Here is a 55,975-nt window from a genome sequence, read left to right on the forward strand (position 1 = left end):
CCGTCTCAGCCGCATCCGGATCGGCATGTACGCTTCCCCCGGCGCGTGCGCCTCGGCCCGAGCCATTGCAGCGCACGGCGGCTCGATGGCATGCGTGACGGCCGCGAGGCATCACGGCCTCTGGACCCTCGATGACGACGACGAACCGCACGTATGGCTGAAGACCGGCCAGCGAGCCCACCACGACGGGTCCTGCGGGTGCATCGAGCACTGGGACCGAGATGCGCGTGACGCGGCATCCGGTCCTCTTCCCCTCCGGCAGGTGCTGTGCCAGATCCTCGGATGCCGCGGTCCCGAGCACTTCTTCGTCACGCTCGAATCCGCGCTGCGACAGCGCCACCTCACGAGGGACGATCTGCGGTGGCTCCGCCGGCACACCAATGCCCGCGGCCGGGAGGCGCTGCGCCTCGCTCGAACGGATGCTGACAGCGGACTCGAGTCGCTCCTGCGCTGGCGTCTACGGAAGCACGGCCTCCGGGTGAGGACGCAGGTCTCCGTCTTCGGAGTCGGCGTCGTCGACGCGCTGATCGGCGACCGGCTCATCGTCGAGCTCGACGGCATGGCCAATCACCACGGCGAGGCGAAGCGCCACAAAGACCTCACTCGCGACGCGAACGCCGCCTCATGGGGTTACGTGACACTGCGCTTCGACTACGCGCTCGTCGTCCACGACTGGGAGCTCGTCGAGTCCGCCGTCCTCGGCGCCCTGCGCTCCCACCCGAGCCTGCAGCTCGCGGCATCCGCCTGATGCCCACTCCACACCTTCGGCCTCGACCGCCGAGACCGGGGGTCAGTCGCGCGGCGAGAGCAGGTAGGCGTTGAGGGATGCCGTGAACTCGGGGTCACTGTCGAGAGCGGCGCCGTCGAGCTCGATGATGGGTGCCGCGAGCCGGACGCTCGACACCAGCCACGCGGCATCCGCACGCCGCAGCTCGTCGACCGGGATCGTCTCGTATGCCGTCTCGAAGCCGCGCTCGGCGAGATGGTCGAACAGGCTCAGCTGCGTCGTGCCGTGCAGGATGCCGCCGTTGGGCGCCGGCGTGACGAACGTGTCGCCGCGCCGCAGAACGAGGGATGCCGTCGGCGCCTCCAGCACGAAGCCGTCGGAGCTGAGGAAGATCGCGTCGTCAGCGCCGCGCCGGTGCGCCTCGCGCAGGGCGGCCATGTTCACGGCGTACGACAGGGTCTTCGCGCCCAGCAGCAGCCACGGAGCCCGCGCCGGCGCATCGATGGAGTAGCCGCGGTCGAGCGTCACGACGCGGACGCCGTGGGTGCGTGCCCGGGTGAAGTCCGCCGCGGCGGATGCCGTCGCCCAGGCCGTCGGGGTCGGTCCGTGCTCGATGCCGCGGCTGAGGATCAGCTTCACGACTCCCTCTCCCGAACCGCATTCGGATGCCGCGACAGCCACGGCCGCCCACCACTGGGCGATGTTCGGCACCGGCAGGTCGCAGAGCTCGGCGGAGTGCGCCAGGCGCTCGAGGTGCGCCTCGACCTCCTGGGGGTGGCCGTCGACCACGCCGATCGACTCGAAGATGCCGTCGCCGCGCTGGGTGCTGAGCTCCCCCACCGTCAGCGCGGGGGCCGCGGGATCGACCGCGGTGAAGGTCGACGCGAAGTCCAACCGGGTGTCATCCGCCGCGAGCGGGTCGATCATCAGCGCGAAACGCAGTGCCATGCGCCGAGCCTACGACGCGCCCGGTGCCGGGATGCACGACATCCTGCGCGACACCCCGGTACGGATGCCGCTCCCCCGGCGCGTCGCCCACGATCCCTTGCATCGCGGCCCGCCCGCCGCCGCCCGCGAGCCCCCTCCAGTACCGGCCGACCACCGGTTTTGTCTACCCCGGGAATGCCCACGTCCGAGGCTCCGTTAGACTGTATGTGCCGGGCCGCAGTAACCCCGGGCTCCATCTTCAGCCGCTGCGAGCGGCCACGCGCCGAGAGGCGTTCTGCGGCCCGGCACTTCTCTTTTCCGGGGTCTTTGCCGGCTTTCTCTCCGGACGCCGGCGCTGCCTCAGGTGAGAGCTTCGCGGCGCCACAAGCCAGCGCACGACCCCAGGTCGTCGGCGTAGGTGCTTAGCCGGAGGGCGCGCGCGGTCAGCGCCGACGAACGGTCGGGTTCGCTGACGTCGTGGTCGTCGGCCACCGAGGTCGCTCCGGCGGATTGCACGCGGCAGAACGACGCGGCGCGTTCGAGCGCAACCGCGAAGTCGCCGCGGAAGACGCCGCGCATGATCACGTCGATGAGGGCCACGAGCTCTTCCGGCCCCGCCGGTGTGGGAGCCCCCGCGATCACTTCGTCGGCAGAACGCAGCACGACCCGTCCGCGTTCATAGAGCAGCGCGGCGGTGCGCGGGTCGCGGTGGATCATCAGCTGCAGGAGGTACAGCCGCCAGAGCGCGCCCGGCAGCGACTTCGCGGGCGATCGCGACCACAGCTCGGCGACGGTGTCGATGCCGTGCTCGGCGGTGAATCCGACGAGGCGGTCGACCACGGCGTCGCTCGGGTCTTCGCGCACCCGCGACAACAGGGCACCCGCGGTCGCGTGGGCGACGCGAGACACCTCCGCCGGATCTTCACCCGCGAAGTGCCGATCGAACTCGTCGGCGGGTCGCCGAACGGGCTTGTGGTAGTCCCGGGATCCGTCCGTCATCATTCCAGGCTAAGCGAGAGCGGCAGCCCTCCGGCCCTCGCGGGCACAAGCTGGAAACGACGAAACGGCCGGCCCACGCGGGGCCAGCCGTTCCGCTGCCGGATAACGGGGTCGGGCAGTCAGGCGCTCGTCGGGATCGCGACGATGGGGTCGGTGGTGGGCAGGCCGCTCGGCGACCCGCCGCTCTGCTCGATGGTGAGGGCGATGACGTCCTCAGGCTGCATGTCACCCTCGAGAAGCATGGCGGCCGAACCGTCGCTCGATTCGAACGCGCCCGCCGGGATCGGCGCGCTGCCGCGCACGAACCATGCCTCGTACGACTGGTCGTCGGCGATCTCGGGCAGGCCTTCGGCGACGAGCACGACGCCGTCGACGCTCGGCGACCAGTGAACAGTGGCTTCGCCGCCGTCCACGAGTTGTGCGGTGCTCGACTGGGCGTCGTCGGAGCGCTCGATCTGTGCGAGCACGCTCTCGGCGGACGGCGCGCGCATGCCCTGCGTCAGGGTGCCGACGCCCCAGCCGATGCCGACGAGCAACGCGATCGAGGCGGTCAGGGCGAACAGGCTGCGCGTCCAGTTGCGACGCTGCACCAGCTGCACTTCCTCGGTCACGGGAGAGCCGACGGAGTAGCCGGATGCCGCGGCCCGCGGGTCGTCGTCTTGGAGCTCGTCCGCCGGGTCGGCGATGTCGTCTTCGTGGCGCGGCGCTTCGACGGGTGCGGACGTCTCGGCCTGCGGCTCGACGGCGTCGGACGCACCGATCTGCGCGAGCAGGCTCGCTTTCAGGCCGGGCGGGGGCGTCACATCGGCGACACCTTCCGACAGCAGAGCCGCCGCTTCGGCATCCGCCTCGACCAGGGGCATCCACTCGGGGTGCGCGTCGAGGGCCTCGCGATAGGCGAGCTCGTCCTCAGGCGACAGCGCTCCGAGCGCGTACCCTGCCGAGAGCTCGGCGAATGTCTGTTCGTTCACGATGTCACCCCCATTGCACTACGGAGCTTGGTCAATCCATCACGCATCCGTGTCTTGATCGTTCCGAGCGGCGCTCCCACCAGCGCTGCGATCTCGCTTTGACTGTAACCCCCGTAGTAGGCGAGGGTGATGGCCTCTCGTTGCGCCTCGGGTAGAGAGCTGAGAGCCCGAGCGACGCGCCGTCCTTCGATGCGCAGCTCCACCTGTTCGGCGACGCCTTCGGGCTGTGTCGCCATCTCTCGGTAGCCCGCACGTACATCGCGATCGCTGCTCGCCTGCGACGACCGGACTCGGTCTACCGCTCGGCGGTGGGCGATCGTGAGAACCCACGATCTTCCTTGCCCCTTCTTCGGAGCGAACGTCGAAGCGGATTGCCACACCTCGAGGAAGACCTCCTGGAGCACTTCCTCGCTCTGCGCGCGGTCGACCAGCACGCGCAGGATGAGTCCGAAGACCCGCCCCGACAGGGTGTCGTACAGGCGGGCGAAAGCACTGTGGTCACCGTCGGCGCAACGCTGGATCAGCTCCGCGACGTGATCCGTCGACGGCCCGTCGTCGGGCACGTCCATTCCATCTATGACCATCGCTACCAGCATGCCGCATCCTCCGACCTGTTCCCGGATGCAGCGCCGACCTGTTATCGGTTCTCTACCTGCCGCGCTTCGCGGCCACGGTCGTCACGGCATCCGTGTCGCCCTTCTTCCTATGAGAGGGGTGCTTCGGATGCCTGAAAACTCGGTTTCGAACTTTCTTGAACTTTTTCCGATCCGATCGGTGGGGGCCTCCGAAGAACCCTCGACGCCGGGGACGGACCCACGGCGGAGAACACACGGAGGCAATCATGCTCAGCACCAAGAAGAAGTTCACTGCTGCCCTGGCCCTCGGCTTCGCCGGAGCCCTCGCTCTGTCGGCCTGCTCGTCGGGATCGGGTGACACCATGACCGAGGAGACCGAGGCCCCCTCGTCGTCCGCCGCTCCCATGGAGACGGCTTCGCCCGACGCTTCGATGGACCCGGCCGCCAACCTCGTCGGCCCCGGCTGTGCCGACTACGCCGCAGCCGTTCCGGACGGATCCGGCTCGGTCGCCGGCATGGCTCAGGACCCGGTGGCAACCGCAGCTTCGAACAACCCGCTGCTCACCACCCTCGTCGCCGCCGTCAGCGGACAGCTCAACCCTGACGTCGACCTCGTCGACACGCTGAACGGTGACGAGTTCACCGTCTTCGCTCCCGTCGACGACGCTTTCGCGAAGATCGACCCCGCCACCATCGAGTCGCTGAAGACCGACTCGGCGACCCTCACGTCGATCCTCACCTACCACGTCGTGCCCGGCCAGATCGCGCCCGACGAGATCGACGGCACCCACACCACCGTCAACGGTGCCGACCTGACCGTCACCGGCTCGGGCGACAACATCATGGTCAACGACAGCGCCGCGGTCATCTGCGGTGGCGTCACGACGGCCAACGCCACGGTCTACCTCATCGACACGGTGCTGATGCCCCCGATGTGACCCGAACAGCCGCGGTGAGGGGTTCCCGCGGCACGGCCTCGGTATCTCCGTGGCCGAGGCGAAGCCGCCGGTGCGAGCACACCGGCGGCTTTGTCGTGCCCGGACGGATGTCGGCGGGTCGGGTGTCGGTCGGTTCGGGGCCTCCCCCGCGGCTACTAAGCTGGGAAGCTCAGGGCCTCTAGCTCAGTCGGTAGAGCATCGGACTTTTAATCCGCGGGTCGTGGGTTCGAGCCCCACGGGGCCCACCTCTGGCACAGCGTCGAAACCCTTGGTTCTCCGGGGAAGTTGGGATGCTGAAGCCACCACGAAACCCCTCGTGGCAACAGAATGGCAACACTTCTGGCGGCCACCTTTGGGTGCTCGCGGGCTCGACAAGCCGCGCGGCGGCGGTGGCAACGGGCCGTGGGAGCGCGCCGGAGCTAGTCGGTCTTCGAGTCGCTGATCGATACGCGTCGACTCCGCGTACGTACGCCACTCTTCAACGAGGCGAGAACGTCCCCGACGCCAGACGCATCGGCGGCTCGCGCCATCGCGTCGGCCACATTCTCGAGGTCGTCGTCGAAAAGGTCGTCGTCGAAAAGGTCGGCGTAAGTGTCGAGCGTCATCGCCGCTGACGTGAGGCCAAGCATGCACTGGACCGCCGTCACGTTGGCGCCGGCACTGATCGCCAGCGACGCTGCTGTGTGTCGCGGGTCGTGGGGTGTGACGAGCCGAAACGGATGCGGCGGTCGCGCGCCCGCGGCGGTCGCCGCCTCAATGGGCTCCTGCGTCTCACCTCGGACCTCCATGACCCCACTGTTAAGTCACCCGGTCGTCGACTTCGCTCGCCGGATAAAGTGGTCACCGTCGCCAAAGCGCAACGCATCTCGCGGCCGCGTCGCGACCAGATGATCGATGACGGGTGCGAGGAACACCGGGTACGGCACTGTCCGCTCCTTGTGCGTCTTCGGCGTGCCGATGATGACTTGACTACCCGCCTCGACCGCATTCTCCTCGACCCGCACTCGGCGCCGCACGGTATCGACGTGCTTTATCCGCAGTGCGGTGGCCTCACCCCATCGGAGGCCGGTGTACGCAAGGAACACGACAAGGTCGGGGTGCTTTGCGATCGCGACGAGCTCCGTGACCTGAGCGTCGGTCAAATAGGCGCGCTCCTTGCCGAGCTTCCGGGGCAGTTTGATGTCGCGAGCGACATTGCGCGAGAGGCGGCGGTCACGGGCACCGACCTCGAGTATCCCGGCGAGGAGTTCGTGACAACGGCGAACTGCTGTCAAGCTGTGGGTCTTCGCGAGCGACGCAATCCACGTCTGCACCTCGGAGTGACGAATCGAGCCGAGCTGCCGCTCGCCGCGCTTCAGTTCGACGTGAATCTTCCAGGCGGACTCGATCCTGCGCGGCGTGGACGGTTTGAGGTCGCCGGGGCGGGATTCCAGCCACGCTGCGCCGACCATTCCGGCGGTGACTGGACCCACGGACGGAGCGACGCAGTCACCCCGGTGCTTCGCGAGCTCGAGCTCGGCGAGCCGAGGCTCCGCGGAACGGTTCGTGCCGAAGCCACGCTCTTGTGTCTGGGTGTGATCTGGCCGGCGATAGGCGATGCGGTACTGCCGTCCGCCGGATGCCGTCTCGTATGCGTGGACGCTGCCCATGGCGATCCTCCCAAGCCTCGTTGGGTCGGACGCTACGTGCAGTTTGAGAATCCCGCAGGAGTTCAGCGATATCTGTGGATAGTTCTCGGCCACCTCAGCGCGGATGACCTTCTCTAGGTCGGCGTCGACGCACGCTTCATCAGTGCTTGCCGACTCAGCCGTGTGCGCGAGCAGAGCGTGTTCCACGACTGCCCCGCGTCGCGAAGTCCGTCGATCAGCCCATCACGCTCGCGGAGGAGCTTCTGCTCCTCCCGGTGCAGCCGCTCGATCTCGCGGGAGACCTGACTTAGGCGATCGAGCGCAGCCCGCTCGCCGCCAGCCTTCTTCATGATGCGAGCGACTCGTCGAGACCGTTCAGCCGCCTCGGTTCGTTCCGCCTCGGCTCGTGCCACCTCTGCGACTCGCTGCTCTTCAGCCGCCGTTTTCTTGGCGTTTCGTCGCCCGCGGACCATGTAACCAGGTTGACATTCTCGGCCAGTCGAGACAAGGGCTGCGCAGGTGGTCACCAATTGGTGTCTGCGTGCATCGCACCTTCGAACCACTTCTCGGCTCGCGAGAACCCCTGTCGGGGTATAGCTCTCCGCGCTCGGGTACGGGACGGTCTGCGGGCACTTCATGGGACGGTCCTTCTGAGCCATGTGTCCTCGGCGGCAGCGTCCTGTGTCTGGCACGCAAAAAGCCGCTCGCGCACCGTCCCGCTCGCGCGTGGAGAGGGACGCCCCGCGAGCGCTTTCTGAGCTGGCCACGCCATGCTCTCGCACAGGCAGCTCGCGCGGCCCGGCTGATGCGAGCGGCATTGGCCGACGACGGCGCCGACCGCTGAGACGCGCGCGACTGCTTCGGAGGGTCGCCCGCCCGCCGTGGGATGCCGGGAGCGAAACAGAGAAGTTGCGAGCGCGGTGGAGCTGGTGCGTTTCGATACGCCCGATGCGGCGCCCGCCGAGCTTCGCGGCCCACCCAGGCGGCGTCCGCTTGCGCCGAGCGCGCGGCGCCGGCTCGATTAGCTCGACACCTGGGGGCAGGTCCGTGCGCGTCACGCTAGGCGCCTCCCCTGGCCCCGCGCGGTACGTTGTCGGGCATGACTGCCGAACCCAACCTTGCCCACCTGCAGCGCCTCGCCGCGGATCGCGGACAGGTCATCATCAAGGAGCTCGACGACGACCTCTACGCGCTCGTGACGCCCGACAACGCCGGGAAGGGTACCGACCCACGAGGGGAGTTGGGGGCAGCACTCGCATTCAGCAACGGTGCCGGGATGCCCCTGGCCGATGTCGCTGACTTGCTGGAGGGGCGGGCGTTCTGATGCCTCTGAGCCTTGAAACGAGTCGCGTCACACACCGATCAATAGTTCGGCGTGAGATCGCGTTCCATGCTGAGAACATGGAGACGGGTGCGACGAGCAAACTCTCGCTCTACCCATACAGGCCCATTGGCATCCATGCGTTGCTCTGCGACGCCGAACACATTTGACAGCACGGCGCGCTTGTCACTGTCTGTGTACTCATCAAAGTTGGGGATGTAACCAGTGGTGTCGACCGAGCGTCTCGCCCACTTGCGGTAGGTCCGTATGAATGACCTTTGCCCAAGCCAATCGCTTACGTCGTAAGCGCGGGCGAGTGCCTGCACGAAGTGATCGAGGTCTTTCAGCAGGCCGATGTCGGTCAGCAGCGCGTAGTACTGGACCCATCCGCGACTTTCTTTATCGAGAATGCAACCTGTGATTCGAAGGTTGAGGAACCACGTGAGACGCGCGGACGCGAGAAGCTGTACTTGCATATCGGGCGACGCACGTTCAGCCGCATAATGCGCGAAAGACAGCGCTATTGAACGCTTTAGTCGATGAACACCTAACGACCTCACGCTCACCTCGGAAGGGGAAACGCGGTAGCCCAGGAACTCGACTCCGTCGCTCAGCCGCCCCCATTGACTCTTGCTAGTTGCCGTGTACGGATGCGGTTCGATCCCTCTCGACGCGAGGTGCCTTCGTACCTCGCGGTAAATCTGCTGGTGCCTATCACGTCGCGTGAGGAAGAGCATGTCGTCCGCGTATCTGAAGTACCGAACCGCATCGTCCTCGCGCCATTCCGCGTCGAAGTCGCGCATGACCAACTCAGCCAGCGAGTTAGATATCGCAAGTCCCTGCGGAATGCCGCGGGTGCCAGACTCCCGGCTCGCGGGCGCGTGGTCAGCGAGCGTCGGCGTTCGTAGCGCCTGGAGGACGATTCGCTTCACGGCGTCTAGCGAGACGTGCTTGTTCAGCTCCTCCTCGATGGCCGCGTGCTGAACGCTTGGGTAGAAGTTTCTGATGTCGAGGCGGACGACATGATCGAATCCAGCGCTCTGCGCAGTCTCCACGAAACTCCGCATCACCCGGTGCGGCGACTTCCGCCGCGCGTGCGGCGCGCTGAACATGAGAGCGTTGTTCATCACCTGGAGGGGCACACGGTCCCTTGCGGCAGCAATCGAGATTCGTCGCGGCGGAACTTCAAACGACTTGGGCATCAATCGCTCGCGATACGCAATGAACGACCAATCTCCGGCCCGGAGCTTGTCACGAAGCGTGAGTACATCTGCCTCATCGACGGACTTCAAGTAAGCCTCTGGAAGCTGGCCATCGCGGCCCCTCGCGGTCGACACACGACCGAGGCGGGCGATTAGCTTGGCAAGCTCCGATTCCTGCGTAGACAGATCGAACGCGAGCTTTGCGAGTGCGTCAACCACCGAGCATCCATGAAATGGCGGGATAAAGAAGCGGAAGAAGCGCGACCGCCAGCGCCACGGGTAATGCCGTTAGGGACCAGCTCGCGATCAATTGCGCGCGGCCACTGAACGGAACCGTGACAGACGGACCGCCGCTCGCTCGCTCTCGGGCGTTCTGAGCGCGAACGACGCTCCAGTAGTCGGCCCCAGAATGGTTCTGTGTCCGGTCCAGAATTTCTTGATACTCGTGCGAGGCACGCGCTGCGAGCCGATTACGCGTCCATGACATCCGCCGCCGCATGCTCTCACGCTCTAGATCCACGGACAGTCGCTGGAGGCCCCTGTAGGCGCTGAATAGGCGCTCCGCGTTCACTGCGTAGTTCGCGCTCGGGACGATGATCGAGGCGACCAACGTCAGGACGGACAGCGCCACAAGTAGCACTTCCGTGCGGTCGTTGTAGACCCCTGGGCTACTCAGCGAAACTACAGCCACGATGAGCGTAACGACAGCTGATGTGACGAGGGGAATGTTCCACAGCTGCCCCCGTAGCCGTGTCCGATTCGCAGTCCTCAGTCGTATGAGGTAGGTCTGGTAAGTCCGGCGAGCAAGTATGTCGAGGGCGTCCTCGCTGGCATTACAGGTCTCGCGAGGGGCCCGGTCGTCCCGGTCAGAGCCGTTGTGAGACGAGCCGTCAGAGCGACCACTCACAGATCATCACTGCTTACATTGAAGCTTCGCCGCCCGAAGACAGCCGCACATAGTGCGCTTGGATACATTGCCCCCACCTCAATGAGGGAACGACGACCGGACCCCCGGCTGAAAGTACCACCTCACGCCGTTCCGTGGAGAGCGCGCCCGGCGAGCGCGGAGACGGGTCGACGGTCCTTGCATGGGCGTGCTGGCAAAGTTGCCGACCTGCACGGTCTGACTGCGCCGCCTGAAGCCGTTCGGGGCGCCCGCAACCGCGTCCCGGCACGGTCCGTCGTGCTGAGCGGTAACACAGCGCTGGCGATGGTCGCGTGACTGGTCGCGTCAGTGACCCGACTGGCAGATGGCGATGAGCATCTTGGCAAGGATTGCGAGGTCTGTTCGCAGCGTCCACTTCGTTGCGTACTCATCGTCGAGTTTCGTCATCGACTCCGCCGAAAGGTCCCACCTACCGATTTCAGCCAATTGTTGTCACGGCGTGATCACCGACCAATGGATTGATCGGTGCTACTCGCTGGGCGGGTCTGCCAGCGTGGCGTCGCGGGAAACAGACAGCAGTGAGTAGCTCGGGTGCGATCGCGATCCATCGGTGCGGATCTGGACCATCCGACTGATGCGCGCCACGACCGGCTCGCTCACCAGCGCCACCACGTCCTGCAGCTGCGCGTCGTCGTCGATGACGCCAGAGTACTCATCGCCGGAGTCGCGCTCCTCGATGTAGAACAGCCGACGACGGGTGCGCATGCCATCCACAGTCCCGTAGATCGTGAGAATGTCCCGCTTCTCTACCGAGCCGGATAGCACCTCCGGCACCTCGCGCGCCTGCTCAGCAGTGAGCACCGACTCCTCATGCTCGGTCGATCCCGTCTGTGTCAGCGAGAGCGACATCGACGTCTCGGAACCGAGAGCGGCCGCCAGCGCCTTCACGGCAGATCTGTACTGAGGTCGACGTTGCGGAAGCGCTCGGAGGGCCGCTTCGTCCTCGGCATCCCCTGGCAGCACCCCGAGAAGCTCGAGCACGGCGTTCTCCGCCAGGTGAGCGGTGGGCGTGCGCTCGAGGGACTCAGTATCGACTCCGGTCTCTGGGAACTCGAAGTAGAGGGTGCCGCGCGAGTGCGCGACGGGCAGCAAAGGAGCGCGATCGACGAGCCCAGCTTGTACGGTGATGGCATGGTTCTTCGGATCCAGGATTGCCTTCGCCGACAGGGCGGTCGCCCGCTGGAGCGCCGCCGTGAGGTTCGCCACCACCGTCGACGTCACCTGCCCTTGGATGTCGACTCGAAGCTGCGCGGACGGTGGCGAGAAGCGCTCGCGGAGCACTCGGAGAGAGTTCCTCCGATACTTGTCGACGCGGCTCTGCGAAGTGATGCCGGCGAGCAGCGCGTCGATCTCGTCACGGATCACCACGCCACCTCCACCACTCCTCGATGACCGGGCCTGTCCTCGCCTGTGTGCAGAGTAGCTGCACCCATCCACATCGTGACCTGGTCGACGTCCTCGGGGATGACGAAGAACGACTCGATCCTGCCGGCGAACGGATGCAGGACATCGAAGTAGTCCGGGCCTAACGAGCCAACGATCACGTCATGAAGGGAAGTGCAGAACTGGAAGCGTGCCTCCTCGGCGTCGGTCCACTGCTCCATCACGCTCGGCTCGTCCGGCACGATCGCGACCTCCGGAGCTTCGCACGGCCCAGGCTGCCGAGAGACGAACGTGCCGCCAATCAGAAGCCTGCCGCTCGCGAACAGCTCCTTGGCATGCTTCAGCAGCTGCTCCAACGCCATCCACGTCGTGCGTCGATCCCACTCGTGCGTGTCGGCGACGAACTCCGTGTAGATGTCTTCCATCTCGACCGGATGACAACCGGGCAACAACCACCCAGTTCCCCCGTCGAGCATCGTTGCCCAATCAGGTGACTCCCCCACGTGCCGAGTATTGCAGATGCCTCCGGGGCAACCCCGCTTCATCGGCTGTGTACGCCCGAGTCGGGAGCTTTGAGCAAGTCTGCGACGGGAGCAACAACGCTTTGTCACGACAGACCTCACCGCCGTTCAGTTTGGGTAGCTCCGTTGTCGTCGTCAACTTCTGGTTCGCGGCCTCCGGTCTCCGTCGAGTTGAGACATAAGGCGTCGAGATGGCCCCGGAGGCTGTGGCCGCTATGTCCTCCAACCCGAGCCCGACCGATCGGGCATGATGGACGGCACCTAGGCAGCTCAAGATGGGTCGGCGACACGTAGCTACTGACGCCGTTCGCCAGAACGGAGATAGGCATGGCCGCTGAAGAGGTTTCAGTCAACTTGGGCGATACGACGCCTCGACGTTTGCTGGTGGAATGGGCAAACGGGCAGGACGCATGGGTGCGTCAGGTAACTGCGGAGACCATTTTCTCTCGCCAGGCCCCGAGCGATGCCCTGCTGGACGCCGCGTACGGCACATTTCTCGCTGAGAAGGGTCTCGGCGATGGCGAAGCGCCCGAGATCCCGAAGCTTGAACTCGATACGGCGGATGTTGCGGAGGAGGAGGCTCTTGAACTCGTCAGCTTGACGGGGATACAAAGCGTCAACGCACTCGCTGCGGACCAAGAACTTGAGTTCGACCCGAACCTGACCGTGCTCTTCGGGCAGAACGGATCGGGGAAGACTGGTTACGCGCGAATACTGAAGCGCATCTCGGCTGTTCGGACAGCTGAAGACATCCTGCCAAACGCGCACACCGCCCACTTCGCCACCCCACCGTCGCCCGGAGCCACCATCCAGTACCGATTGTCTGACCTGGACTCCTCGGTGGTATGGAAGAACGAATCCGGCCTTGCACCATTCACCCGCATCAGCGTCTTCGATGCGAGTGCAGTCTCGCTACACGTTGATAGCGATCTGGGCTACGTCTATACGCCAGCCGAGCTGGCTCTTTTCGGCCATGTCGCTAGCGCGCTGCAAGGCGTTCAGCAACGGATCGCAGCAGAGGTTAGGGCCTTGGCTCCGGGGAGCAACCCGCTACTGCCCAGGTTCACGCGAGGCACAAAGGTGTATCCGGTGATCGAGACCTTGGGCGCGACTACAGACCTCGCAGAGCTTGACGCGCTGGGGACGCTGCCCGACAGTGCCGAGGCCGACCGCGAGCGCCTCGAAGGCGAAATCGGGGCCTTGCGCTCCAACTCACTCGACGCGATCATCTCCACTACGCAGGAGAGGTTTCGCCAACTTAGTCGCCTAAACGGCGTGCTCGCGACGGCTATGAACTTCGATGCCGTCGCCTACGAGACGGCCCGGGTGAAGCTACAGGAAGCGCTGGGTCGAAGGGCAGAAGCGCGAGAGCAACTCTTCAGTCAGGACGAGCTGCCCGGACCGCAGATGGGGAATGGCAAGAGTTCATCGTTGCCGGCGACTCCTACCGCCGACACCTTGACCGCGAGCACTATCCGACTATCCAGGACAAGTGTCTCTACTGCATGCAGGAGCTCAACCCGACGGCCTTGAATCTGCTGTCTCGCTATCGCACTTTCCTGGATGAGACGCTTATCCGTCACTTAGAGGATGCAAACGCCGAGGTACGCAACTCCAGCCTCAGCTTCGACGAAGCCGAGCTAGCCCGCGCAAACGAATATGCCAGTGAGCAGCGAGATGGTGAAGACGCACCGGAATGGGCGAGTCAAGCATGCGATGTGCTCGCGGCAGCCAGGGCCGCCTCGCAGGACACGGCGAATGGGAAGCCCCTGACCGCAGGCGCATTCCGAGAGAGCCTGGAGACAGTGACCTCCAAAGTCGGAGCGGAACTCGTTTCTGCACGAGCAGCGGTACAGCAGGTGGCGGACGACAAGGAAAATGCGGCAACCGCGCTCACCGGCAAGCAGAAAGAGCTTTCGGAACTCGCTGCGCGCATTGAGCTGAACCGGAACATCGCGGCCGCCCGCGAGTACGTACGACGCGCTAGACGGGCACAACAACTTGAGAAGCTATCTCGCGTCGTTTCGAACGGCCCTGCGAAGCAACTGACGGTGCAGTCCAAGCTCGCCAGCGAGGACCTCGTGAACAAGAACTTCGAGACGCTGTTCGCCGAGGAGTGCTCTCGCCTCCGAGCGCCTCCAGTTGCACTTCGATTTCAGGGACGCAGCGGACAGGCGCAACGCAAGAAGGCAGTCGCCTCCTACAAGCCGTCTGCGGTGCTCTCGGAAGGCGAGCAGAAGGTCTTGGCACTCGCCGATTTTCTCGCCGAGAGTCGGATGCGCGAGACCAGAGCGCCTCTCATCTTCGATGACCCGGTGACAAGTCTTGACTACCGCCGACTGGACGACGTTGCTGCGCGGATCCAGAATCTTGCCGAGACGCATCAGGTTGTTGTCTTGACCCACAACATCATGTTCGCGTCCGCCCTGATGGCGACCAGGCAGAACAAGAAGCTTCGGACGAAGATCTATGAGGTCCGCGACGGTGGGGAGACCAAGGGAATCCTGGCCGCGGACGTCGAACCGAGGCTCGATACGCCAGCAGATCTAGCCAAGCGAATCAACGTCAAACTCCAGGACATAACGAGTGCTGAGCCGGTACTTCAGGATGCACTCATCAAAGAGACCTACGACCTCATCCGCGCCTGGTGCGAAGCATTCGTTGAGTAGGAACTCCTGCAGAACGTCACACAGCGATATCGCAAGAACATCATGATGACCCGTCTTTCGAAAATCGATAGTGCTCGGCTCGATGCTGCAATCGCTGTGATTGAACCGCTCTTCGATCGAGCTTGCGAGCGAATGACCGGGCACTCTCACGCTGCCGAGTACATGAGCACGAAGCCAACGGCGAGCGAAGTGCAAGAGGACTGGGAGAAGGCGAGGGCAGCGCGCGCGGCGTACATCGCAACCTGAGCAGCCGGTTGCCGCCGAGGCGGCTCGCCGTCAGCCATAGGACGCCAATTCTCATCGGCTTCGTGGTCATATCTGGTGCCGCCCTGATTCGCGGGCCGCTGCAGGGGCCATCGAGGCTAGTGCCAGCACGCGGCCAACCTCTCACTTGGGACCCCTGAAGCGCACCGCCCGCAAAGGGGACCTCTAACGGGGCTGGCCCTCAGCTCCGCGAGCCAGGTCCTCCGACGACGCCGCGTGGCAACAATATGGCAACACTCGTGCTGATTCTCGCCTCTCCCGCGGATTGAGCCGATGCCCCGAAGCCCGGAAAATCAACGATCCTGATCGAATACGGCCCGACCGACGACCCGTCGGCCGAGTTCGAGCCCCACGGGGCCCACCTCTGTTCTTTCCCCGTCATCGGACGACATCCCCGCGGCGTGCCGGTCTGCGGACATGGAGACCCCTACCAATACACCGAGAACGCGGTCAGCGCGGCACTCGCGCCGTGCTTCCGCGGACCACGAACTCCACCGAGGGCAGCTGGACAGCCTCAGGTTCGTTGCCTTCAACCTGCGCGACAAGCGCCTGCGCACATGCTCTGCCCCAGGCGATCACATCTTGACGCACCGTCGTGAGCGGCGGCACCATGTACGGCGCGAGCGGGATGTCGTCGAACCCGACGATCGACAAGTCACCAGGCACGGTCAGCCCGCGGTCGATGGCGGCCGACATCCCGGCGATGGCCATCAGGTCGTTGGCGTAGACGATCGCCGTCGGAGGATCCGACAGATCAAGTAGCTCGTGGGTCGCCGAGGCCCCCGCCGCACCGGTGAAATCGGCGCTGACAGCAGGCCCGGGGGGCAGCCCCAGGTGCGCCATCTCCTGCTCCCAGGCCTGCCGGCGGACGTGGGAGTGGATGTAGCGGTCCGGGCCGCCGACATGCGCGATCCGTCGGTGCCCGAGGGCACTCAGGTGGCGCACGGCGCGCCGCACGCCAGCGGCGTCGTCCAAGCCGATGGGCGCTATGTCGCCACTCGCGGGACCAGCTGGCCCGACCATGACGAACGGCATGCCGAGGCGCGTCAACTCATCGGGACGGGTGTCGTCCATACGCAGGTCGCCGAGGAAGACGCCATCCACCCGCGACTCGCGCGCGAAGCTGACATACGCCGCGTGCTCGGCATCTTCGCTCTCGACCACCTGGAGCATGAGCGCATAGCCGATGCCCGACAGGCCGCTCTCGACGCCAGCGATGAACTGCGGAAAGAAGGGGTCGGTGCTGAACAGCTCGGGCTCGCGACGCACGACGTAGCCCAGAGCCTGCGCACGGCTGCGCGAGAGGGCACGCGCACGCGAATCAGGGCGCCAGTCGAGATCGGCCGCAGCCTGCAGGATGCGCTGACGAGCGGCGTCGCCCACACCGCCGCGTCCATTGAAGACGAACGACACGGCGCTCTTCGATACGCCCGCGCGCGCGGCGACGTCGCCGATGGTCACCTTGCGCTCCCGATGCTCGCCGCGGGAGGGGCGGGGCCGACCCTCGGGGCTCTGCGAAGCAGCCGGGCCTGGCGGGGGCGTGGTCATCGCTCCATCATAGCGCGCGTTTTAGCGCTCTTTTAGTACGGATCGACCGCGTTGATCCGCGTTCTGGTGCGGCGGCGACGCGTTCGCGCCCGGGAGTTGACCTACGGGAGACAAACCGGTTTACTACCATCGTCGGGATGCCTGCCGTCCACCCAATACCGACGGCGCACGCGACTCGAGAATGAGGAGTGCCGCGATGACGCGCGTAGCAGACAGGGTCTCCGATCCGACCGGCGTCGTCTCGCCCCGGACGACCGCAACACCGCGACGGAAGCGACGAGTGCATCGCTGGCTCGGCGAGAATCCGATCGGCCTGCTGTTGAGCAGCCCCTATGTCGCCTTCGTCGTCGTCGTCTTCCTCGTGCCGTTCTGTTTCGGCATCTGGATGTCGTTCCACGAGTTCTTCTTCACCGCCCCCGGCGTCGCGGTCCCGCATCCGTTCGTCGGATTCGACAACTTCGCCACGGTGCTCGCCGACAGCCAGGTGCGGCAAGCGTTCCTGAACCTGCTGATCTTCCTCGTCATCAACGTGCCGCTGACGGTCGTGCTCGGTCTGCTGCTCTCGAGCGGCCTCAACGCCGTCGTGCACTGGAAGGGTTTCTTCCGCGTCGCCTACTACATCCCCTACGTCACCGCGTCGGTCGCGACGATCGCGGTGTGGATCTTCTTGTTCAACGGCAACGGCGTCGTGAACGCGCTACTCGGCAGCCTCTCTCCCGACCCGACATGGCTCGCGAATCCGACGATCATCATGCCGCTGATCGCGGTGTACGTGACGTGGAAGAACCTCGGCTTCTACATCCTGCTCTATCTGGCCGCACTGCAGAACGTGCCCGAAGAGCAGTACGAGGCCGCGCAGCTCGACGGTGCCGGCCGCTGGCAGCGCTTCCGCTCGGTCACCCTGCCGGGAGTGGCTCCGGTGACGTCACTGGTCATTCTGCTGTCGATCATCACGACCGGCCAGATCTTCACCGAGCCGTACCTGCTCACCGGCGGTGGGCCCAACGGCGCCTCGCTGACACCGGCTCTGCTCATGTACCAGAAGGGCATCCAGCAGGGGCAGCCCGACATCGCCGCCGCGATCGGCATGATCCTCGTCGTGGCCGTGATGCTCGTGTCGCTCGTGTCGCGACGCCTGACGGAGAGGAAGAACTGATGACCACCGAGGCTTCCCTTCCCACAGACGCACGAAGGACGCGCGCCGGAAAGCCCGGCGGTACGCGTGTCCTCGCCGCGCTCCGCTTCGGCGCGCTCGGCGTCGGCGCCCTCGCCGCGCTCGTCCCCTTCTACTACATGGTCATCGGGGCGCTGCAGCGCGAACGCGACACCAGCCTGTTCGGCCTGCTCCCGCTTCCGGGCAACCTGACGCTCGACAACTTCACCGAGGTCAACGAGTCGATCAATCTGCTGCGCTCGCTCGGCAACTCGCTGATCATGACGGCCGGTGTCGTCGGCTGCACCCTCGTGTTCGGCCTGCTCGTCGGCTATGCGCTGTCGATCCTCCAGTTCCGCGGTCAAGGCCTCGTGTTCGCCCTCGTGCTGCTGGTGCAGGCGATCCCTTTCCAGCTGCTGATGATCCCGCTTTACGTCATGGTCGTGCGCTACTTCAACCTCGCCGACAACTACATCGGCATGATCTTGCCGTTCGCGATCAACTCGGTCGCGGTTCTGATCTTCCGCCAGTATTTCCTGCAGATCCCGAAAGAGATCTTCGACGCCGCTCGCATCGACGGGGCGAGCGAGATGCGCATCCTGCGCTCGATCGCGGTGCCCCTCGTGCGCCCCGCAGTGCTGACCGCCATGCTCGTGACCTTCATCGGGCCGTGGAACGAGTTCCTGTGGCCCTTCCTGGTCACCAAGAACGCCGACCTGCAGACCCTCGCCGTGAGCCTGGCCAACTTCTCGCAGTCCAACGGCACCTTCCTCGCCAACCCGATGGGTGCCGTACTCGCCGGAGCCTGCGTACTGGCCGTGCCGGTCGTCGTGCTGTTCCTGCTCTTCCAGCGCCATTTCACCTCGGCGAACCTCGGGTCCGCCGTCAAGGGCTGACGCAGCCCGTCCCTCCGAATGAAAGACACACGATGACCACTCATTCCCCCGTGGAATCGATGACCGACGTGCCGTACGCGCTGCGCCGGATCGGCACGATCATGACCTCCGACGTGAACGATCCGTTCGAAGTCGAAGGCGTGCTCAACCCCGGCACCGCCTGGGGCCCCGATGGAGAGCTGTACCTCTACCCGCGCATCGTCGCCGAGGGCAACGTGTCGCGCATCGCGCGCGCCCGCGTCGTCGTCGACGACGGCGAGCCGGTCGCGGTCGAGCGCCTCGGCGTCGTGCTCTCGCCCGACGAGGGATGGGAGTACGGCGCGAGCAACGCCGGCGTCGAGGACCCGCGCATCACGTTCGTGGAGCCGCTCGGTCTGCACGTGATGACCTACGTCGCCTACGGCCCGCTCGGTCCGAAGTCGGCCATGGCCGTGTCGACCGACACCGTCACGTGGCGTCGACTCGGACCCGTGCGATTCGCGTACCAGCCCGAACTCGACTCAGACCTGAACCTGTTTCCCAATAAAGACATCGTGTTCTTCCCGGACGCCGTTCCGGGCCCCGATGGCCGCCCGAGCCTCGCGGTGCTGCACCGCCCCATGTGGGACCTCGATTGGTTGCGCGACGGCGAAGGAGCGCGCCCTCCGGCGGGCATCGACGACGACCGCCCCTCGATCTGGATCGGGTACATCGACCTCGAGGCTGCGACACGCGACCTGTCGGCGCTCACGCACATCGAGAAGTCCGAGATGATCGTCGCGCCAAAGGCGTGGTACGAGAGCGCGAAGATCGGCGCCGGCCCCTCCCCGCTCCGCGTTCCCGAAGGCTGGCTGCTGCTGCACCACGGCGTCTCGGGCGCGCAGCCGAAGGGGTTCGAGCTCGCACACGGCTCGAAGTACGCCGCGGGCGCCATCATCCTCGACGCGGCGGACCCACGCCGGATCATCGCGCGCTCGTCCGAGCCGCTGCTCGCGCCCGAGGTCGCAGAAGAGGTGTCGGGCACGCTCGGCAACGTCGTCTTCCCGACGGCCATCGAGACCATCGGCGGGCGCGACTTCGTGTTCTACGGCATGGCCGACTCGTCGATCGGCGTCGCAGAGCTGCGGCGCACGACCGACTGATCCGCACCGCGAACCGAGCCGCGCACGACGGAACCCCCTTCCATCGGGAGGGGGTTCCGTCGTGTGCGCACTCGGGCACCTGCGGGTCGCACAGACGAGTGCGGCCGGTACCCCGCAGGGCTCCGGCCGCACTGTCGCTCCGGGTTCAGGCGCGGTTTCGACGAGCGCCGCGCACCGCGGCGGCTCCCGCTACCAGCAGCGCCCCGGCGATGCCGATCGCCCACATGACGCCCGCGATCTGCCCGCCCGTAGCCGACAGCTCACCGTCGCGGTCGGGGTCCCCGGCGGACGGCGGGCCGGCGGGGTCGCCACCCGAACCGCCGCCTGCGCCGCCGTCCGAGCCACCGCCCGTGCCGCCATCCGAGGGCGCAGCGGCGACCGTGACCACCAGCGACGCGACATCCGTCTCGCCCTGCATCGCGACGAGCGTGTGCTCCCCCGGTGCGACATCGGCAGGCACCGTCGCCCTCAGCTCGAACGCCCCGTCGGCATCCGCGATGACTGCCCCCAGGTCGACAGGCGTCGAACGTAGCTGCACCATGTACTCGGCGCCGCCTTCGAACCCGGTGCCGACGACGCTGATCGGCGACCCGGCCCCCACCTCGCCCGACACCGACAGCGTCGGGGTCGCGGGTGCTTCATGGACGAGCAGCCCATCGATCGCCGCACGGAGCGCCGCGGCCCGAGCATCCGCCGTCTGCTGCGAGATGCCCGCGGGCGCCCGCAGCACCGCCTTCGCGGCCTCGAGGGCCGGAAGCAGCGATTGCCAGCTCTCGGCGGTGTACTGCGTGCTGTCGAGCGCGTTCGCCCGCTCGACCAGCGTCTGAAGCTCCGCGGTCGAGATGGCGATGCTCACGCTCGACCAGACCGGCTCGTCGCCGTTGGCGTGCAGCAGCAGCACCGGCGTCGACCCCGACCGGCCCGTTGCCAGGTCGAACTCGATCCGGCCGTCGGCCGTCACGCGGGCGTCGCCGTCGACGGTCGCGACCGCAGCGTCGAGCGGGTACGCCGAGAACGTGTCGTCGTCGTCGAGCGGGGTGATGGATGCCGCGACCACCGCGGTGCTGTCCGCCTCGGCGGTCACCGACTCGGACAGCGACGCGAAGTTGTACCCGCCGTACAGCTCGAGCTCGAAGATCGACATGCCGTAACGAGTGACGGGCAGCCCCTCGACGCGCACGTAGCGCACTTCGGTGTCGGCGAAATCGACGACGTTGCGCAGCTCGGCCGATGTCTTCTGCACCCGCGCGAGCTCGCTCCACGTCGCGCCGTCGATCGATCCCTGCACACGGTAGTCGTTAGACGTCGCCGCCTCCCACGTGATGACCGCCTGGTTGACCGTGCGCTCAGCACCCAGGTCGACCTGCAGCCAGCGCGGAGTCGTATACGGCGCGTTCTGTCGCTGCGACGCCCACCGGGTCGTCGTGTTGCCGTCGGTCGCGTACTGAGCGGCGAGCGCATCGCTGAACTGCGAGTCGGCTGTCGTGTCCTTGCCGAGGGCGAGATTCTCGCGCCCCGCGGGCGCTGCGTTCGCCGAGACGATCAGGTCATCGGGGAACACCTCGAACTCCCACAGCGAAACGCCGTATTGCGAGGCACTGCGTGCCGACGCCTGCATCCGGACGTACCGGGCGTCTGCGTCGATCTCGAGCACGTCGACGCCCCCGTCGCTGCCGGCTTCCGGGGTGGTGTAGACATCACGCCACGACGCGGCGTCATCGGAGACCTGGATGCGGTAGCGGGTCGCGTACGACGCTTCCCACCAGAGCCGCACCGCGCCGATCGGCTGCACCGACCCCAGGTCGACCTGCGTCCATGCGGTGTCCGACAGGTTCGAGCTCCACCGGGTGGCCATGTTGCCGTCGGTGATGCTGCCGATCGCGCTGCCTCCCGACGCGGTCACCGACCGGCCGAGGGCGATGTTGCGCGTCGAGCTGACCTCGAACTCCGCGACTCCGTACGACCCGTCGCCGACGCTTTCGAGCATCAGCAGGCGCACGTAGGTGGCCGCCTGCGGCGCGAACTCGACCGAATCCGTACCACCGTCGCCGTCCTGCACGACCCGCTGATCGACCCAGGTGCGGCCGTCGAGAGATGTCTGCAGCAGGTAGCGCTCGGCCGCGGCATCCTCCCACTCGATCGTGGCCCCTGTGACGAACGACCCGACGCCGACATCGGCGGTGAGCCACTGCACACCGGCCTCGCTCGATCGCCACGCGGTGCCGGCGTCACCATCGCCCGCGAACGCGGCGTCGGACCCGGCCGCCGTGCTGCTGGCGGAGAATGGCGACGCAGCGCCGCCCTCGGAATCGGTCAGCGGCGCGGTCACCGTCTGTCCCAGATAGGCGCCCGAACCGAGCGCAAACGTGCCGCGCTGGCTCTTCTCCGCCCCGATGAGGTCTACCCGCACCAGGAGCGCCGGCTTATCAGGGTTTGCGAGGCTGACGACCGGAGACTCGCCCGACTCGTCGAGGATGACGATCGCGGGCTGGTCGACGCGCAGCACGCGCCCGTCGCCGAGATCGAGGTCACCGGCTTCGTAGAACGTGGCCATCGTGCGCTCGAGCCCTGCGTGGCGCACCGCCTGCACCGACGCGTCATTGCGCAGCGTTTCGACTGCGGGGGCGGCGGCATACGCGGCGACCTCGCCGGGGCCGGCCGCCGGCAGGACCGTGTACTCGTAGCTCGCATCCGTCGGCCGTACGCCGTGATCGAAGTAGAGCGTGAATGCGTCTCGCTCGACGACGTCTTCACCCACCCAGCTGCCGCTCTGCAGCTGGCGCGAGACACGCAGCGAGCCGTCGTCCGGCACGACGTAGCCGACCTGGTCGTTGTAGGCCCAGCGGGCGCCGTCGAGCGGCTGGTCCGCCGTGCCGGCCTCGATCGTCTCGCCACCCACCGAGGCGTTCGGCTTCGCGGACGCCTGGTTCACAACCGTGTGCACGGCGCCGTCCGACGTCGACCGGATGCCGGTGCCGAGAGCAACCATCTCGTCGTCGAAGTAGTAATAGCTCTTACTCGCCTTCGACGACGAACGATCGAGCGTGTACACGCTCGCACCGTACGTGCCGTCGGAGACACCGCCGGTGAAGCTGCCGCCGTTGCCGACGCGCCCGTTCGTGCCGCGCGTCTGTTCCTTGACGTAGGGAGCGGTCACTCCCGGGTAATGGAACCAGTCGAAGGCGGGCCCGAGCTCGAGGTACTCGCGACCGGACACCTGGATCGCGGTCGCGCCGGCGGAGTTCCAGTACACCTCGTTGCCGACTGCGGGGCGGAACGTCGACCGGTACTCGGCTCCGACGGTGCGGCTGGAGTTCAGGCGGGTGAAGATGCCGTAGTCATCGCGCAGGTGCGAGGAGAACTCCGAGCGCCAGAAATACTTGTTTCCGGTTACTCCGTTCCCGGCCGCCTCCCCGCGGATGTTGGCCGCGAGATCGCGGTACGCGGTGGCGTACAGAGCGTCGGTGCGCACCATCTGATCGAGCGGCTCGAGGAACTCGGCAGCGTAACCGGTGACACCGTCGACCGTCTTGGGCGGACGGTAGCCGAGATACAGCATCCCGACCTCGCCGCGGATCATCCATCGAGTGCCGTTGATGATGTAGAACGCGATCGTGTCGAGCTGCTCCCGGGTGAAGCCGAGGCTCGTCCCGCGTGCAGCATCCGCCCATATCGCGACGTTGGTGAAGAGGGCCATGCCGTAGCCCTCGCTGTACAGCTGGGCCTCGTGGGCCCAGAAGCTCGCATCGGGCTGCACCGCTTCGTTGACGTCACCGGACTCGTCGACTTCGACCGTCTCGACCATCGTGGCGAAGCCGGCGGTGATGTCCTCGAAGTTGCGGGTCGACACCGCCTCGAAGAGGTAGTTGGTCGTGCGCCACGCACCGTTAGCGCCGACGGGGTCGAGCTTGCCGGTGTTGTGCTCCTGCGCCGCGTCGAACGCCTCGCCCGACAGCTCATCGCCCACGAAGACTGCTATGCGGCCCATCACCATCGACTCGCCGATCTCGGTCTCCCACCAGTTCTGGTTGCCGGGGTCGACCCGATCCCAGTGCACGAGGGCGCGATCGAGAGCTGCTATCAGTTCAGGGTCCTCGAACCCGGGGGCGTCGGGCGACCGGTAGGCCTGCGCCATCGCGAGCATGCGGTACAGGGCGATGTAGGCGGACCACGTCGAGCCGTTCGCGGAGCTCGTGCGGTCGGCGTAGTTCACGTCTGCCCACGAGCCGTCCTCGTTCTGCGAGGCGGCGTACTCCTGGGCCTCCGACGCGCGCGCGAGGTAGATGCCGTTGGCGATGATGATGTCATCGCCCTGCCCCAGGTAGTAGTCCTGCAGGCGGCTGACGATCGTGTCGACGTCGTCGTCGGGGGTGGCAGCAGCCGCCGGCGGAGCGATGAGGGCGCCGACGCCGAGCACCAGGGCGGTGATGGTCGCGGCGAGCGCGGTAAGAGATCTCAAGACGGCTCCTTCGGCCTGACGGGCGCAGCGGAGCGTCGGTACGCAGCACTGCGGAGATGGGGATGATGCAGGACGGCATGAACACTGTCGACGGAACGGAAAGGCCGGACGGAGGACACCCTCCGCCCGGCCTGGGAATCAGCCCTGCGAGGCGAGCTGGTCGATCGTGTCGGCTGCGCTCTGCATGGTCTCGTCGAGATCGGCGCTGCCGGTCTGCACCGCTGCGCCCCAGGCATCGCGGAAGGTCTGCCAGATCTCCGACGCGTTCGCGATGTTCGGCACGTCGACCGTCAGCGGCACCTCTTCGGCGAAGGTGGCGAGCAGCGGGTCACCGGCGAGATAGTCGGCGGCGACCTCGGTCAGGTCGGTGCGGATCGGGAACTGCCCCGTCGTCTCGAGCAGCGCCAGGTCGTTGTCTGCGTTCATCGAGAACTGGGTGAAGTCCCACGCGGTCTGCTTGTTCTCGCACGAGGAGTAGATGCCCACGTTCTTCGAGTCGCCGAATGTGTACGTCTCCGCGAGCGGAATGCCGTCGGCCGTGGGCAGCGGCACCACTCCGAACTCGACCTTGCCCTCGAACTGCGCGGCGCCCCAGGGCCCCGCGATACCCATCGCCGCGACGCCGTCGGCGAACGGGCCGGCCCAGGCGTCGCCGGAGTAGGCCTCGGCCGACGAGTAGCCCTCGGCGTAGAGCGTTTTCCAGAACTCGAGCGTCTCGAGTCCCTCCGGGCTCGTGAACGTCGCGGCCCCGTCAGCCACGAGCTGCTCACCGCCCGAGTTGGCCAGGAAGAAGGGGTAGAAGTCGAACAGGGCGTTCGTGTAATCACCGGATGCCGGCGGGTACAGCGCGAAGTCCGCCGAACCCGCGGTCTTGATCGCCGCCGCGGCGGCCAGCACGTCGTCGTACGTCGACAGGCTCGGGTTCTCGGCGTCCAATCCGGCCTGGGCGAAGGCCGTCTTGTTGTAGTAGAGCATGAACGGATTCGCCTTCCAGGGCACCTGGTACAGGTCACCGTCGGGCGAACGGAATCCGTCTGCGGCATCGCCCGAACGCTCGGTGATGAATGACTCACCGTCGTCGAACGTCTTCGAGATGTTGACCAGACCGCCCTGCTTCTGGAACGCGGGTACCGCAGCAGGCGCCGTGTTGTAGACGAGGCACGGCGTGTTACCCGCGGTGATGGCGGCCGCGATCGCGTCTTCGGAAGACTTGCCCGAGGGGATGGCCTCGGCGGTCACCTGCGCGTCGGGGTTCTCGGCGTTCCACGCGTCGACGACGGCCTCAGCCCACGCGATCTCCTGCTCGTTGGTCGAGTACCAGATCTTGATCGGGCCTTCGGTCAGCTCAGAGCCTGAGCCGGGACCGGTTCCGCCACCTGCGCAGGCGGTGAGCGGCAGGGCGACGGCGACGAGTGCGGCGGCCGAGACAACGGAACGCTTCATTGCGCGCTAACTCCTTCGTATGGCGCTGCCCGCGTCAGCGACGGAACTTCACTGTGATGCGGCTCCCGATGCGGTCATCGGCGACGACTTCTGCTCGCCGGAACGAGTTCGAAGTCGCGTCCTGCCATGATTCACGCGTGCGGGCCGCGTTCGTTGTGGCGTCGGATGCTGCACCTCTAGTAAACCGGTTTGGTCCGAGACATGTCAAGGTGCAATACACCGGCCCGAACCCCAACTAAAACGGTCTATCCCGAGCACGCCGGCGCGCCCGCGCATCAGGAGTCCCCTCGGTCGATTCGCCAGGACCTGCGCATGCGTGGAGCCCAGGACCCGCCATACGTGGCGACTCGACGATCGGAGCACCCCGCAACCCCCTTCCGACCGCATCCGCTCCCCCGTAGCGTCGGCCGCATCCCCACGACGATGCGAACCATACGGAGGACGCGATGACCGATGTATCGAATCAGGGCCCGGCTGAGGGCGACGACCGTCCCGAGCTGACGACCCGACAGGGACACCCCGTCTACGACAACCAGAATCAGCGGACGGTCGGAACTCGCGGGCCGGCGACGCTCGAGAACTACCACTTCCTCGAGAAGATCAGCCACTTCGACCGCGAGCGCATCCCCGAGCGGGTCGTGCACGCGCGCGGCTTCGTCGCTTTCGGCTACTTCGAGGCGACCGGGATGTGGGGCGACGAGCCCATCTCGCAGTTCACGCGCGCGAAGCTCTTCCAGGAGCCGGGCAAGCGCACCGACCTCGCCGTCCGGTTCTCGACCGTCATCGGCGGACGCGATTCGTCGGAGGCGGCGCGCGACCCGCGCGGCTTCGCCGTGAAGTTCTACACCGAAGACGGCAACTGGGATCTCGTCGGCAATAACCTCGGTGTCTTCTTCATCCGTGACGCGATCAAGTTCCCCGACGTCATCCACTCGCTCAAGCCCGACCCGGTCACTTTCCGGCAGGAGCCGGCGCGCATCTTCGACTTCATGTCGCAGACGCCCGAGTCGATGCACATGCTCGTCAACCTCTTCAGCCCCCGCGGCATCCCGGCGAACTATCGCACCCAGCAGGGTTTCGGGGTCAACACTTACAAATGGGTCAACGAGCAAGGCGAGACGAAGCTCGTCAAGTATCACTGGATCCCCTCCGTCGGCGTCAGCTCTATGACCGAAGCGGATGCCGCCGCCGTGCAAGCCGGTGATCTCGGTCACGCGTCCCGCGATATGTACGAGGCGATCGAGCGCGGCGAGTATCCCGAATGGGAGCTCCAGGTGCAGATGATGGACGACCACGACCATCCCGAGCTCGATTTCGACCCGCTCGACGACACGAAGGTGTGGCCCGAGAACGAGTTCCCGCCGCGCGTGGTCGGCAAGATGGTGCTCAATCGGAACGTGTCGAACTTCTTCGCCGAGAACGAGCAGATCTCGTTCGGCACCGGCGTCCTCGTCGATGGCCTGGACTTCTCCGACGACAAGATGCTCGTGGGGCGCACGTTCTCGTACTCCGACACCCAGCGCTACCGCGTCGGTCCGAATTACCTGCAGCTGCCGGTCAATTCCCCGAAGAACGCATCGGTGGCGACGAACCTCCGCGATGGACAGATGGCGTACCACGTCGACAACGGCGGTGAGAATCCCCACGTCAACTACGAGCCGTCGATCACCGGCGGACTCCGGGAGGCCCAGTACCCGACCCACGACGAGCAGGGGCCGGAGATCGTGGGGCGGCTGACGCGCAAGCGGATCTCCCGGACCAATGACTACACGCAGGCCGGACAGCGGTACCTGCTGATGGAGGACTGGGAGCGCGACGACCTCGTGGCGAACTTCGTCGACCTGATCGGGCAGGCCGCTCGTCCCGTCCAGGAGCGGATGCTCTGGCACTTCTACCTGGTGGAGGACGACCTCGGCCGTCGCGTCGGTGAGGGCCTGGGAATCACGCTGGAAGAAATCAAGGACCTGCCGCCTCTGCAGTCGCAAACGCTCAGCGAGGACGAGCTCGAGCGACTGCGCAATCTCGGGCACAACGGCCCTCGCGACGTGGCAGGTCTTCAGATGACTCATTGCGTTCCCAATGCGCGCGCACAGGTGGCCTGAGCATCAGATAGCCACGACACGAAATACTGCGGTCAAGTGGTGATGCAGAACGCCATCAAACCGTTAATATGTCAGCCATGGCCCGCAAACAAATCACCCAGCTCATCGACGATCTCGACGGAACCGTTCTTGAGAGCGGCGAAGGAAAGCAGATCACCTTCTCCATCGAGGGACGCGCTTACGAGATCGACCTCTCCGACGACAACGCCGAGAAGTTCTACAAGGCGCTGGCACCGTTCGTAGATGTCGCCCGCTCGATCCGCGCGAACACGCCTTCGCGTTCGCGGTCGTCTCGCGCGAACAAGAGCGACCTCGACCTGACGGCCGTCCGTGAATGGGCGCGCTCCAACGGTCACACCGTCAACGAGCGCGGCCGAGTTCCGGCATCCATCATCGAGGCTTACCGAGCCGCCAACTGACCGCATCCCTCGCAGAAATGGCTCAGGCACCTCCAGGCCTGAGCCATTTCTCGTTCTCCCCGATGGACGGAGGATCCCATGACCGAGCAGCCATCCGGCGATAGCGAGAGCAAGAGCGGCGGCGTGAACGGGGTCGCGATCGGAATCGCGCTCGGCCTTCCGCTCGGCAGCGCCATCGGCATGCTCGCGTTCGACAACATCGCGCTCGGCGGCGCGATCGGCCTCTCCCTCGGGATCGTGCTGGGCGTCGCGGCCGACGCGCGTCGCCGCGATCAGTCGGATGACGCCGATGCCGGCGGCTGAACGCGCAGGTCACGGCCCCGCGCGGAAATCCCGGATGCGGTCACGCGGATGCGGCGAAGTCCTGCGCGGAGATGATCAATCGCGGGACGTCCGCGATGCTCGCCGCCGACGGATGCCGAAAATCAGCGCCACCACCCAGTAGAGCGCGAGAAATGGCGAGATGACGGCAAGCACGATGCGGATGACGTCGCCACCGTTGATCGCCCACGGAATCCAGATCGCCGACATCCCCACCCAGACGATCGTCTGCATGACGATGACGCCGAACGGGGTTGCGGCGGAGGCCGTTCCGATTCGCTGCCACAGACTCTGCACCCAGCGAACCTAACAGCCGATCAGCCCCGGTCGTGAAGCGTGACGTGGTACCCGTCGGGGTCGGCGAAGGTGAAGGTCAGCCCGAACGGTCCGTCGACAGGCTCAGACACGATTCGGTGCCCGGCAGCGAGCAGTTCATCGTGGATATCCTGCACACCGGTCGCATGGAGCCACAGCGCGACGCCCTGGCCGGGCTGCTCGAGCGCGTCGAGGTCGACGCCGGGCATCGGGTCCCGCAGGGCGAACGCGATCGGCGTGGTGGAGAAGACGACGGCATGCGGCGGCCCCTGCGGCGATTGCTCGAGCCCGAGGAACCGCTCGTAGAACGCGTGGGCGGCCGCGAGATCGCGCACTTGGAGGGAGATGAAGTCGGGTCCGGTGACAGGCATGAGCAGATTCCTTTCGTATGTCAGTTATCTGACACATCCCACTATGTCAGAATACTGACATGAGTCAAGATCGCGACGGAATCGACCTCGAGACGTCGATGGGGTACCTCGTGAAGGAGGTATCGAGCGCCCTTCGATCGGCGATGGAAGACGTGCTGCGCCCGCTCGGCATGAACATCACCCACTACTCGTGCTTGGAGCTGCTCGCACAGCGCCCCGGACTGTCGAACTCCGAGCTCGCTCGGGGCACGTTCGTCACGCGACAGAGCATGAACGTCCTGCTGCAGACTCTGGAACGAGACGGCGAAGTCACGCGTGCGAACACGCCTGCAGCCGGCAAGGCACTGCCGACGGAGCTCACCGCGCGCGGGCGTGAACGACTGGCGACGGCGACGGCGGCGGTACGCGGAGTGGAACTGCGGATGCTGGCAGGGCTCGATGACACCGACAGGCTGACGACGTTCCGGGCGCTGCGGCGTATGGCGCGGTCTCTGCGGCAGCCCGGCGCCGTCGGCGACGAACCAGCGTCGGACCCGGCGTCTCATGCACGCTCTCTAGGCTGAGGTCGTGCCCGGCTTCTTCACACTCCTCTTCGCGGCGCTCGGCATCCTCCTCGCCGCCCGCGACCCCCGTCGAATGCTGCCCGGCGTCCTGCTGACGCTTGCAGCGAGTGCGCTCGTGGCCGAGGTGGTGATCTTCATCCTCGGCGTCGGGCTCGTGGTGGCGACACTGACCGTTCCCGGGAACAGCGTCGTGTCGCTCGTGCTGATCTTCAGCATCCCCCTGCTCGCCGCGATCGGGCTGGGCGTCGCACTACTCGCCAACGGCGTCGTGATGATCCAGCGCGAAGGACGGTCACTGGCGAACCGCCTCTCGCTCCTGGCCGGAGTCAGTGTCTTGGCCATCCTCGCGCTCGGCATCGTCGCCGTCACGGCGGGATGGTTCGAGCTCGCTGTCATTCTCCTGCTGCTCGCCGGACCGATCGGCTTCGTCGGCATGGGATTCGTCGCCTACCTGTGCTGGTCCGCGGTGTATGCCCGCATCGCACGACGCGCGCCCGCGCCGGCGGCGATCGTCACGCTCGGCTCGGGCCTGCGCCGAGACGGGAGCGTCCCGCCGCTGCTCGCCCAGCGCGTAGCGCTCGGCGTGGCGACGCTACAGCGCTCCCCCGGCGCGATGCTCGTCGTCTCGGGCGGTCAGGGCGCAGACGAGCCACGGAGCGAGGCGGCCGCGATGGCGGAGTACGCCGCAGAGCTCGGCGCCCCCGCGGAACGCCTGCTCGTCGAGAACACATCCCGCACCACCGAGGAGAACCTCACGCTGACCCGCGCAATCCTCGCAGAACGCGGCATCACCGGCCCGGTGCTCGCCGTGACGAGCGACTACCACGCCTTCCGCGCCGCCACTCTTCTGCGGACCCTTGGCATGCGGGGCCACGCGATCGGCGCGCGCACCGCCCGCTACTACCGGCCGAGCGCGTTGCTGCGCGAGTACCTCGCCCTGCTGCGCGACCACCTCGTGCTCAACGCCGTCGCGCTCGGCATCCTGATGCTGCCGCTCATCGCGTTCGTGGCGATCTCGCTGATCACTCTTTTCGCGGATTGAACGTCATCCTGCCGGCGTAGGCGAGAACCATCGACAGGCTCACGACACGAGCCCTGCCTGGGGCGAGGCTGGAAGCATGATCGAAACCGCACGATTCCTCGTCGTCTCAGACGAGTGGCTGCCTCGCGAGTGGATGCCGGGGGTGACGACGTCGGTCGCCGTGGTATCCGCCGTGGTCGCTGCCGTGCTCGCTGCCGTCGTCGCGATCCTGTTCATCTCGAGCCTGATCTCGATCCTCGCCTCGCCTCGCTACACCGGCGGAGGCAAGCTGCTGTGGATCATCGGGATCTTCGTCTTCCCAATGATCGGCCCGCTCGTCTGGTGGCTCGGTGGCCGCAAGGCTCGCATCCGCACCGACCGCGTGTGACGTGAAGCGCCCCTGCAGGTCGTCAGACGATGGCGACGGCGTGACCCGAGACCGTGATGCCCCCTGAGACGGGGATCTCGACCGTCAACTCCCCCGGTCGGCCGACGTGTGCGCCCTGCTCGATGACCACGACCGCGGGAGCGTCGACGGCCCCGAGCGAGCGCAGGTAGGCCCCGAACGACGCCGCAGCCGACCCCGTCGCCGGGTCCTCCGTGATGCGACCGACGGGGAAGAGGTTGCGCGCTTGGAAACGATCGGATGCGGCGCGGAATGCAACGGTGATGGTGGCGGGCCACCCGCGGTCGTCGAGCAGCGCACGAACCGTGTCGGGGTCGAACGAGAAATCGTCGAAGGTCTTCTGCTCTGCCAGCACGATGACCGGATGCGTGTTGCCCGTGTTCGCGAGCCGCGGCGGCAGCTCGGGGTCGAGGTCAGCCCGCGTGAGGCCGAGCAGACCGAGAATCGCCTCGAGATCGGCGTCGTCGAGGTCGCGGACCGACGGCTCGATGCTGGTGAAGGACGCGCGGATGCCGTCGTCGTCGCGCGAGACCGCGATCGACACGACGCCGACCGGGGTGTCGAAACGAACCGCACCGTCGGAGGCGACCTGGCCCCGCGCGGCGAGCGCGACCGCCGTGGCCACCGTCGCATGGCCGCAGAACGGAACCTCGGCGATGGGCGAGAAGTAGCGGACCGAGCGTGCACCGTCGGCGGTCGTGCCGGTGACGAAGGCCGTCTCGGCGTAGTCGACGTCGGCAGCGATGCGCTGCATGGCGCTGGCATCGAGTGCGCCGGCATCCAGCACCACGCCGGCGGGATTCCCACCTTCGGGTCGCGTGCTGAACGCGGTGTATCGCAAGACCTCGGGCGTACTCATCCGTTCAGGCTACGCCCGCGCGTCGGTGGCACGCCGAAGCCGCCGACGACGCGGCGACGCTCACCGCTCGGGCGACGGGGCGAGCCGGTACAGCACCTGCGGACGGCCGCGTTTGCCGTAGCGATGCGAGAGATGGATGACGCCGGTGTCGACCAGGTGCGTCAGGTAGCGGTTCGCGGTAGCGCGAGAGATGCCGCAGGCCGCGGCCACCTCGGCTCCCGTGAGCGCGACGACCGGGTCGAGGGCGGCGACGACCTGCGCGAGCGTCGGCGCAGCGAGGCCCTTCGGCAGGCCGGCGTGGTCACCACCGCCCGTCATCCGTCCCTCCCCCCGGTGCGATCCGGATGCCGCGACCGGCGCGGTTCGGATGGTGCCGGTCGACAGCAGCCGGTCGATCTCGCCCTGAGCCAGAAGCGCGTCACGGTCGCCGCTGACGATCCGCTCGCGGTCGGCGGCATAGCGTTCGAGTCGCTCGCTCAGCGCGGCCTGCGTGAAGGGCTTGACGAGGTAGCCGACGACCCGCGCCGCGAGAGCCTGACGCACGGTGGTCTGATCCTGCGACGAGCTGATGACCAGCACGTCGGGTCCGTCGTCGCCGAGCGTGCGCAGCCGGTGGAGCACCTCGATGCCGCTGATGCCGGGCAGCCGCATATCGAGCAGGATCAGGTCGACCCCGGACCGGCTGTGCTCGAGAGCCGCCTCGCCGGTACCCGCGGTGGCGACGACGACGAATCCGGGTGTGTCGGAGACGAATCCCGCGTGGAGGGCGCGCGCACCGCGGTCGTCATCGACGACGAGGACCCTGATCGGTCCGGTCATCGCGCAGCCTCCAGCTCGAAGGCGAATCGCGCTCCCCCGAGCGCCGATCTCCCGACCTCGACCGAGCCCGATCGGGCCGTGACGATTCGGCGTACGACATCCAGTCCTAAGCCTCGACCGAGGCCCGTCGTGTCGGTCTTCGAGGAGTAACCGGGCGCGAAGATGCGGCGGGCGACGCGCGGCTCGACACCCGGGCCGTCGTCGTCGACCGAGCCCACGATGCGGGACCCCCGGCGGCCCAGCTCGCAGATCACATTCGCCGCGCCCGCCTCCGCCGCGTTGCGGCACAGGTTCGAGACCACCGACACGATCCCCTCGTCGATGTCCGGGGCGACGTCCCCGCCGAGGTCGAGGTCGAAGCGCACCCGAGCCCCGATCTCGTGCAGCTCGGCACGCACGGTCGGGATCATCGCGGCGAGCACGGGCTGGTCGTCGCGGGCCCCGTCGTCGCCGGTGCCGAGGGGGCGGCGCACGCTCGCGATGTCTTCGATGTATCCGCGAGCCTCGTCGGTGTCGCCGCGCGACAGGAGGCCGTGGATGACGTGCAGCCGTGTGCTGAACTCGTGCGACTGCTCGCGCAGCGCCGTCGCCGTCCGCCGCATCTGCGCGTGCTCCGCGGCGATGACATCCAGCCGGCGGAACCGGCGCTCGACCGCGGCGGTCAGGATCGAGCTCGCGAGCGTCGCGACGACGAGCGCACCGATCGCCCAGGGCAGCAGGGCGCCGACGGCCTCGTCGAGCTCGCCGGCGATCTGGGACTCGAGCACCCCCACAGCCACCATCCCGATGGGTGTTCCGTCCGAACCGCGCACCGGGACCTTCGCGCGCAGCGACGGCCCCGAGGCGCCGACCTCCGTGCCGACGAACGTCTCGCCCGCGAGCACGGAGGCGTTGGCGGTCTCGACCTGCACGCCGCGCTCGGACGCGAGGGGGTGGGTGATCCGGACACCCTCGTCGTCGGTGATGACGACGTAGTAGACGCCGGCCGCCTCGCCCACGAGCTCGGCGATCGGCTGCAGGATCGCGGTCGCCGGCGCGAGATCGGCCGCGTCGGCGAGCACGCTCGGCGACCCCGCGCTCATCGCTCCGGTCACGGCCTCGCGCACCTCCGGAAGGTCGGCGAGGCTCGACGCCACCTCGAGCACGCGTTCGGTCGTCGCCTCTCGGATCGTCCGTTCCTGCGCCGCGAGGGCTGTGGCCACCGTGGCCGACAACGCCGCGAGGGTCACCACCGACGGGAGCACGAGCAGCACGAGGCGCGCGGCAGACGCTCTCACCGTGAACGGCATCCTGTCCACTTCCTCGTGCGATCGGACGCTGTCGGGCCGTGCCCGTGCGCATCTATGAGAACAAATGCCGCCACGCTCGGGGGCGGCTCAGCGAAGTGCCATCCTAATTCGATCTCGCGGAGACGACGATGTCCGCGCGAATGGAGTGATCATGACGCATAGCGCGACAGACGCCGGCGCGCGCCCGGCGCACCGCGGCCGCACGCTCGCGGCCCGCATCATCGGGGGCGCCGTCGCGGCGGCGGCCATCACGACCGCTGCGGTCGGCTCGGTCACCTCGGCCGCCACCGGCCAGGAGATCAACGCCTCGATGACGATCATCGCCCCCGCGGCCGCCGGCGGCGGCTGGGACGGCGTGGCCCGCGAGCTGCAGCAGGCGCAGAAGGCCAACGGCCTCGTCAACAACGTGCAGGTGGTGAACATGCCGGGCGCGGGCGGGACGATCGCGCTCGGCAACGTCTCGGTGCTCGACGGCCAACCAGGCAACATGCTCGTCGGCGGCACCGGGCTGCTTGCGGCGACAATCCAGTTCGACTCAGCCGCCAAGCTCAGCGACGTGACTCCGCTCGCGGTCGTCGTCGAGGAGTACGACGTCATCGTCGTGCCGGCCGACTCGCCGTACGAGACTCTCGACGACCTCGTGAACGCCTGGCGCGAGAACCCGAAGTCGATTCCGTGGACGGGCGGCGGATCGTTCGATCAGCTCGTGGTCACCGACCTGGCCCTCGCCGCAGGCATCGACCCCGTCGACACGACCTACATCTCGTCCGACGGCGGTGGTGAGGCCATCCAGGCGCTCCTCAACGGCACCGCGAAAGCGGCCGCCGGCGGCTACCCCGACAACATCGATCAGATCGAGGCGGGCCGACTGCGGGCGCTCGCGCTCGTCGCGAAGGAACCGATCGACGGCATCGACATCCCCACCGCCGCTGAGCAGGGCTACGACATCTCGCTGTCGAACTGGCGCATGCTCGCGGCGCCCTCGGGGCTCGATGAGGCCGACGTGACCGCTCTGACCGAGCTCGTGCTCGACTCTGTCGCCACCCCGGAGTGGCAGGACGCGATCGAGCGCTACCGCTGGACCGAGCGGATCATCACCGGAGACGAGCTGACCGCCTTCCTCGACGACGAGGAAGAGCGCATCACGAACCTGTACGAGGAGATGGGACTATGACGTTCCCCCCGAACCCGACCGCGACCTCGGCCGTCGTCGGCGATCGCTTGCGGCTCGTCTCGGGCCCCGGCATCGCCGCCTTGCTCAAGGGGCTGACGATGCCGGTGATCATCGCCGCCTTCGCCACCTATCTGGTGGTGGGCATCTTCACGATGAAGGTGCCGGCCAACGCCGTGTTCCCCGGGCCGCAGTTCTTCCCCGCCATCATCGCCGGAGGCCTCTACATCTTCGCCGCGGCGCTCGTGGTCTCGGCGGTGAAGGAGATGCGCGAGACGAGCGCGGCACAGCCCGACATCGCAGCGGTCAGCGCCGACGTCATCGGCGGCGACGAAGCGGATGCCGAATCCGACGGCTCCGCTCCCGCCCGGGCCGTCCGGGTGGACGTGCGTTCGCTGCTGTGGGTCGTCCTGTCGTTCCTCGGCTTCGCCTTCCTGCTCGAGGTCCTGGGGTGGATCATCGCGGCAGGTCTCCTCTTCTGGTGCGTCGCGCGCGCCTTCGGCTCGACGAGGCATCTCGGCGGACTCGTCGTCGGGCTCACGGTGAGCTCGATCGCCTACATCGGTTTCGACATGGTGCTCGGGATGCCGCTCCCCTCCGGCATCCTCGGAGGGTTCTGACATGGATGTGCTTCAGCTTCTCGGCGAGGGCTTCGCCGGCGCACTGACCCCCGCCAACCTGCTCTGGGTGCTCGTGGGATGCCTCCTCGGCACGGCCGTCGGCGTTCTTCCCGGCCTCGGCTCCTCGATGGCGGTCGCCCTGCTGCTGCCGATCACGTTCTCGCTCGACCCGACGGCCGCCTTCATCATGTTCGCGGGCGTGTACTTCGGCGGCCTGTTCGGCGACTCGACCATGGGCATCCTCATGAACACGCCCGGCCAGGCCTCGGCGATCGCGTCGACCTTCGAGGGCCACAAGATGGCCTTGAACGGACGCGCGGCACAGGCACTCGCAACGGCAGCCATCGGCGCGTTCATCGGCGGCTTCGTGGCGTCGATCGTCGTGGTCTTCGTCGCTCCAGCCCTCGCGGACTTCTCGAGCAGGTTCGGCCCCGCCGAGTTCTTCGCGCTCGCCGTCTTCGCGTTCGCGGCCACGTCGTCGGTCGTCACCGACAACGTCGTCAAGGGCCTCACCGCTCTGTTCATCGGCCTCGGCATCGCCGTGATCGGCATCGACGGCGTGTCGGGCGCTCCGCGCTTCACGATGGACTCCCCCAACCTGTTCGACGGCATCTCCCTCGTCACGGTGACGGTCGCGATCCTCGCCCTCGGCGAGGTCATCTACGTCGCCTGCCTCGAACGGCATACCTCGAACAAAGCGCTCATCAAGCCGACGGGACGGCCGTGGCTCTCGCGTCGCGAGCTGAAAGAAGCCGCACCCGCCTGGGCACGCGGCACCGCGATCGGTCTGCCGTTCGGCGTCGTGCCCGCCGGCGGTTCGGAGATCCCGACCTTCCTCGCCTACGGCCTGGAGAAGCGACTCGACGCGCGGCGCAAGAACCCGCAGTTCGGCAAGGGCGCCATCCGTGGTCTCGCCGCTCCGGAAGCCGCCGGCAACTCCACGACGGGTATGGCGATGGGTGCGCTGCTCGCGCTCGGGCTGCCGATCTCGGCGACGGCCGCGATCATGCTGGCCGCCTTCCGCCAGTACGGCCTGCAGCCCGGCCCGCTGCTGTTCGACCGGGCGCCCGACCTCGTCTGGTCGCTGCTGGCGAGCTTCTTCATCGCGATGGTCGTGCTGCTCATCCTGAACCTCCCGTTCGCGATGCTGTGGGCGAAGCTGCTGCTGATCCCGCGCCCGTACCTCTACGCGGGGATCACGGTGTTCTGCGGCCTGGGCATCTACGCGACCTCGGGCTCGACGTTCGACCTGCTCATGCTGCTGGGCATCGGACTGCTCGGGTTCCTCATGCGCGCGCTCGACTTCCCGCTCGCGCCGCTGATCATCGGCATGGTGCTGGGGCCGCTGGCCGAGACGAGCCTGCGCGACGCGGCGATGAGCTCCAACGGCGACTTCTCCGTGCTCGTCCAGAGCCCGATCACGATCGTGCTCTACGCGCTCCTCGCGCTCGTGCTGATCGTCTCGGTGCGGGGCCGCGTCGTCGCCCGCAAGCGCGAGAAGCAGCTCGTGAAGAGCTGATCGAACACGGCACGGACGAGGGAAGGGCGGATGCCGCAGCACGCGGCATCCGCCCTTCCCCGTCTTCCCGCCGATCAGGCCGAGGCGAGCAGCCGATCCGCCGTGCGCAGAGACAGCGCCATCTGCGTCAGTCCCGGATTCGCCGACAGCGCGCTCGGGAACGTCGAGTTGTCGCAGATCCACATGTTGGGGATGTCGTGAGACCGACCCTCCGGATCGACGACGCCGTCACCGGGATCGCTGCTCATGCGACACGTGCCCATCGTGTGGGCCGTCCGCGCGAGGACGCGCGTCTCGCGTGCGCCCGCAGCGTCAAGGATCCGCGTCATGATTCCCACGGCGTGGTCGTCGATCGCTTTCTCGTTCGGCCCGGGCGAGAAGCTGATCTCCGCGCGCGGGATGCCCCACTCGTCGGTCTCGTCCGAGAGGATCAGCCGGTTATCGTCGGACGGGAGGCACTCGCCGTTGATCCCGATGCCCGCGGAGAACTGCCAGGCGTCGAGGGCGTCCATGAGGTCCTGTCCCCAGAGCGAACCGCCGCGCACGAGCGATGTCGCGTACGTCAGCGGCATGACACCGAGACTCTGAATGAGGTAGCCGCCCGCGAAATCGACGCCCTCGGGCCGCACGAAGTCCTCCGTGATCGCCGCAGACGGATAGCCGCGGTAGCCCCGGACGCTCTCGTCGAACCGGCCCCACACCTGCACGGCGCCATGGGCGAGGAAGTTCCGCCCCACTTGTCCGCTCGAGTTCGCGATCCCGGTGTTCAGCAGGAGCCGCGGCGTCTCGATGCCCCCGCCCGCGAGAACCAGAGCAGCGCAGCGCTGCCGGTACTCGACGCCCTCGTGCAGGTAGACGACGCCCGTCACGCGGCCCGCGGCATCCTGCTCGGTGCGGTGCACCATCGAGTCCGGCCGGATCTCGGCTCCGTGAGCGACCGCGACGGGCAGATAGGTGATGGCTGTCGTCGCCTTGTACCCGAATCGGTCGCCCTGATGGATGCCGCCGACGTCGATGCTCGCTTTACGCAGGCCGTAGTGCGGCTGGTCGCGATCGCTGGTGATGATGGCGGCCGGAGCGTCCGTCGCGGTGATCCCCAGACGCTCGCAGCCCTGCAGCACGAGATCGGCCGGCGCGTTACGGCGGGTCGGACCGTCGAGGTATTCGCGCTGCGGATCCCACGGGTAGGGAGTCGGACCGCTGACGCCGATGACCCGCTCGACCTCGACGATGTACCGGATGAGTTCGTCGTAGTCCACCGGCCAGTCGTGGCCCTGCCCCGTCTCGCTGTGCAACGAGAGGTCGCGGCGGTCCGGGCGCGGGGTGAACGCACCCCAGTGCAGCGTCCCACCGCCGACGCCCCAGCCGCTGTTGTTCGGGCCGAAGGCTGTGGGGGTGTCGCCGCCGCTGAACCGGTCGGACATCCAGTTGATGCGCGTCGCCTCGCGCTCATCGGGGGTGAACTCGTCCATCTCGAGGTTCGGTCCGGCCTCCAGCGCGACGACCCGCAGTCCGCGCTCGGCGAGCCTGCTGAGCAACGGCCCGCCGCCGGCTCCGGTCCCGACGACGACGACATCCACGACCTCGTCGAGGTCGTATCGGCGCATTCCGGAGAGGTTCATGCGGTGCGTCCTTTCACGGCGCCGAGGCGTCCGAGCTCTTCGGGTTCCCATTCCTCGCGCTCGCCCGCGGCCAGCACGAGGTAGCCGGCGGGTTCCGGCCCGGTTCCGCCGGTCGCGAAGCCGGTGTAGCCGACACGTGCGAGCGACGCCGGGTGCGACAGCCAGACGCGGGCGAGGTCGTTACGGGCGTCCTCGAACCACAGGCTCAGCTGATCGGGGGTGAGGACCGTGCCGGAGGGGGCTTCACCCTCGATCACCTGACGGATGACGGCATCCTGGGCGGCAGGTCCGCGCATCCAGATGGCGGCCAGTGCATCGAGTCCGGCCCGGTATGCCTCGGCATCGGTCGACATGCCGGTGGGACGCCAGCCGTCGCTCTCCCCCGCTTCGATCATGCGGTCGAGGCGGGCAGCGAGATCGATCGTCGCTCCTGCGCCCTGTGGGATGATGCGGCGCGCAACGTCGCGCAGGAGCGCCAGCTGCGCGGGAGTGAGGGCCGTCGGACGGTAGGCCGGATCGTCGACGAGCGCACGTCGGGCGAGGGTGGCGCGCACGGCGGCATCCGTCCGTGACGACGCGATGACCTGCGCCCACGCCTCGGGAACGCGCGGCCCCCACGCGGCGATGTCGGCCGCGAGGTCGCGCACCGACGCCGCGACGTCCTCCGTCACGAGGGTCGCGGGCACCTCGTGCTCGCGGATGCCGTCGGGGATCACCGCCCCCTCGACCACGAGCCCGGCGAGACCGAAGACGCCGAGCGCGCCGTCGAGAATCCGCTCGACGAGATACTCCGCGAGCCCGTGATCGTCGTGGCCGGCCACGAGGATCCACGGCGTGGTGATCTCGGCAGCGGCGATGGCCTCGATCAGAGCGTCGGCGCCGAGCGCCGGGTCGACCGTGATCTGCCGGAACGCGCCGACGGAATCGTCCGATGCGTCGTTGAGCTGCGGTACGTCCCCGCGAAGCGAGACGACCGCGAAGGGGGTGTCGCTCACGGGGTGACCATGCCCCCGTTGACGTTGAGGGTCTCGCCGGAGACGTAGCTCGACTCGGCAGAGGCGAGGAAGACGAAGGCGGGAGCGATCTCGGCGGGCTGGCCGGCGCGCTGGTAGGTGCTCTCGTCGTCGAAGGCCTGCATCTGGTCGTCCGAGACGCCGTCGCTCACTTGGAGCGCCGACCACGTCGGACCGGGCGCGACGACGTTGACCCGGATGCCGCGGGGCGCGAGCTGCTGTGCAAGCCCCTTCGAGAGATTGTTGATCGCGGCCTTCGTCGCGGCATAGTCGACCCGGTCGGGTGCCGGCTTGTACGCCTCCAGCGAGGCGGTGTTGATGATCGAGGCGCCCGCCGGGAGGTGGGGCAGAGCCGCCTTCGTGATCCAGAAGTTCGCGAAGACGTTCGTGTGGAAGGTCGCGGCGAACTGCTCGTCGGTCAAATCTTCGAGCCGTTCGACCGCGACCTGCTTTCCCGCATTGTTGACCAGGATGTCGATGCCCCCGAGGAAGTCGGCGGCTTCCGCGACGAGCGCATGGCACGCCTCGGCCGTCGAGATGTCAGCGGCGATGGCATGCCCGCGCACGCCGGCGTCGGCGATGAGGCCGAGGATGCGGTCGGCGTCGCGCTGCTCGGCGGGCAGGTGGACGATCACGACGTCGGCCCCCTCCCGGGCGAAGGCGATCGCGGTGGCGCCGCCGATGCCGGAGTCTCCGCCGGTGATCAGGGCCTTGCGACCGAACAGGCGCCCCGAACCGCGGTACGTCTGCTCGCCGAGGTCGGGAACCGGCTGCATGTCGGCCTGGATGCCCGGCTCGGGCTGGTGCTGGACGGGCGGCTCGACCCGGTCGTATCGGGTCACCGGGTTGTCGAAGGTGTACTGATCGCTGTGCTCCACAGGCTCACGGTAGGTCTCGGCCGAAACTCGGCGCGAACGCTTGCCAAAAGTCAAGGGAGGGGCGTAAAGCGGATCACCGGCCGACGCCCTGCGGACCCGCCCGCCGCTGTCAGGACTGCGGCGACCCTGTGACGAGCGCGATCGCCGTGCCGACAGCGTCCGCCGCACCGGCGGCATCCACGCGCGCGAGGGCGAAGGCCGACACGACCAACCCCGTGCACGCGTCCGCCAGGGTCGCGACCTGAGCACCGTCGAGGTCGGAGCGGCGGGCGGCGACACCGCGACCGAAGGCTGAGCGCAATTCGGATCGGTACCCGGCGATCACGTGCGCGACGGCTTCGTCGCGCCCGATGGGCGCCGCTGCCGTGTTCACGAGCAGGCACCCGCTCGACGCCGGAAGCGAAGCGGGCTGCTTGAGGGCGGTTCGCAGGCCGAGGAGGTACTCCTCCAGGGCGCCCGGGGCGACCTCATCGACGGTCAGAGGCGACAGTCGGGGCCGGATGATCTCGTCGAGGTAGCTCTCGACCGCGGCGTCGAAAAGGCCGCGCTTGGAGCCGAATGCGTGATAGATGCTCGATCGGTTCAGGCCGGTGACGCGCTCGAGCTCGGGCAACGGCGCGCCTTCGTAGCCCTGCTCCCAGAAGACGCTCCGCGCCGCGCGAACGACGTCGTCGCGGTCGTAGCTCTGCGTTCGGCCCATGCGCCGCGCCCCCTTTTGTGTATCGGTCAGTTCAGTATATATTGAACCAAGCGATACAGAAACTGCGGTGTCCACCGCCGGAAGGGAACAGCTCATGATCATCGTCGGTCTTGCGCTCGCGGGCCTCGCAGCGCTCATCCACGTTTTCATCTTCTACCTCGAGTCCATCGCCTGGACGAGCGAGCGGGCCCGCAAGACGTTCGGCACCGGAACGGTCGCGCAGGCCGAGACGCAGAAGGCCCTCGCCTTCAACCAGGGCTTCTACAACCTCTTCCTCGCGATCACGGTGTTCATCGGCATCGCATTCGTCATCGCCGGGAACGTCCCGGTCGGCGCGGCCCTCGTCTTCACCGGAGCAGGTTCCATGGTCGCGGCCAGCCTCGTGCTCATCCTCTCCGACCGCTCCAAGGCCTCCGCCGCCCTGAAGCAGGGCGTGATCCCCGCTCTCGGCGTCATCGCACTCGCGCTCGGCCTCGCGATCTGACCCGGCGCCCATCCGCGCCGCCCTCTCGTCCGCGACTCCGACCGAGCCCGCGGCATCCGTCACCGACCCCTCACGAAGGAGAAACATGACCCACGGAACCAGCACGCAGATCCGTCTGGCTCGCCGCCCTCAGGGCTGGCCGACGCCCGACGACTTCTCGATCGGGCGCGTCGAGCTGAGCGAGCCCGCTCCGGGCGAGGTGCGCGTGGCGAACGAGTTCGTCTCCGTCGACCCGTACATGCGCGGGCGCATGAACGATGTCCGCAGCTACGTCCCGCCGTACGCCCTCGGCGACGTGATCGCCGGGGGCGCGATCGGCCGCGTCGTGGCGAGCGCCTCGGACGATCTGCCCGTGGGCACGGTCGTGCTGCACCAGCACGGGTGGTCGGATGTCGTCCAGGCCGACGCCTCGACGTTCCGTGCCGTCCCCGAGGTGCCGGGCCTGCCGCTGTCGGTGCGCCTGCACATCCTCGGGATGACGGGCCTGACCGCCTACGTCGGCCTCACCGCCATCGCGCACATGAAGCCGGGCGACACTGTTTTCGTCTCGGGTGCAGCCGGAGCCGTCGGCACCGCCGTCGGTCAGATCGCCAAGCTGCTCGGAGCGGGCCGGGTCATCGGCTCGGCCGGCTCTGCGGAGAAGGTCGCGCTGCTCACCGAGAAGTACGGCTACGACGCAGCCTTCAACTATAAGGACGCGCCCGTCCGCGAGCAGCTCGCCGCGCACGCCCCCGACGGCGTCGACGTGTTCTTCGACAACGTGGGCGGCGACCACCTCGAGGCCGCGCTCGACGTCATGAACACCGGCGGTCGTATGGCGCTCTGCGGCGCGATCACCGGGTACAACACCACCGAGAAGACGCCGGGGCCCGACAACATGGCCAACATGATCACCCGTGGTCTCACCGCGACCGGCTTCACGCTCGCCGCCTACCTGCACCTCGCGCCGGAGTTCACCGAGAAGATGACCGCCTGGTTCGCCGAGGGGAAGATCGCCTACGACGAGACCATCGTCGACGGCATCGAGAACACCGTCGACGCCTTCCTGGCGATGATGCGCGGGGCCAACACCGGCAAGATGCTCGTGCGGACCTCCGCGCGGTAAGCCCTGAGCCGACCGAAAAGGCGGTGACGCTCCGCGCGTCACCGCCTTTCGCGTCGGCTCGGCGACGGAAGAGGTCATCACTCCCGCAGGTGCAGGCTGCCGTCTCGCCAGTCGGCGGAGCGGAGGTCATCGATCCGAGCGTCGACGACGGCGGAACCCAGGTGGTCCCCCACGCCGACGACCCATCCCGCTCCGGCGGCGCGAGCCGAACGCACGCCGGCCTCGGCATCCTCGAACACGACGCATCGCGCGATGTCGACGCCGAGCAGGGCGGCGCCGGCGAGGTAGGGCTCAGGGTCGGGCTTGCCGTGACCGACGTCCTCCGCCGACACGAGCGCGGACGGGACGGGATGCCCCGCGGCCGCGAGTCGCCGGTGCGCCAGCTCGCGCGTGGCCGAGGTCACGACGGCCCACGACCCCGACGGGATACGTGAGGTGAGGGCGACCGAGCCGGCGATCGGCGCCGTCAGTGCGGCGGATGCGACCTCCGCCTCCTCGAGAGCGGCGACGGCCTCGTCGCGCAGCCCTGCCGCCACGAGCGTCGCGACGGTGTCGGCGGCGCGCACCCCGTGCTCGATCTGCGTGCGGAAGTCGAAGCCCGGGGCGTACCGCCTCGCCCAGGCGTCCCATGCGATGGCGGCGGCCTCGAGGGAGTCGACGAGCACGCCGTCGCAGTCGAACAGCACGGCGCGCGGGGTGATGGTGGTCACAGGATGCTCCAAGGAGGACGATGCCCGCCGGGGCGGACCCCGGCGGGCATCGGTTCGGTTCAGCGGGACGTGGCTGCGGGGGCCGGGCTCGCGTCGGCCTCGGCTTCCGCCACCTTGCGCCGGTCGCGACCGCGCAGGGCGAAGGTCGTGCCGTAAAGCGCGACGAGGGCGACGGCGAGCGCGACGATGACGGCGATCTGGCCGCCGGCACCGGAGACTCCGCCGAGGATCAGGCCGAAGACGCCGTAGTCCGAGTCGGAGAAGGTCGAGTTCGAGAACCCGATGTCACCGAGGACCGGCAGCAGGAACAGCGGCAGGAAGGTGATCGCCACACCGTTGGCGAAGGCTCCGAGGACGGCGCCCCGGCGGCCGCCGACGGCGTTGCCGATGACGCCCGAGGCGGCACCCGTCATGAAGTGCGCCACGACGCCGGGGATGATGATCGCTGTGCCGAGCGCGGCCATCCCGAGCATGCCGACGATGCCGCCGACGAAGCTCGCGAGGAACCCGATGAGCACCGCGTTCGGGGCGAAGGGGAAGACGATCGGCACGTCGAGCGCGGGCTTGGCGTTCTTCACGAGCTTCTCGGAGATGCCCTTGAAGGCGGGCACGATCTCGGCGAGCACGACGCGCACGCCGGCGAGGATGATGAAGACGCCGGCCGAGAACGTCGCGGCCTGCAGAGCGAGGAAGACGATGAAGTTCTGTCCGTTCGACAGCTCCCCCTCGATGTACGCGGCTCCCGCGAACAGTCCGACGATGATGTAGATCACGGCCATCGAGAGCGCGACGATCACGGTCGTGTCGCGGAGGAAGCCGAGCCCGCTGGGGAATGAGATCTCCTCGGTCGACTTCGAGCGGCCCTTGCCCCGAGTGATCAGGGCGACGAGACCGCTGAGGGCGACGCCGGCGCCGCCGGTGTGCCCGAGGGCGACGTCGTCGCTGCCGGTCACGCGGCGCATGAACGGCTGGACGAGAGCAGGCGAGACCACCATGTAGATGCCCTGCGCGATCGAGCCCCAGAGCACGACAGCCCACGGCTCGAAGCCGGCGACACCGAGGATGACGGCGAACATGGCCGCGATGTAGAACGCGACGTGACCCGACAGGTAGATGTACTTGAAGCGCGTGGTCGCCGCCAGCACGATGTTGACGATCATGCCGAAGAAGAAGATGAGCGCGGCGGCGGAGCCGTAGTCGAGCAGCACCTGCGCGACGATCGCCTCGTTGTTGGGGACGACGCCCTGCACGTTGAACGCGTGCTGGAACATCGCGCCGAACGGATCGAGCGAGCCGACCACGACGCCGGCGCCGGCGGCCAGCACGAGGAAGCCGACCAGGGTGCGGATCGTGCCCTTGAGGACGTCGCTGAACGACTTCCCCTGCACAGCGAGACCGATCAGGGCGATGAGCGCGACGATGACCGCCGGCTGAGTGAAGATGTCGAGCAGGACATCGATGACAGCATCCATCGCGGATGCTCCTTTCGTCGGTGAAAGCGTCGGGTGGAGGGAGGGTCGGGTCAGGAGTGCCGCTTGACGGCCTCGTCGACCTTCGTCCGGAGCTCCGCGAGGTCGATGATGCTGTCGAGAGCGACGACGTCGTCGCCGAGGCCGCTCGCGGCCTCCGCGATGTCGCGGCCGACGAAGATGGTGTCGGCGTCGCCCCGGGCGACCGAGCCGAGGTCGGCGTGATCGACGGTGATGCCGGAGACTCCCAGCTCCTTCAGCACCTTCTCGATGTTCATGTGCACCATGAAGCTGCTGCCGAGGCCGGAACTGCAGACGGCGAGGAACTTGGTCATTGGGTGACTCCTGTCATGAGGGCCGCGCGGACGTCGGCGGTGGTTCGGGCGGAGAGCAGAACCGCACGGGCGCGGTCGTCGCTGAGCAGTCGGGCGAGCTCCGACATCGTCGAGAGATGCGACTCGGTGTCGGTCGCCGCCAGGCAGAAGAAGAGGGTGATGGGGTGGGCCTCTTCGTCGTTGAGCAGGACGGCGGGGTCGACCCAGAGCGCGGAGAGTCCCGTGCGCACGACACCCTTCTCGGGGCGGGTGTGGGCCAGCGCGATACCGAACCCGAGATCGATGTAGGTGCCGCCGGCGGCGATCGACTCGATCATCGCGTCGATGTACGACCGCGTGATGGAGCCGTCGTCGAGAAGCGGTCGGCTGACCGTCTCGATGGCCGCGCGCCATCCGTCGAGGTCGGTCGCGAACTGGATGCGGTCGTCGCTGAGCTGTTCGATGAGCATGGGGGTCCTTCCGGTCAGACGCCGGGCCGAGGGCCGTGGAGCGTGAGGGAGATCTCGCTGTTCTCCGGAGCGTGGCGTGCCGTGCCGAAGGCGACCGGCGTGCCGTCGGCGTCGAACACGAGGGAATCGATGGTGAGCAGCCGCAGGCCGGCGCTCACCCCGAGGTTCAGCGCCACGTCCGGCGCTGCCTCGTCGACGCGCACCGTCATGTCGTTGCGGACGAGGCTGACTCCGTACTGCTCCTGCAGGAAGGCGTACAGCGACTGGTCCGAGAAGTCACCGGTGTACACCCCGGGGTACCGGGCGTGCGGAACCCACGTGAACACGTGCTGGTGGAGCTGGCCGTTGACGTAGCGCAGACGGACGAGCTCGACCACGCCCTCCCCCTCCTCGAGTTCGAGGAGGCGGGCCACCTGCGCACCGGCGGGCACGAGCTCCTGACGGAGCACGCGGGTCGTGACGACGTTGCCCGCGCTCGTCTGCTGACGGTGGAACCCGGTGACGACGTCGGCGAAGTGCTCCGGGTAGTGATCGCCCGCAACCGGCTCGGTGACGAACGTGCCGCGGCCGTGCTCGCGAGCGAGCCATCCGTCCTGCACGAGCCCGTCGACGGCCTTGCGCAGGGTGATGCGGCTCACCTCGAACTCCTCGCACAGCTCGGGCTCGGACGGCAGCCGGTCGCCGACGGCCATCTCGCGGATGCGTCGCAGGAGTTCGTCGTGGACGGTCCGGTACTTCGCGGTTCCGGCTGCTGTCACCATCGGTCGCCTCCTTGCTGACTCGCGTCATCATGACGTCATGACTAATCCGAGGTCGATCATGCCCGAAACCCGACTTTTCTGCAAGATTGCGTCACAGGGTCATTATGACATCATGATGACTATGGAGAACTTGATCTCGACGCCCGCCGCACCGGCCACCATGCCGGACACCACCGAAGCCACCGAGCACGACGTCGTCGTCGCCGCCCGCCTGCTCGCTGCGGATGCCGTGGAGGCCGCTCGCTCCGGACACCCGGGCACCGCGATCGCCCTCGCGCCGATCGCGACCGCGCTCTTCCAGCGGCACATCGAGCACGACCCCGCCGACCCGCAGTGGCAGGGTCGTGACCGCTTCGTGCTGTCGTGCGGGCACGCGAGCATCCTGCTGTACACGCAGCTCTTCCTCACCGGGTACGACGTCACGATCGATGACCTCCGCGCCTTCCGCACGCTCGGCTCGCGCACTCCCGGCCACCCCGAACTCGGACACACCGCCGGGGTCGAGACGACGACCGGGCCGCTCGGACAGGGCCTCGCCACCGCCGTCGGCATGGCCATGGGGATGCTGCACGAGCGGGCGACCTTCGACCCCGACGCCCCGCGGGGCGCATCGCCCTTCGACCGGCACGTGTGGGTCCTCGCCTCCGATGGCGACCTGCAGGAGGGCATCTCGTACGAAGCCGGGGCCCTCGCGGGCCGTCATGGACTCGACAACCTCACCGTGGTGTACGACGACAACGACATCCAGATCGAGGGCGACACGCGTCTGACGTCGTCGGAGGACGTGGGCGCCCGCTTCCGCGCCCAGGGGTGGCACGTCGAACGGATCGAGCTGGCCGCAAGCGGCGACGTCGACGTGGACGAGCTCGACCGCGTCCTGGGCGCACCGAACCCCATCGGCAAGCCGCGCCTGGTCATCCTGAAGTCGCAGATCGCGTACCCCTCGCCCGGAGCCCTCAACACCGCGGCATCCCACGGCGCTCCGCTGGGGGCCGCCGAGATCGAACTGCTGCGCGACGCGCTCGGCACGCAGGCTGCGCCCTTCGACGTGAGCGAGGCGGTCCTGCGCCGTTCGCGCGCCGCTCGAGCGCGCGGTGCGCGTCTGCACGCGCAATGGGACGAGGCGTTCGCACGGTGGCAGGCATCGGATGCCGCTCGAGCCGACGCGCACGCCACGTTCCGGGCACGCCGTCTGCCCGATGATCTCGGCGCGCGACTCCCCCGCTTCGACCCCGGCACGGAGGTGTCGACGCGCGACGCCTCCGGTGCCGCCATCCAGACCCTCGCGCAGGCGCTGCCCGCAATGTGGGGCGGATCGGCCGATCTCGCCGAGCCCAACCGCACCGAGATCCACGCGGGCGGATCGTTCCTGCCCGAGGAGACGGGCCTGGGAACGCGAGCGGGCCGCAACATCCACTGGGGCGTCCGCGAGCACGCGATGGGTGCCGCGATGAACGGCATCGCCCTCGCCGGCGGTTGGCGCGTCTTCGCCGGCACCTTCCTTGTGTTCAGCGACTACCAGCGCCCCGCGATCCGCTTGTCGGCGCTCATGGGACTTCCGGTGACGTACCTGTGGTCGCACGATTCGGTCGCGCTGGGTCAGGACGGTCCCACCCACCAGCCGATCGAGCACCTGGCGAGCCTGCGCGCGATGCCCGGTTTCTCCGTCGTCCGCCCAGCCGACGCGAACGAGACCGTGGCGGCATGGCATGCGATCGTCGAGGCGGACTCCCCCGCCGGGCTCGTGCTGGGCCGGCAGGGCGTGCCGGTGCTCGACATCCCGATCGATGACGTGCACGCCGGGGTCCGCCGCGGCGGCTACGTCGTGCGCGACGCCGCGGATGCGGACGCCGTCATCATCGCGACCGGGAGCGAGGTCGCCCTCGCTCTCTCGGCCGCCGAGACGGCCGCAGCATCCGGGCTCGCGGTCCGGGTCGTGTCGATGCCGAGCCGTGAGTGGTTCCTGAGTCAGGACGCGGCGTACCGCGACGCGGTCCTGCCGCCGTCGCTCCACGCGCGAGTCGCGGTCGAGGCGGCGTCGCCGTTCGGCTGGCACGAGATCGTGGGCTCGACGGGCGCCGTGGTCGGCATCGACGAGTTCGGCCTCTCCGCTCCCGCGGCAGACGCTCTGCGCGAGCGCGGCATGACGGAGGAGCGCGTTCTCGAGGCCCTCCGCTCAGTCACCGCACGGAGCTGACCGGCCTCATCCGTCGACCCGATCGAAAAGGCGGTGACGCTTCGCGCGTCACCGCCTTCTTCGTCGGATGGGTGGCCCGTCAGTGCCGCGGCGCCGCAATGGGGGCCGGGCGGCGGACGAAGAACGTCAGCACCACCGCCGCCGAGGCGATGCATGCGCCGGTGACGAACGCCGTGTGGACGCCCGTGGCGGTCGCGGAGATCGCATCGACGCCGTCAGCGACAGCCGATGCGGCACCGACCGACATCAGGGTCACGAACAGAGCGGTTCCGGCTGCGCCGGCGACCTGCTGCAGTGTGCTCACCGTCGCACTGCCGTGGGAGTACAGCCGCACCGGCAGCGAGCCCAGCGCTGAGGTGAGCAGCGGCGTGAACACACACCCCAGGCCGAGGTTGAGGCCCATGTGAACAGCGATGATCCAGGCGATCGGGGTTCCGACTCCGAACGTCGTCATGCCCCAGAGTGCGGATGCCGCGACGATCATGCCCGGGATGACCAGCGGGGTCGGGCCGAACCGGTCGAACAGCGCGCCGACCACGGGAGCGATGAGCCCCATGAGCACGCCGCCGGGCAGCAGCATCAGGCCCACGGTCAGGGTGTCGAGACCGAGCACCTGCTGCAGGTAGAGCGGCAGCAGGATGAGCGATCCGAACAGCGCCGACATCACGACCACGACCAGCACGACGGCGAGGCTGAACGACCGCGACTGGAAGGTCCGCAGGTCGAGCAAGGCCGCATCGGTGCGCTGCAGCTTCAGCTGACGCACGACGAAGGCGGCGAGTGACAGGGCACCCACGACGAGGGGTATCCACACCGGGACCGGTGCGTGGCCGGTCGCCGACTCCCCGATCGAGCTCAACCCGAAGATCAGCCCGCCGAAGCCGAGAGCGGAGAGCACGACGGATCCGACATCGAAGCGCGCCTCGCGTGTCTCGGTGACGTTCTGCACCCAGATCGCGCCGAGGCCGAGCGCAAGCAGCGCGATCGGGAGGACGAGCCAGAACATCCAGCGCCAGTCGAGCACCGACAGGATCAGACCCGAGACGGTCGGTCCGATCGCCGGGGCGACAGCGATGACGATGCTGATGACGCCCATCATCCGCCCACGACGAGCGGGTTCGACCACATTCAGGACGGTGGTCATGAGCAGCGGCATCATGATGGCGGTGCCGGAGGCCTGCACGACGCGACCGGTGAGCAGCATCCCGAAGCCCGGCGCGAGCGCCGCGATCAGCGTGCCCGCGGCGAACAGCGACATCGCGGTGAAGAAGACGCCGCGAATCGGGAAGCGTGCGAGCACGTACCCCGTCAGCGGGATGACGACGGCCATCGTCAGAAGGAATCCGGTGGTGAGCCACTGCGCGGTCGCGGCGGTGATCTCCAGGTCGACCATGAGCCGCGGAAGCGCGACACCCATGATCGTCTCGTTGAGGATGACCACGAACGCCGAGGCGACGAGCAGTGCGATGACGGGGCCGGTGCGCACGGATGTCGCGCGGGAGGCAGAAGATGTCGGAATTGCTGAGGTATCGGGATGCTGCTGCTCAAGTGTCACTGACTGATTATATGGCAGTCTCTGCCACGTTGGCGCTGTGCGACACTTATGCCATGCACCGCGACGGCGAGAACGATGCCCCGATCATCGAGGAGCATCCCGCGGGTCTGCGCGAACGTCGACGCCAGGAGACCCAGCGCGAGCTGTCGGATGCCGCGCTCGACCTTTTCGAGCAGCACGGCGTGCATGGCACGACGGTGGACGACATCGCACGCCGCGCCGGCACGTCGCAGCGCACCTTCTTCCGCTACTTCGCGACGAAGGAGGCAGCCGTGTTCGCCAGCGCCGACGACTCGGCGCGCGTCGTGGGCGACGCCATCGACGCCGTGCGCGCGGGAGCGTCCGTCGTCGAAGGGATCGAACGCAGCTGGCTGAAGCTCCTCGACCGCTTCGACGCGCATCCCGACGAGCACATCCGCGCGCTGCGCATCCGCCGTCTCGTCGGCTCGGAGCCGTCGCTGCTGGCCGTCGCGCTGCGCAATGAGGCCGAAGAGGTCGAGCAGCTCACCGACGCCGCCGTCGACGCGGCGGGCGCCGACGCCGATGTGCTCGCCGCTCGCGCGGCCGTCTCGACGATGGCCCTCGTCCTCCGGCTCACGATCGACGAGTGGGTCCGGCGTGCCGAGCTCAACGAGCGCGCGAGCGTCCGCCAGATCTACCTCGAGATGCGCCGAGGCGTCGCGACGGTCGCCCGCGACCTCGAGGCCGATCCCCCGCACCACGGCTGACCGAGGTCCCACTTCGGCCGGAAAAACCGGCGGTGGACCCGGCCCACGTGGGACCTCGCAGGGTGGGGCCGGAGCTCAGGCGCGTACGCGCTGAGGCGACGCCGGGCCGCGGGTGCGTCGTCGCGGCGGGCGCGCATTGCGGCGCGCAGATGCCGGCCGGGCCGCTTCGGCAACGGCTGCAGCAGCCGCGTCGGGCGAGGCGTGGGTGCCGAGGTCGGCGCCGTGGCCGCTCTCGGCGTCGAAGGTCGCCGGCGCTGAACCGGTGGTCACGAATCCGGCGTACTGGCCGTCGAGGGTCGCGACGAAGAAGTCGGCGTCCGCCTGTCGCCAGACGAGCGCGGGCGCGGAAGAAGAAAGAGTTGAAAGCACGATGTCCTGAGAATGAGCGCGCACAGCATGATGCGCGGAAGAAGAAGGGAGCTGGATGAACCAGTGATCGCGTCGGACGATCTGCTCGACAGTGAGCCAGGCGAACGACACACGAGCCCCGAAGGGACGTTTCAACGCTAGCACGCCCCCGATGAGCGGGGGCCGGACGGGGTCAACCGCTCCACCGCCCGGCCAGCTCGCGGAGCCTGACGATCGCCGCGGCGACGAAGTCGGGGTGCGCCCGGTACCACTCGGCGTGAGCTTCGGCGACGAGTGCCGGATCGACCTCGACCCCGTCGACGATCCACGAGCGACGCGGTGCATCGGGCAGCCCCCAGGCGTCGACCACCCAGTCCTCGAGCGGGGCCCGCACGGCGTTCAGCAGGGGCCTCCCCGGGTCGGTCGGGCCGCCGGGCAGGCCGAGCGCCGACAGCACGCGCTCCGCCAGGGGCATCCAGACGCCGTTGCCCGGATGGTTGATCGTGCGCATGACCTCGGCGGAGGTGGGCCGCAGCAGGTCTGACGCAGCGACGTCGATCGCCTCCTCCCGGCGACGCAGCTCGGCGAGGGAGTCGCTCTCAACCTCGTGCACGGCCCGGCGGTCGAGCAGCGGAAGCGCGGGAAGTCCCGCCGCCGCGGCGAGGGTGCGGATGTCGTGGTACGCCACGATCGGCGGCACTTCTTCGATCCCGTCCACGTGCAGCGCCGCCTGAAACGGGTGCAGGCCCGCGTAGCGGACGACCGGGAAGGTCACGAGGCGGGCGGACGGCGCGAGGGATTCCGCCAGCTGGCGGGTTCCGAGGCGTAGACCGTGGTAGTCATCACGAACAGGCTGAGCGACGAGGAAGGAAGCCCGGGGAAGCAGCTCGTGCAGGCGCTCGACGTCGGCGGCATCCATCTCGTGGACGGGAGGCACGCGAACCGTCGGACGGTCGGGGGCGTCGAGGACGATACGCATCGATTCGGCCTGGCAGTTGCCGACGACGAGCCCGAAGCCCTCCGGCGGCTCGACACCCCGGAACGGGGAGGGGGCGTGGTGCATCCCTCCACTGTGACCATCCGCGTCGACGCGCGCCGGTGTTTGCGGTCAGCCCGCCCGATGCGCTACCGCCGAGCGCGCCCGGTGACGACGCACGCCGTCGCGATTGGCGCAGCGAACCGAGCAGTAGCGCTGCCGACCGTTACGGGTCACGTCGACCACGACGTTGCGGCACGGGTCACCGGGAACACGGCCCGCGGCGCACCGCGACAGGCGCTCCATCCCCCGCGTCGTCACGTGCAGGGCTGTTCCGACCGCGATGACCGCGCGGAGAACCTGCGGCAGACGCTGGTCGTCGTCGCGGTAGTGGAGGTGCCACTCGCCGTCGTGGTCGGTCAGCCGGGGGTACGCCGTCGCTGCGGCCATGAGTCGGTTGAGCAGCGTGGCGCGCTGCGCTGCCGATTCGGCATCGACGACCTCGAGCCAGGAATCGATGACCGCACGGGTCGCATCGAAGTCGGACGGGGCCGCCGGGGCGTAGATCGCGGTCATCCCGAACTCGTATGTGCGCGCGACGATCCCATCTCGATCGCTCGGCCAGTCGTTGGCCAACGAAGCGGCGAGCAGGACCGCGTACTCGCCGTAAGGGTTGAGCTGCATAACGGCATTACATCACGATCGAATCATGTCACCCTCCTCCCCCGCCTCGCCCGCCGCACCGCTTCACACGCGCACTCACGAGCACGGCTGGACGACCGAGTCCGCGCACCCGACGTCGGAGGGAATCGTCCGTTACGTCCGATGCGCGGGATGCGGCATACGACGGGTCGACCGGCAACCGACACCATCCCTCCCGCCGGTCGCGGAGACCGCGGAAATCGATCAGCCGATTTCACCCGGATGAGTGAGACGCCACCACTCGGAGGGAGGCTCGATCTCACCGTCGAGGACGACGGGCACGGTGACCGACTCCGGGCCGGCCGACCAGGTGATCTCGCCGAGTACCTCGCCGTCGGTCCAGAGGCGGGGCTCGCGCACGTCTCCATCGACGACGATGGGCGTGTCGGACCACGTGCGCAACGATGCCCCCTCCCCCAGCACGACCCGGGCCGAGCTGCCCCACGCGGTCGTGTACGTGCCGATCTGCTGACGGGGCTGCGCGACAGAGATGACGTGGAACCCGTCGGAGACACGTTGCAGGATGCCGAGCACACTGGCGCCCACGCCGCGTTGCGATGAGCCGCCGAGCGCCACCCCCACGACGCTCAGCGGCTCGGGAAGACCGACGTCGACGGTCGCCGTGTAGAGCAGATTCGCGCCGCTTTCCTCGAGCGTGCCGGTCTTGAGTCCCGTGATCCCGCTCTGTCCGAGCAGCCGGTTGGTGTTCGCCATGGCCCCCGGCCCCGGCAGGGTCAGAGACGGCGTCGCGGCGATCGCCGCCACCGTCGGATCTGCCGCGGCGATGCGACCGAGCGCGATCAGGTCGCTCGGGGAGCTGGTGTTCCGGGGATCCAGGCCAGACGGCTCGACGATGCTCGTCCGCTCCAGGCCGTTCGCCGTGAGCCACCGATCGGCAGCTGCGCGGAAGCCCGACACCGAGCCGAACGCCCACACGGCGATCGCCTCGGCGTAGTTGCTCGCCGACGGGATGAGCATGGTCGCAAGAGCGTCGCGCAGCGAGAGCGAGCTGCCGATCGGCATCGGAGCGATCGTCGCGTCACGGACGAAGTACGCGTCGTAGAGCGCGTGATCGTCGCGGTCGAAGGTGAGCGTCGGCCCCCGGTCGCCGTCGGTGATCGGGTAGGCGTCGAGGACCACGAGCGCTGTGACGAGTTTGGTGATGCTGGCGATCGGGCGAGGATCGTCACCGCCCTGGACCATCCAGACCCCCGCTGCCTCCGGGCCGAGATACGGCTCGGCGCCCGCGACCGAGAGGGCGGCTGCGCCATCAGCGGTAAGACCGAGGTCGACGGCAGCCGGCGGGGCGGGCGCTCGGGGAATCGAGACCTCGCCCGCAGCCGGCTTGAGCGGGGCCGTCAACGCCCAGGCGGCGTATCCCCCGGGCGCACCGAGCATGATCGCGGCCGTAACGCTTGCGGCGATCCAGCCGGTGCGGCGTCGACGGCGGCGCGATGCCGACACTTCTTCCGGGGACGCCACAGGCACCCCAGCGGCTGCCGAGAAGAACTCCCCGAATTCGCCGAGGTCGTCGCTTTCCGAGTCGCGTCGCGTCATCGCGGTTCCCTCCGTCTGTGTCGCCCATCTTCACTCAAACGTCATCCTCATGGATGATTCGCGACTCTCAACGACCCCATAGTGTTGAGGCGATCTTGAAACAAGGGGGTTGCACGTGCACCGCAAAACGCTTCGATGGGCCGCACCGGCCGCGATCGGTCTCGTCTTCGTTCTGGCCGGTTGCACGGCCGCCGACGGTTCCGCCGACGCGGCTGAGGAATCGCCGCTCTCCGAGTATTTCTCCGCCTTCTACGGCAGCGACATGAGCGAGGAAGAGCAGCAGGCGAAGTTCGAGAAGGAGAACAAGCAGCGCGAAGAACTCGTCGCGCAATGCATGCAGGACGAGGGCTTCGAGTACATCCCCGCCCCCAGCAGCATGTCGTTCAGCTCGGGCACCGAATGGAAGCCCGAGGATCGCGACTTCGTGGCCCAGTGGGGTTACGGCGCTGTGAAGTACCCCGAGGCGGACGAGCAGCCTGAGCCCGAGCAGATGACCCCCGACCCCAACTCGGACTACGTCATGGCGCTCTCCGAGTCGGAACAGGCCGCGTATTACGAGGCGTTGTACGGGCCGACCCCGAGCGAAGAGGAGATGTCGGAGGACGGGTCGTACGAATACAACTGGGAGACAGCCGGCTGCAACGGCTGGGCCTCTCACGAGATCAGCGGCGACGACCCCCTGCAGTCCGACGAATTCGCCGACGTGATGGACGCCATCACGAAGTTCTACGAGAACTCCGCGTCGCTCCCCGCCATCGTCGACCTCGACCGCGAATGGTCCGCGTGCATGGATGCCGCGGGATACCCCGGATTCGCTACGCAGGCGGACGCCCAGAACTCGATCTTCGACGAGCTCAACACGATGTACGAGACCATGACGGAAGCCGGGCCCGACCAGGC

Annotated in this window: 55 protein-coding genes and 1 tRNA gene (2 of these 56 cut by a window edge); 23 read left to right on the plus strand and 33 right to left on the minus strand. The window is 67.8% G+C overall.

All coding sequences use genetic code 11. From position 1 onward, the window contains the following. Window positions 1-748: the 3' portion of an endonuclease domain-containing protein gene (locus ACLBWJ_RS12635; protein ID WP_447660427.1), read on the plus strand. It extends 32 nt beyond the left edge of the window; 748 of the gene's 780 nt are visible here — the last part of the coding sequence; the start codon falls outside the window, past its left edge; the stop codon is at window positions 746-748. A gap of 42 nt (window positions 749-790) precedes the next feature. Here ACLBWJ_RS12635 and ACLBWJ_RS12640 read toward each other — a convergent pair whose 3' ends face one another. The 4 genes from ACLBWJ_RS12640 to sigK form a co-directional block, all read right to left on the minus strand. After that, window positions 791-1,675 (minus strand): aminodeoxychorismate lyase, encoded by an 885-nt coding sequence (locus ACLBWJ_RS12640; protein WP_447660428.1) that lies wholly within the window; start codon window positions 1,673-1,675, stop codon window positions 791-793. 339 nt (window positions 1,676-2,014) lie between these two features. After that, on the minus strand, window positions 2,015-2,653 hold the full coding sequence (locus ACLBWJ_RS12645) for a hypothetical protein (RefSeq protein ID WP_036306059.1): 639 nt from the start codon (window positions 2,651-2,653) through the stop codon (window positions 2,015-2,017). 119 nt (window positions 2,654-2,772) lie between these two features. Continuing rightward, the gene (locus ACLBWJ_RS12650) at window positions 2,773-3,624 is read right to left on the minus strand and encodes an anti-sigma factor (RefSeq protein ID WP_447660429.1); all 852 of its coding nucleotides are present in this window, start codon (window positions 3,622-3,624) and stop codon (window positions 2,773-2,775) included. After that, complete coding sequence (sigK, locus tag ACLBWJ_RS12655; RefSeq protein ID WP_274178682.1) at window positions 3,621-4,220, minus strand: ECF RNA polymerase sigma factor SigK; 600 nt, start codon at window positions 4,218-4,220, stop codon at window positions 3,621-3,623. Before sigK ends, ACLBWJ_RS12650 begins: the two co-directional genes overlap by 4 nt. Window positions 4,221-4,465: 245 nt before the next feature. Here sigK and ACLBWJ_RS12660 point away from each other — a divergent pair, with 245 nt between their 5' ends. Together ACLBWJ_RS12660 and ACLBWJ_RS12665 are read left to right on the plus strand one after the other, a co-directional pair. After that, the gene (locus tag ACLBWJ_RS12660; RefSeq protein ID WP_274178683.1) at window positions 4,466-5,137 is read left to right on the plus strand and encodes a fasciclin domain-containing protein; all 672 of its coding nucleotides are present in this window, start codon (window positions 4,466-4,468) and stop codon (window positions 5,135-5,137) included. A gap of 172 nt (window positions 5,138-5,309) precedes the next feature. After that, window positions 5,310-5,382 (plus strand) — tRNA-Lys (locus ACLBWJ_RS12665). A gap of 174 nt (window positions 5,383-5,556) precedes the next feature. Here the strand turns inward: ACLBWJ_RS12665 and ACLBWJ_RS12670 are convergent. The 3 genes from ACLBWJ_RS12670 to ACLBWJ_RS12680 form a co-directional block, all read right to left on the minus strand. Further along, window positions 5,557-5,925, minus strand: coding sequence for a hypothetical protein (locus ACLBWJ_RS12670; protein ID WP_447660430.1), 369 nt, complete (start codon window positions 5,923-5,925; stop codon window positions 5,557-5,559). A 15-nt stretch (window positions 5,926-5,940) separates the two neighbouring features. Then, on the minus strand, window positions 5,941-6,786 hold the full coding sequence (locus tag ACLBWJ_RS12675) for a tyrosine-type recombinase/integrase (RefSeq protein ID WP_447660431.1): 846 nt from the start codon (window positions 6,784-6,786) through the stop codon (window positions 5,941-5,943). Window positions 6,787-6,899: 113 nt separating this feature from the next. Beyond that, complete coding sequence (locus ACLBWJ_RS12680) at window positions 6,900-7,115, minus strand: hypothetical protein (RefSeq protein WP_447660432.1); 216 nt, start codon at window positions 7,113-7,115, stop codon at window positions 6,900-6,902. Between the two features lie 749 nt (window positions 7,116-7,864). On the opposite strand from ACLBWJ_RS12680, the gene ACLBWJ_RS12685 reads away from it, so the two are divergent. Further along, the gene (locus tag ACLBWJ_RS12685) at window positions 7,865-8,089 is read left to right on the plus strand and encodes a hypothetical protein (RefSeq protein ID WP_447660433.1); all 225 of its coding nucleotides are present in this window, start codon (window positions 7,865-7,867) and stop codon (window positions 8,087-8,089) included. Window positions 8,090-8,127: 38 nt separating this feature from the next. On the opposite strand, the gene ACLBWJ_RS12690 is transcribed toward ACLBWJ_RS12685, so the two are convergent. The 4 genes from ACLBWJ_RS12690 to ACLBWJ_RS12705 form a co-directional block, all read right to left on the minus strand. Further along, a complete protein-coding gene (locus tag ACLBWJ_RS12690) occupies window positions 8,128-9,507 on the minus strand; it encodes a reverse transcriptase domain-containing protein (RefSeq protein ID WP_447660434.1) in 1,380 nt (459 codons plus the stop codon). Beyond that, window positions 9,500-10,195: an SLATT domain-containing protein gene (locus tag ACLBWJ_RS12695; protein WP_447660435.1), complete on the minus strand. Its 696-nt coding sequence runs from the start codon at window positions 10,193-10,195 to the stop codon at window positions 9,500-9,502. The genes ACLBWJ_RS12690 and ACLBWJ_RS12695 overlap by 8 nt, the downstream gene beginning before the upstream one ends. A gap of 507 nt (window positions 10,196-10,702) precedes the next feature. Further along, window positions 10,703-11,515, minus strand: a complete 813-nt coding sequence (locus ACLBWJ_RS12700) for a hypothetical protein (protein ID WP_447660436.1) — start codon at window positions 11,513-11,515, stop codon at window positions 10,703-10,705. A gap of 80 nt (window positions 11,516-11,595) precedes the next feature. Continuing rightward, on the minus strand, window positions 11,596-12,162 hold the full coding sequence (locus ACLBWJ_RS12705; RefSeq protein WP_447660437.1) for a DUF6932 family protein: 567 nt from the start codon (window positions 12,160-12,162) through the stop codon (window positions 11,596-11,598). Between the two features lie 303 nt (window positions 12,163-12,465). On the opposite strand from ACLBWJ_RS12705, the gene ACLBWJ_RS12710 reads away from it, so the two are divergent. Continuing rightward, window positions 12,466-13,671 (plus strand): AAA family ATPase, encoded by a 1,206-nt coding sequence (locus tag ACLBWJ_RS12710; protein WP_447660438.1) that lies wholly within the window; start codon window positions 12,466-12,468, stop codon window positions 13,669-13,671. After that, the gene (locus tag ACLBWJ_RS12715; protein WP_447660439.1) at window positions 13,644-14,807 is read left to right on the plus strand and encodes an AAA family ATPase; all 1,164 of its coding nucleotides are present in this window, start codon (window positions 13,644-13,646) and stop codon (window positions 14,805-14,807) included. Before ACLBWJ_RS12710 ends, ACLBWJ_RS12715 begins: the two co-directional genes overlap by 28 nt. A gap of 714 nt (window positions 14,808-15,521) precedes the next feature. Here the strand turns inward: ACLBWJ_RS12715 and ACLBWJ_RS12720 are convergent. Continuing rightward, window positions 15,522-16,619: a LacI family DNA-binding transcriptional regulator gene (locus ACLBWJ_RS12720; protein ID WP_447660440.1), complete on the minus strand. Its 1,098-nt coding sequence runs from the start codon at window positions 16,617-16,619 to the stop codon at window positions 15,522-15,524. Window positions 16,620-16,815: 196 nt separating this feature from the next. Between ACLBWJ_RS12720 and ACLBWJ_RS12725 the strand changes: the two genes are divergently transcribed. The 3 genes from ACLBWJ_RS12725 to ACLBWJ_RS12735 are packed head-to-tail and all read left to right on the plus strand — an operon-like array spanning window position 16,816 to window position 19,789. Beyond that, the gene (locus ACLBWJ_RS12725) at window positions 16,816-17,775 is read left to right on the plus strand and encodes a carbohydrate ABC transporter permease (protein ID WP_274178687.1); all 960 of its coding nucleotides are present in this window, start codon (window positions 16,816-16,818) and stop codon (window positions 17,773-17,775) included. Next, complete coding sequence (locus ACLBWJ_RS12730) at window positions 17,775-18,668, plus strand: carbohydrate ABC transporter permease (RefSeq protein WP_274178688.1); 894 nt, start codon at window positions 17,775-17,777, stop codon at window positions 18,666-18,668. The genes ACLBWJ_RS12725 and ACLBWJ_RS12730 overlap by 1 nt, the downstream gene beginning before the upstream one ends. Before the next feature lie 32 nt (window positions 18,669-18,700). After that, window positions 18,701-19,789, plus strand: a complete 1,089-nt coding sequence (locus tag ACLBWJ_RS12735) for a glycoside hydrolase family 130 protein (RefSeq protein WP_274178689.1) — start codon at window positions 18,701-18,703, stop codon at window positions 19,787-19,789. Window positions 19,790-19,934: 145 nt separating this feature from the next. Here the strand turns inward: ACLBWJ_RS12735 and ACLBWJ_RS12740 are convergent, their stop codons facing one another. Then, on the minus strand, window positions 19,935-24,248 hold the full coding sequence (locus ACLBWJ_RS12740; RefSeq protein WP_447660441.1) for a galactose-binding domain-containing protein: 4,314 nt from the start codon (window positions 24,246-24,248) through the stop codon (window positions 19,935-19,937). Between the two features lie 138 nt (window positions 24,249-24,386). Continuing rightward, on the minus strand, window positions 24,387-25,691 hold the full coding sequence (locus ACLBWJ_RS12745; RefSeq protein WP_274178691.1) for an ABC transporter substrate-binding protein: 1,305 nt from the start codon (window positions 25,689-25,691) through the stop codon (window positions 24,387-24,389). 446 nt (window positions 25,692-26,137) lie between these two features. On the opposite strand from ACLBWJ_RS12745, the gene ACLBWJ_RS12750 reads away from it, so the two are divergent. From ACLBWJ_RS12750 to ACLBWJ_RS12760, 3 genes are all read left to right on the plus strand, one after another. Then, on the plus strand, window positions 26,138-27,793 hold the full coding sequence (locus ACLBWJ_RS12750; RefSeq protein ID WP_447660442.1) for a catalase: 1,656 nt from the start codon (window positions 26,138-26,140) through the stop codon (window positions 27,791-27,793). 77 nt (window positions 27,794-27,870) lie between these two features. Then, entirely contained in the window at window positions 27,871-28,212 is a 342-nt protein-coding gene (locus ACLBWJ_RS12755) for a histone-like nucleoid-structuring protein Lsr2 (RefSeq protein ID WP_269267624.1), read from the plus strand. A gap of 78 nt (window positions 28,213-28,290) precedes the next feature. Continuing rightward, the gene (locus ACLBWJ_RS12760) at window positions 28,291-28,515 is read left to right on the plus strand and encodes a hypothetical protein (RefSeq protein ID WP_404568683.1); all 225 of its coding nucleotides are present in this window, start codon (window positions 28,291-28,293) and stop codon (window positions 28,513-28,515) included. Window positions 28,516-28,590: 75 nt separating this feature from the next. Here ACLBWJ_RS12760 and ACLBWJ_RS12765 read toward each other — a convergent pair whose 3' ends face one another. Then, window positions 28,591-28,830, minus strand: a complete 240-nt coding sequence (locus ACLBWJ_RS12765) for a hypothetical protein (protein WP_274178694.1) — start codon at window positions 28,828-28,830, stop codon at window positions 28,591-28,593. Between the two features lie 20 nt (window positions 28,831-28,850). Then, entirely contained in the window at window positions 28,851-29,219 is a 369-nt protein-coding gene (locus ACLBWJ_RS12770; RefSeq protein WP_114588374.1) for a VOC family protein, read from the minus strand. Between the two features lie 59 nt (window positions 29,220-29,278). Between ACLBWJ_RS12770 and ACLBWJ_RS12775 the strand changes: the two genes are divergently transcribed. From ACLBWJ_RS12775 to ACLBWJ_RS12785, 3 genes are all read left to right on the plus strand, one after another. Beyond that, window positions 29,279-29,782, plus strand: coding sequence for a MarR family winged helix-turn-helix transcriptional regulator (locus ACLBWJ_RS12775; protein ID WP_274178696.1), 504 nt, complete (start codon window positions 29,279-29,281; stop codon window positions 29,780-29,782). A 4-nt stretch (window positions 29,783-29,786) separates the two neighbouring features. Continuing rightward, window positions 29,787-30,824, plus strand: a complete 1,038-nt coding sequence (locus ACLBWJ_RS12780; protein WP_447660443.1) for a YdcF family protein — start codon at window positions 29,787-29,789, stop codon at window positions 30,822-30,824. A 76-nt stretch (window positions 30,825-30,900) separates the two neighbouring features. Beyond that, a complete protein-coding gene (locus tag ACLBWJ_RS12785) occupies window positions 30,901-31,191 on the plus strand; it encodes a PLDc N-terminal domain-containing protein (protein WP_447660444.1) in 291 nt (96 codons plus the stop codon). A 22-nt stretch (window positions 31,192-31,213) separates the two neighbouring features. Here ACLBWJ_RS12785 and ACLBWJ_RS12790 read toward each other — a convergent pair whose 3' ends face one another. From ACLBWJ_RS12790 to ACLBWJ_RS12800, 3 genes are read right to left on the minus strand one after another with little or no spacing between them, the layout of a single operon-like run. Beyond that, window positions 31,214-32,068, minus strand: a complete 855-nt coding sequence (locus tag ACLBWJ_RS12790) for a PhzF family phenazine biosynthesis protein (RefSeq protein ID WP_282501242.1) — start codon at window positions 32,066-32,068, stop codon at window positions 31,214-31,216. A gap of 60 nt (window positions 32,069-32,128) precedes the next feature. Continuing rightward, entirely contained in the window at window positions 32,129-32,887 is a 759-nt protein-coding gene (locus ACLBWJ_RS12795; protein ID WP_112617160.1) for a response regulator, read from the minus strand. Beyond that, on the minus strand, window positions 32,884-34,164 hold the full coding sequence (locus tag ACLBWJ_RS12800; RefSeq protein WP_447660445.1) for an ATP-binding protein: 1,281 nt from the start codon (window positions 34,162-34,164) through the stop codon (window positions 32,884-32,886). Before ACLBWJ_RS12800 ends, ACLBWJ_RS12795 begins: the two co-directional genes overlap by 4 nt. 163 nt (window positions 34,165-34,327) lie before the next feature. Here ACLBWJ_RS12800 and ACLBWJ_RS12805 point away from each other — a divergent pair, with 163 nt between their 5' ends. The 3 genes from ACLBWJ_RS12805 to ACLBWJ_RS12815 are packed head-to-tail and all read left to right on the plus strand — an operon-like array spanning window position 34,328 to window position 37,486. Further along, a complete protein-coding gene (locus ACLBWJ_RS12805; RefSeq protein WP_274178701.1) occupies window positions 34,328-35,350 on the plus strand; it encodes a tripartite tricarboxylate transporter substrate binding protein in 1,023 nt (340 codons plus the stop codon). Continuing rightward, the gene (locus ACLBWJ_RS12810; protein ID WP_274178702.1) at window positions 35,347-35,967 is read left to right on the plus strand and encodes a tripartite tricarboxylate transporter TctB family protein; all 621 of its coding nucleotides are present in this window, start codon (window positions 35,347-35,349) and stop codon (window positions 35,965-35,967) included. Before ACLBWJ_RS12805 ends, ACLBWJ_RS12810 begins: the two co-directional genes overlap by 4 nt. 1 nt (window position 35,968) lies before the next feature. Next, complete coding sequence (locus tag ACLBWJ_RS12815) at window positions 35,969-37,486, plus strand: tripartite tricarboxylate transporter permease (protein WP_274178703.1); 1,518 nt, start codon at window positions 35,969-35,971, stop codon at window positions 37,484-37,486. A gap of 74 nt (window positions 37,487-37,560) precedes the next feature. On the opposite strand, the gene ACLBWJ_RS12820 is transcribed toward ACLBWJ_RS12815, so the two are convergent. From ACLBWJ_RS12820 to ACLBWJ_RS12835, 4 genes are all read right to left on the minus strand, one after another. Further along, window positions 37,561-39,108, minus strand: a complete 1,548-nt coding sequence (locus tag ACLBWJ_RS12820) for a GMC family oxidoreductase (protein ID WP_404568688.1) — start codon at window positions 39,106-39,108, stop codon at window positions 37,561-37,563. After that, window positions 39,105-40,103 (minus strand): hypothetical protein, encoded by a 999-nt coding sequence (locus ACLBWJ_RS12825; protein ID WP_404568689.1) that lies wholly within the window; start codon window positions 40,101-40,103, stop codon window positions 39,105-39,107. The genes ACLBWJ_RS12820 and ACLBWJ_RS12825 overlap by 4 nt, the downstream gene beginning before the upstream one ends. Further along, window positions 40,100-40,999, minus strand: a complete 900-nt coding sequence (locus tag ACLBWJ_RS12830; RefSeq protein WP_404568690.1) for an SDR family oxidoreductase — start codon at window positions 40,997-40,999, stop codon at window positions 40,100-40,102. The genes ACLBWJ_RS12825 and ACLBWJ_RS12830 overlap by 4 nt, the downstream gene beginning before the upstream one ends. A 109-nt stretch (window positions 41,000-41,108) precedes the next feature. Continuing rightward, entirely contained in the window at window positions 41,109-41,699 is a 591-nt protein-coding gene (locus ACLBWJ_RS12835; protein ID WP_274178707.1) for a TetR/AcrR family transcriptional regulator, read from the minus strand. Window positions 41,700-41,793: 94 nt separating this feature from the next. On the opposite strand from ACLBWJ_RS12835, the gene ACLBWJ_RS12840 reads away from it, so the two are divergent. Together ACLBWJ_RS12840 and ACLBWJ_RS12845 are read left to right on the plus strand one after the other, a co-directional pair. Continuing rightward, window positions 41,794-42,183, plus strand: a complete 390-nt coding sequence (locus ACLBWJ_RS12840; protein ID WP_274179031.1) for a DUF1304 domain-containing protein — start codon at window positions 41,794-41,796, stop codon at window positions 42,181-42,183. An 85-nt stretch (window positions 42,184-42,268) separates the two neighbouring features. Further along, window positions 42,269-43,288 carry an NADP-dependent oxidoreductase gene (locus ACLBWJ_RS12845; protein ID WP_274178708.1) on the plus strand — a complete coding sequence of 340 codons (1,020 nt, stop codon included), beginning with the start codon at window positions 42,269-42,271 and terminating at the stop codon, window positions 43,286-43,288. Between the two features lie 77 nt (window positions 43,289-43,365). On the opposite strand, the gene ACLBWJ_RS12850 is transcribed toward ACLBWJ_RS12845, so the two are convergent. The 5 genes from ACLBWJ_RS12850 to ACLBWJ_RS12870 are packed head-to-tail and all read right to left on the minus strand — an operon-like array spanning window position 43,366 to window position 47,012. Then, on the minus strand, window positions 43,366-43,998 hold the full coding sequence (locus ACLBWJ_RS12850; RefSeq protein WP_404568692.1) for an HAD-IA family hydrolase: 633 nt from the start codon (window positions 43,996-43,998) through the stop codon (window positions 43,366-43,368). A gap of 59 nt (window positions 43,999-44,057) precedes the next feature. Beyond that, complete coding sequence (locus ACLBWJ_RS12855) at window positions 44,058-45,470, minus strand: PTS ascorbate transporter subunit IIC (RefSeq protein ID WP_282501252.1); 1,413 nt, start codon at window positions 45,468-45,470, stop codon at window positions 44,058-44,060. Window positions 45,471-45,520: 50 nt separating this feature from the next. Then, window positions 45,521-45,802, minus strand: a complete 282-nt coding sequence (locus tag ACLBWJ_RS12860; protein WP_023954969.1) for a PTS sugar transporter subunit IIB — start codon at window positions 45,800-45,802, stop codon at window positions 45,521-45,523. Next, window positions 45,799-46,251, minus strand: a complete 453-nt coding sequence (locus tag ACLBWJ_RS12865) for a PTS sugar transporter subunit IIA (RefSeq protein ID WP_447660446.1) — start codon at window positions 46,249-46,251, stop codon at window positions 45,799-45,801. Before ACLBWJ_RS12865 ends, ACLBWJ_RS12860 begins: the two co-directional genes overlap by 4 nt. 14 nt (window positions 46,252-46,265) lie before the next feature. Next, complete coding sequence (locus ACLBWJ_RS12870) at window positions 46,266-47,012, minus strand: GntR family transcriptional regulator (RefSeq protein WP_112617172.1); 747 nt, start codon at window positions 47,010-47,012, stop codon at window positions 46,266-46,268. Window positions 47,013-47,133: 121 nt separating this feature from the next. On the opposite strand from ACLBWJ_RS12870, the gene tkt reads away from it, so the two are divergent. Continuing rightward, complete coding sequence (gene tkt / locus ACLBWJ_RS12875; protein WP_447660447.1) at window positions 47,134-49,209, plus strand: transketolase; 2,076 nt, start codon at window positions 47,134-47,136, stop codon at window positions 49,207-49,209. A 79-nt stretch (window positions 49,210-49,288) separates the two neighbouring features. Here the strand turns inward: tkt and ACLBWJ_RS12880 are convergent, their stop codons facing one another. Next, window positions 49,289-50,764 (minus strand): DHA2 family efflux MFS transporter permease subunit, encoded by a 1,476-nt coding sequence (locus tag ACLBWJ_RS12880; RefSeq protein ID WP_439117194.1) that lies wholly within the window; start codon window positions 50,762-50,764, stop codon window positions 49,289-49,291. Window positions 50,765-50,775: 11 nt separating this feature from the next. On the opposite strand from ACLBWJ_RS12880, the gene ACLBWJ_RS12885 reads away from it, so the two are divergent. Continuing rightward, a complete protein-coding gene (locus ACLBWJ_RS12885) occupies window positions 50,776-51,492 on the plus strand; it encodes a TetR family transcriptional regulator (protein ID WP_447660448.1) in 717 nt (238 codons plus the stop codon). 75 nt (window positions 51,493-51,567) lie between these two features. Here ACLBWJ_RS12885 and ACLBWJ_RS12890 read toward each other — a convergent pair whose 3' ends face one another. The 4 genes from ACLBWJ_RS12890 to ACLBWJ_RS12905 form a co-directional block, all read right to left on the minus strand. Next, window positions 51,568-51,861 carry a hypothetical protein gene (locus ACLBWJ_RS12890; RefSeq protein WP_282501257.1) on the minus strand — a complete coding sequence of 98 codons (294 nt, stop codon included), beginning with the start codon at window positions 51,859-51,861 and terminating at the stop codon, window positions 51,568-51,570. 172 nt (window positions 51,862-52,033) lie between these two features. Then, the gene (locus ACLBWJ_RS12895) at window positions 52,034-52,903 is read right to left on the minus strand and encodes a WcbI family polysaccharide biosynthesis putative acetyltransferase (RefSeq protein WP_447660449.1); all 870 of its coding nucleotides are present in this window, start codon (window positions 52,901-52,903) and stop codon (window positions 52,034-52,036) included. Between the two features lie 45 nt (window positions 52,904-52,948). Beyond that, window positions 52,949-53,500 carry a CGNR zinc finger domain-containing protein gene (locus tag ACLBWJ_RS12900; RefSeq protein WP_447660450.1) on the minus strand — a complete coding sequence of 184 codons (552 nt, stop codon included), beginning with the start codon at window positions 53,498-53,500 and terminating at the stop codon, window positions 52,949-52,951. Window positions 53,501-53,722: 222 nt separating this feature from the next. Continuing rightward, on the minus strand, window positions 53,723-55,075 hold the full coding sequence (locus ACLBWJ_RS12905) for a D-alanyl-D-alanine carboxypeptidase family protein (protein WP_447660451.1): 1,353 nt from the start codon (window positions 55,073-55,075) through the stop codon (window positions 53,723-53,725). Between the two features lie 115 nt (window positions 55,076-55,190). Here ACLBWJ_RS12905 and ACLBWJ_RS12910 point away from each other — a divergent pair, with 115 nt between their 5' ends. Then, window positions 55,191-55,975, plus strand: the 5' portion of a protein-coding gene (locus ACLBWJ_RS12910; protein WP_447660452.1) for a hypothetical protein. Its footprint extends 184 nt past the window's final position; only the first 785 of its 969 coding nucleotides appear in the window; it begins with the start codon at window positions 55,191-55,193; its stop codon lies off the right edge, out of view.

It is taken from the genome of Microbacterium sp. M4A5_1d, from assembly GCF_053345465.1.

Coding starts and splice junctions, on each gene's coding strand:
- ACLBWJ_RS12810 (WP_274178702.1), top strand. CDS start 35,347: ATGACGTTCCCCCCGAACCCGACCGCGACCTCGGCCGTCGTCGGCGAT.
- ACLBWJ_RS12845 (WP_274178708.1), top strand. CDS start 42,269: ATGACCCACGGAACCAGCACGCAGATCCGTCTGGCTCGCCGCCCTCAG.
- ACLBWJ_RS12750 (WP_447660442.1), top strand. CDS start 26,138: ATGACCGATGTATCGAATCAGGGCCCGGCTGAGGGCGACGACCGTCCC.
- ACLBWJ_RS12855 (WP_282501252.1), bottom strand. CDS start 45,470: ATGGATGCTGTCATCGATGTCCTGCTCGACATCTTCACTCAGCCGGCG.
- ACLBWJ_RS12645 (WP_036306059.1), bottom strand. CDS start 2,653: ATGACGGACGGATCCCGGGACTACCACAAGCCCGTTCGGCGACCCGCC.
- ACLBWJ_RS12725 (WP_274178687.1), top strand. CDS start 16,816: ATGACGCGCGTAGCAGACAGGGTCTCCGATCCGACCGGCGTCGTCTCG.
- ACLBWJ_RS12860 (WP_023954969.1), bottom strand. CDS start 45,802: ATGACCAAGTTCCTCGCCGTCTGCAGTTCCGGCCTCGGCAGCAGCTTC.
- ACLBWJ_RS12790 (WP_282501242.1), bottom strand. CDS start 32,068: ATGAGTACGCCCGAGGTCTTGCGATACACCGCGTTCAGCACGCGACCC.
- ACLBWJ_RS12815 (WP_274178703.1), top strand. CDS start 35,969: ATGGATGTGCTTCAGCTTCTCGGCGAGGGCTTCGCCGGCGCACTGACC.
- ACLBWJ_RS12805 (WP_274178701.1), top strand. CDS start 34,328: ATGACGCATAGCGCGACAGACGCCGGCGCGCGCCCGGCGCACCGCGGC.
- ACLBWJ_RS12640 (WP_447660428.1), bottom strand. CDS start 1,675: ATGGCACTGCGTTTCGCGCTGATGATCGACCCGCTCGCGGCGGATGAC.
- ACLBWJ_RS12710 (WP_447660438.1), top strand. CDS start 12,466: ATGGCCGCTGAAGAGGTTTCAGTCAACTTGGGCGATACGACGCCTCGA.
- ACLBWJ_RS12745 (WP_274178691.1), bottom strand. CDS start 25,691: ATGAAGCGTTCCGTTGTCTCGGCCGCCGCACTCGTCGCCGTCGCCCTG.
- ACLBWJ_RS12785 (WP_447660444.1), top strand. CDS start 30,901: ATGATCGAAACCGCACGATTCCTCGTCGTCTCAGACGAGTGGCTGCCT.
- ACLBWJ_RS12820 (WP_404568688.1), bottom strand. CDS start 39,108: ATGAACCTCTCCGGAATGCGCCGATACGACCTCGACGAGGTCGTGGAT.
- tkt (WP_447660447.1), top strand. CDS start 47,134: ATGGAGAACTTGATCTCGACGCCCGCCGCACCGGCCACCATGCCGGAC.
- ACLBWJ_RS12840 (WP_274179031.1), top strand. CDS start 41,794: ATGATCATCGTCGGTCTTGCGCTCGCGGGCCTCGCAGCGCTCATCCAC.
- ACLBWJ_RS12730 (WP_274178688.1), top strand. CDS start 17,775: ATGACCACCGAGGCTTCCCTTCCCACAGACGCACGAAGGACGCGCGCC.
- ACLBWJ_RS12715 (WP_447660439.1), top strand. CDS start 13,644: ATGCAGGAGCTCAACCCGACGGCCTTGAATCTGCTGTCTCGCTATCGC.
- ACLBWJ_RS12760 (WP_404568683.1), top strand. CDS start 28,291: ATGACCGAGCAGCCATCCGGCGATAGCGAGAGCAAGAGCGGCGGCGTG.
- ACLBWJ_RS12795 (WP_112617160.1), bottom strand. CDS start 32,887: ATGACCGGACCGATCAGGGTCCTCGTCGTCGATGACGACCGCGGTGCG.
- sigK (WP_274178682.1), bottom strand. CDS start 4,220: ATGCTGGTAGCGATGGTCATAGATGGAATGGACGTGCCCGACGACGGG.
- ACLBWJ_RS12905 (WP_447660451.1), bottom strand. CDS start 55,075: ATGACGCGACGCGACTCGGAAAGCGACGACCTCGGCGAATTCGGGGAG.
- ACLBWJ_RS12705 (WP_447660437.1), bottom strand. CDS start 12,162: ATGAAGCGGGGTTGCCCCGGAGGCATCTGCAATACTCGGCACGTGGGG.
- ACLBWJ_RS12660 (WP_274178683.1), top strand. CDS start 4,466: ATGCTCAGCACCAAGAAGAAGTTCACTGCTGCCCTGGCCCTCGGCTTC.
- ACLBWJ_RS12865 (WP_447660446.1), bottom strand. CDS start 46,251: ATGCTCATCGAACAGCTCAGCGACGACCGCATCCAGTTCGCGACCGAC.
- ACLBWJ_RS12900 (WP_447660450.1), bottom strand. CDS start 53,500: ATGCAGCTCAACCCTTACGGCGAGTACGCGGTCCTGCTCGCCGCTTCG.
- ACLBWJ_RS12720 (WP_447660440.1), bottom strand. CDS start 16,619: ATGACCACGCCCCCGCCAGGCCCGGCTGCTTCGCAGAGCCCCGAGGGT.
- ACLBWJ_RS12755 (WP_269267624.1), top strand. CDS start 27,871: ATGGCCCGCAAACAAATCACCCAGCTCATCGACGATCTCGACGGAACC.
- ACLBWJ_RS12685 (WP_447660433.1), top strand. CDS start 7,865: ATGACTGCCGAACCCAACCTTGCCCACCTGCAGCGCCTCGCCGCGGAT.
- ACLBWJ_RS12835 (WP_274178707.1), bottom strand. CDS start 41,699: ATGGGCCGAACGCAGAGCTACGACCGCGACGACGTCGTTCGCGCGGCG.
- ACLBWJ_RS12675 (WP_447660431.1), bottom strand. CDS start 6,786: ATGGGCAGCGTCCACGCATACGAGACGGCATCCGGCGGACGGCAGTAC.
- ACLBWJ_RS12680 (WP_447660432.1), bottom strand. CDS start 7,115: ATGAAGAAGGCTGGCGGCGAGCGGGCTGCGCTCGATCGCCTAAGTCAG.
- ACLBWJ_RS12775 (WP_274178696.1), top strand. CDS start 29,279: ATGAGTCAAGATCGCGACGGAATCGACCTCGAGACGTCGATGGGGTAC.
- ACLBWJ_RS12735 (WP_274178689.1), top strand. CDS start 18,701: ATGACCACTCATTCCCCCGTGGAATCGATGACCGACGTGCCGTACGCG.
- ACLBWJ_RS12895 (WP_447660449.1), bottom strand. CDS start 52,903: ATGCACCACGCCCCCTCCCCGTTCCGGGGTGTCGAGCCGCCGGAGGGC.
- ACLBWJ_RS12885 (WP_447660448.1), top strand. CDS start 50,776: ATGGCAGTCTCTGCCACGTTGGCGCTGTGCGACACTTATGCCATGCAC.
- ACLBWJ_RS12870 (WP_112617172.1), bottom strand. CDS start 47,012: ATGGTGACAGCAGCCGGAACCGCGAAGTACCGGACCGTCCACGACGAA.
- ACLBWJ_RS12670 (WP_447660430.1), bottom strand. CDS start 5,925: ATGGAGGTCCGAGGTGAGACGCAGGAGCCCATTGAGGCGGCGACCGCC.
- ACLBWJ_RS12770 (WP_114588374.1), bottom strand. CDS start 29,219: ATGCCTGTCACCGGACCCGACTTCATCTCCCTCCAAGTGCGCGATCTC.